This is a genomic window from Streptomyces sp. NPDC002784, from assembly GCF_053592135.1.
Window position 1 is genome coordinate 111,129 of record NZ_JBSFVD010000020.1, and the last position, 42,376, is coordinate 153,504.

The window sequence follows — 42,376 nt, forward strand, 5'->3', positions numbered from 1 at the left end:
GGTGGGGGCCGTTGACGTCGGTGTCCTTCTGTTCGAGGACGATCTTCTCCTCGTACGGGCCGAAGAAGCCGCGGGAGCGGAAGGCGCCCTGCCAGCCGGTCTCCACTCCCCCGGCGGGGGCGAGGATCCAGAACCAGCCGTCGTGCCGGTAGAGCTTGGGGCCCTCCAGGGTGAACCAGCCGGGGATGCGGTCGCCGTCGACGATCACCTTGCCCTCGTCGAGGAGTTCGGTGCCGTCGGGGTGCATCCGGTGGCCGGTGAGCCGGTTCTTGATGCCGGAGCGGGACTTGGCCCAGGCGTGCACCAGGTAGGCCTCGCCGGTCTCCTCGCCCCACAGCGGGCAGGGGTCGATCAGGCCCTTGCCGGCCTTGAGCAGGTGCGGCCGGCTCCACGGGCCGCGGATCGCGGGGGCGTTGATCTGGTAGATGCCCTGGTCGGGGTCGCCCCAGAAGATCCAGAAGCGGTCGGCGTGATGGCGCAGGGAGGGTGCCCAGACCCCGCAGTCGTGCCGTGGGGTGCGGAACTCGGCCGCCGGTTCCAGCCGGTCCAGGGCATGGCCGACCAGGGTCCAGCTGACCAGGTCGCGGGAGTGCAGCAGCGGCAGTCCGGGGACGCGGCCGAAGCTGGAGGCGGTCAGGTAGAAGTCGTCGCCGACGCGCAGCACGTCCGGGTCGGACCAGTCCGCGTCGAGGATCGGGTTCGTGTACGTCGTCACTGGCTCACCGCCTTCGTGACGAGGGCCGCCGCCGCTTCCCGGTCCAGGCGGCCGTCGGCGACCACGGTGACGATCCGGCGCACGACGGTGTCGCCGGGGGTGACGGGCAGCCGGTCCCGGTGGGCGAGCGAGGAACCGACCCCCGGGTACTCGGCGGTCCGTACGAACCACGGGTCCTGGCGGGTCCGTTCGGTGGCGCCCGCGAACACCAGCGTCCAGCAGGAGCCGACGAGGGCGACCCAGTCGGCGCGGCTGCCGTGCGCCCGCTCCTCGCCCTCGGCGTCGGGGGTGAGGACGTCCGGGGCGGAAGCCTCCTTGCGGGCCCGCCAGAAGAACCCGCCGTAGGCCGCGCCGGGGCGCCCGTTGGTGGCCGGGCTGCCGATGGTCAGGGTGGCCGGAGTGGCGTTGGTGAGGGAGAAGGTGAAGTCCAGCGCCCAGGCGGAGTCGGTGAGTCCGGTGGCCGCGACGGTACGGCGCTCGCGCAGCAGTTCGGTGCCGGCGGCCATCCAGCGCAGCTCCTCGACGAAGCCGTCGGGGTCGCGCAGCGGGAAGCCCACGTGACGCTGGGCGCCGTGGTTGTCCAGCTCGGTCGGCCCCTGGTCGCGGACGAAGGTGCGCCCGCCCCAGAAGTTGTGCCCCTCGACGTCGGGAACGGCGACACCGACGCCGAGGTGGTGGGTGTGGTCGGCGGGGCCCAGCTCGGTGACCGCGGTGCCGGCCAGGGTGGTGACCGGGTGCAGGTACGGGCGCGGGGAGAGCCGTTCCGGCAGTTCGGGCCGGGTGACGTACCGGCCGACCGGGCGGCCCGCGACCCGCAGGACGGGGGTGTCGTGGCTCGTCATCATGTGCTCACCTCTGTGCGGAGTCCGCGCGGCAGCGCCCAGGGGGCGCCCAGCTCGGAGTAGAGGGCGAGGGTGTCGGCGGCGGCCGTGATCAGGCCGTCGATGCCGGGGACGACCCGGCGCTGTTCGCCGGGCAGCAGATGCCAGGACCCGGCGGGCAGCGGAGCGGGGTCGGGGGCCCGCCGGACCGCCTCGACGACCTGCATGAAGGCGCCGGTCTCCGCCGGGGTGACCAGCAGGCCGTCGCCGTCGGTGAGATGCCGGACCAGGTTCTCCAGCAGGTCGGTGCGGCCGTACTCGGACTCCTCGGGGCCGTGGCCGGCGCGCTGCAGCAGTACCCGGTCCTGCTTGTACCAGAAGGTGATCCGGCCGCTGCTGCCGTGCACCACGACATACGGCTCGGCGGGGTGCTCGGCGCACAGGGTGGCGGCGACGGTGACCGGGTGGCCCTGGGCGGTGGCGACGCGGACGCAGGAGGTGTCGTCGGCCTCGATGTCGTTGGCGCGCAGCAGTTCGGTCTCGACGTCGGTGACGTGCTCGGCGCGGGTCGTGCCGCCGAGCGCGAGGGCGGTGGCGACGGCGTGCGCGAGCGGGTTGGTCAGCGCGCCGTCGATCACGTCGACGCCGTTCAGGCGGCGCTTGCCGGCCCAGGGCGCGCGCCGGTAGTAGGACTCGGCGCGGGCCCAGGCGCCGGCTCCGCCGATGCCGGCCACTTCCCCGATGGTGCCGTCGGCGATCATCCGCCGGATCGCGGGCACCGCCTGCGAACCGAGCGACTGGAACCCGACCTGGCAGGCGACCCCGGCCTCGGCGACCCCCTCGGCCATGCGCCGGAACTCGGCGAAGGACGGGGCGGGCGGCTTCTCCAGCAGGAGGTGCACGCCGCGCCGGGCGGCTTCCAGGGCGAGGTCCGTGTGGGTCGGGATCGGGGTGCAGATCACCGCGACGCGGGCGCCGGTGGAGTCCAGGAGGGCACCGAAGTCGGCGGACTGCTCGGGCGTGCCGAGTCCCTCGGGGAGTTCCTGGGCGGTCAGCGGGGTCAGCTCGCAGATGCCGGCCAGCCGGACGACGCCCTGGTCCTGGAGCCGGCGGATGTTCTCCAGATGCCAGCGGCCGTGGCCGCGCGCGCCCGCCAGGACGATGTCTACGGTGCTCATGGGATCCTCCCCGCGCCCGCGCCGCGTGCCACCGCTCGGTCGGCCGCCGCCGCGCTGTCGATCTTTGTGTGCAGGGCAGGTGTCCAGCCGACGTCGGCCGTGAGGTCGCGCTCGCTGCCGGAGTTGTAGGCGTTGTAGGTCGTGCGCAGGTCGACGGGGAAGCCGTTGAAGAGGGTGCCCTCGTCGTGCAGGGCGCTGCCGTTCCAGCTCTTGACCAGGTCGGCGACCTCGACATGGCCCGGGGTGGTGAAGGCGTTGTTCTGGACGTACAGGGCGGACTCGGTGCCGACGCCGATCGCGTACCGGTGGCCGTCCTCGACGACGTACCGGTTGTTGTAGAGGTGCACCTGCCCGAAGCGGACGCGCGGCGCCCGCTGGACGACGGACTCGAACGCGTTGTGGTGCAGGGTGACCCGGAGCTTGCCCCGGTCGCCGGTGGCGGTGTCGCCGTTGCCGATGAGCATCGCCTTGTCGTGGCCGGCGAACCGGCTCCAGGAGACGGTGACCAGGTCGGAGCCGTTTGTGATGTCGAGCAGGCCGTCGTGGCGCAGGTAGGTGCGGCCGAAGTGCGTCGGCTCGGCGGAGTCCGGGTGGCCCTTGTCGGTGAACGTCACATGGTCGACCCAGACGTGTGTGGCGCCGCGCAGCCAGAGGTTGTCGTAGGCCGCCTTCCAGTCGCCGAGGCCGCCGGAGTTGGGCTGCCAGACGGGGAAGCAGTCGTAGGCGTCGCGCAGTTCGAGGTTGCGGACGATGACGTCGGTGGCGTCCTTGATCTGGAGGCTGGCGCCCTTCAGGACCGCCTTGTCGCCGAGGCCGACGATCGTGGTGTGGGAGCCGACGGCCAGTTCGACGCGCTCGGCCTGCCGGGCGGCGGAGGCCTGGCGGGCCCGCTCCTGGGGGCCGCTGGGCTTGGCGGAGCCCCAGGTGCGGGGGTCGTAGGCGGCGAGGTACCGCTTCAGGTCGTAGCCGTCGGTGGCGTAGTCGGCGCAGTCCAGGTGGTCGCCGTCGTCGTCGGTGTTGGCGTCGATCGTCCCCGCGATTCTGATGATCTTCGGGGTGTCGCTGCCGCCGTCGAGGGCACGGACGAGGCCGGCGCGGTCGGTCACCGTGAACACCTGGGCGTCGTCGGCGGCGGCGCCTCCGGTGGTGCCGGTGCCGTAGGACGCCCAGCCGTCACCGGCGGGCAGGGTGTCGCGGCCGAGGTCGCGGCCCTCGGCGTGCGCGGGGAAGCCCAGCAGGCCCAGCAGGGCGAGCGGGACGATGAACCGGTGCCGTCTCATCCCTTGACCGCCCCCGCGCTGAAGCCGGTGATCAGCCACTTCTGGATGAAGGCGAACACCAGCACCACCGGTACGGCCGCGATGATGCCGCCCGCGGCGAGCGCGCCGAGGTCGACGCTGTCGGCGCTCATCAGGGTGTTGAGGCCGACCGGGATCGTCTGCTTGTCCTGGTTGTTGAGGAACATCAGGGCGAACAGGAAGTGGTTCCAGGAGTGCACGAAGGCGAAGGAGCCGACGGCGATCAGGCCGGGCCGCAGCAGCGGCAGCACGACGACCCGGAAGGCCCGCATCCGTCCGCAGCCGTCCACCCAGGCGGCCTCCTCCAGGGAGTACGGCACGTTCTTGATGAAGTTGCTGATCAGGATCATCGACAGCGGCAGCTGGAAGACGGTCTCCGCGAGGATGACGCTGATCAGCGAGTTGATCATCTGGAGTTCGGCGAAGATCTCGAACAGCGGCACCAGCAGCAGCGCGCCCGGCACGAACTGCGAGCACAGCAGGGCGAGCATGAAGGCCCGCTTGATCTTGAAGTCGAACCGGGCGAGGGCGTAACCGCCGGCCAGGGCGACGAGGGTCGTCATCACGAGGGTGGCGACGCCGACCAGGACGCTGTTCTGGAAGTAGGTGCCGAAGCTGCGCTCGTTCCAGACCTTCTCGAAGTGGTCGAAGGTGATCGGCCAGGGCACGAGCGAGGTGGATCCGGCCGGGCGGAGCGCGAAGAGCAGGATCCAGTAGAAGGGGATCAGGGTGAAGAGCAGATAGATGCCGAGCGGGAGATAGATCTGCCAGCGCGGGGCCTCGTCCCAGGCGCGGTGCTTGCCGGTGGGGCGGGGCGGCGGCGGGGTCCGGCGGGCGGCGGGCACGACCGGGACGGCTTCCTTGATGCTCACTTGCTGTCGCCTCCGAACTTGCTCAGCCGCAGATAGACCATCGAGCAGAAGAGCAGGATCACGAACGCCACCGTGGTCAGGGCCGACGCGTAGCCGAAGTTGTGGGCGTCGACGCTGGTGTTGGCGATGTAGAGCGGGAGTGTCGTGGTCTCGCCCGCGGGTCCGCCGCCGGTGAGGGTGTAGAGCAGGTCGACGTTGTTGAACTCCCACACCGCGCGCAGCAGCGTGGACAGGATGATGGCGTCCTTCAGATGGGGCAGCGTGATGTGCCAGAACTGCTTCAGCCGGCCGGCCCCGTCGACCTCGGCGGCCTCGTACAGGTCCTTCGAGACGGACTGCAGGTCGGCGAGGATGAGGATCGCGAAGAAGGGGACACCGCGCCACAGGTCGGCGATGATCGCCGCCGGGAAGACGGTGGAGGTGTCCGACAGCCAGCTGGTGCCGTAGGAGCCGATGCCCATGTCCGCGAGGTAACGGGTGATGCCCGTCTGGGAGTTGTAGAGCAGCACCCAGATCGCGGAGGTCAGCACTCCGGAGACGGCCCAGGGGGAGAAGACCATCGCGCGGCCCAGTCCCCGGCCGACGAAGGTCTGGTTGACGATCAGGGCGAGCGCGAGTCCGAACAGCAGCTGGAGTCCGACCTCGACGAAGACCCACTTGGCGCTGAAGACCAGCGTGTCCCAGAACAGCGGGTCGTCGGTGAAGGCGTGGACGAAATTGTCGAAGCCCGCGTAGCCGTTGCGCCACGGTTTGGTGGGGTTGTAGTGCTGCAGGCTGTAGTAGAAGACGCTGATCACCGGGTAGGCGATGAAGCCCAGCATGAGCAGGGCGGCCGGGGCGATCAGCAGATAGGGGAGCCTGCGCGGGGTGGCGGAGGCACGGCGCCGCCTCGGTGGCGCGGGCGGTTTCGCCACGGCTGCGGCTTGGGCCATGACTGTTCTCCGTTCTCGGTGAAGCGCTTTCCGATCACTGTTCGGTGTCTCGACCGAAGAGGGCGGTGGTCGAAGGGGTGGTTCAGCCGGCGTAGGGGTCGCGCACCGTGCCCGGACGGGCCAGGAACTCGAAGTCGCAGCCGGTGTCTGCCTGGGTGATCTGTTCGTTGTAGAGCGCGCCGTAGCCGCGCTCGTAGCGCGCGGGCGGCGCTGTCCACCGCTCCCGGCGGCGGGCCAGCTCCTCGTCGTCCACGTGGAGTTGCAGGGTGCGCGCCTCGACGTCCAGGGTGATGGAGTCCCCGGTGCGCACCAGGGCCAGCGGTCCGCCGACGTACGACTCGGGCGCCACGTGCAGGACGCAGGCGCCGTAACTGGTGCCGCTCATCCGGGCGTCGGAGATCCGCACCATGTCCCGGACGCCCTGCTTGAGCAGGTGGTCGGGGATGGGCAGCATGCCGTACTCGGGCATGCCGGGGCCGCCCTTGGGCCCGGCGTTGCGCAGCACCAGCACGCTGTCGGCGGTGATGTCCAGCGACGGGTCGTTGATGGTCCGCTGCATGGTCCGGTAGTCGTCGAAGACGACGGCGGGGCCGGTGTGCTTGAGCAGGTGCGGCTCGGCGGTGATGTGCTTGATGACGGCGCCGTCGGGGCAGAGGTTGCCGCGCAGCACAGCGACCCCGCCCTCGCCGGCGACCGGGTTGTCGCGGGTGCGGATGACGTCGTCGTCGTGGACGACGGCGCCCGCGATCTGCTCCCGGAGGGTGCCGTTGACGGTCGGCCGGTCCAGGTGCAGCAGATCGGTGATCCGCGACAGGAACCCGGGCAGGCCGCCGGCGAAGTAGAAGTCCTCCATGAGGTACGTCCGGCCGCCGGGACGGACGTTGGCGAGCACCGGCACGGTACGCGCGATGCGGTCGAAGTCGTCCAGGGTGAGCGGGACCTGGCAGCGGCCGGCCATCGCGATCAGATGGATGACCGCGTTGGTGGAGCCGCCCAGGCCGAGCACCGTGGTGACGGCGTCCTCGAAGGCCGCGCGGGTCAGGATCGCCGACGGAAGCAGCCCGTTCCAGGCGAGGTGCACGGCGCGGCGCCCGGAGGCGGCGGCCATCCGCTCGTGCCCGGAGTCGACCGCCGGGATCGAGGAGGCGCCCGGCAGCGTCATGCCGAGGGCTTCCGCCGCCGCGGTCATCGTGGACGCGGTCCCCATGGTCATGCAGTGACCCGGGGAGCGGGCCAGCCCGCCCTGCAGCTCGCGCAGTTCGCAGTCGGTCAGATTGCCGGCGCGGTGCTCGTCCCAGTACTTCCACATGTCGGTGCCGGAGCCGAGGGTCTCCCCCCGCCAGTGCCCCGGCAGCATCGGCCCCGCGGGCACGAAGAGCGAGGGGACGTCGGCCGAGGCCGCGCCCATGAGCAGCGCCGGCGTCGACTTGTCGCAGCCGCCGAGCAGCACCGCCGCGTCGATCGGATACGACCGCAGCAGCTCTTCCGTCTCCATGGCGAGGAGGTTGCGGTAGAGCATCGGGGTGGGCTTCTGGTAGGTCTCCGAGAGCGTGGCGACCGGGAACTCGAGCGGGAAGCCCCCGGCCTGCCACACGCCCCGCTTGACCGCCTCGGCGCGCTCGCGCAGATGGACGTGGCAGGGGTTGATGTCGGACCAGGTATTGAGCACGGCGATCACCGGGCGGCCCCGGTACTCCTCCGCCTCGTACCCCAGCTGGCGCATCCGGGCGTTGTGCGACCAGGTCCGCAACTGGCCCTCGGTGCCGTACCACTGGTGGCTTCTGAGCTCCTCCGGCGCCTTCATATGGACCATCCGGCGGCGATGGCGGCGACCTCGGCGCGCTCGCTCTCGGGCAGCTGCCTGCTCGGCGGGCGGACGTCCCGGCGGCACAGGCCGAGGGAGGCGAGGGCCTCCTTCACCACGGTGACGTTGTTGGCGGAGCCGCTGGCGGCCCGCAGTTCCTCGAAGCGGCGGATCTGCTCCCAGACCTTCATGGCGGCCGGGTAGTCACCGGACCGCAGCGCCTCGATCATGTTCAGCGACACGGCCGGGGCGACGTTCACCAGCCCGGAGGTGAAGCCGGTGGCGCCCGCGGAGAAGTAGGAGGGGGCGTACGGCTCGGCGAGCCCGGCGACCCAGACGAACCGGTCGAGTCCCGCGTCCCGGGCGAACGCCGCGAACCTGGCGGCGTCCGGGACGGCGTACTTGACGCCGATGACGTTCGGGCAGGAGTCGGCGAGTTCGGCGAGCCGGGCGCCGGTGAGCTGGGCGTTGCGGATGTACGGGACCACGCCCAGCTCGGGCACGGCCTCGGCGATGGCCCGGTGGTAGTCGACCCAGCCGTCCTGCGAGACGTACGGGTGGACGGGCTGGTGGACCATCACCATGGCGGCGCCCAGTTCCCGGGCGTGCCGGGCGGAGGTGATCGCGGTGGGCACGTCGTGGCCGACGCCGACGAGGATCACGGCGCGGTCGCCGGCCTCGTCGACGGTGAGCTCGGTGACGAGCCGGCGCTCCTGGGGGCTGAGGGCGTAGAACTCACCGGTGTTGCCGTTGGGGGTCAGGGTCCGGATCCCCCCGTCGAGCAGCCGACGCAGCAGGGCCCGGTGGACGTCCTGGTCGATGCTGCCGTCCTCGGCGAACGGGGTCACCGGGATCGACACCACGTCGGCCAGGGCCGCCCGCTGGGTCTCGAACGTCTCGCTGCTCATTCCTGACCTTCCTGGTTGGCGGCGCCGGGGAACGCCCGCTCGACGAAGGACGCGATGTGGGCGTGCAGGGCGCGCGCCGCGCCGTCCGCGTCGCCGCCGAGGGCGAGCCGCAGGATCTCCTCGTGCTCACCGGCCTCCCGCTCCCAGGAGGGCGAGGCGGCCCAGGCGACGGCGGAGACGAGGGCGGCCTGGTCCCGGACCTCGTCGAGCATCCGGCCGAGCAGCGGGTTGCCGCAGGGCAGGTACAGGGCGCGGTGGAACTCCCGGTTGGCCAGGGAGCGTTCGGCGGTGTCGGTGGCCTGGTCCGCCCGGGTCAGGGCGTCGCGGGCGGCATCGAGGGAGGCGCCCCGGCGGACGGCCCGCTTCAGCGCCTCGGGCTCCAGGAGCAGCCGCACGTCGTAGACCTCGCGCGCCATGTCCGCGTCCACCATGCGCACCGTGACGCCCTTGTACTGGTTCATCACGACGAGCCCGGTCCCGGCGAGCGTCTTGAGCGCTTCGCGCACCGGGGTCTTGGACACCCCGAACTGCGCGGCCAGCTCGGTCTCCACCAGGGCCTGGCCGGGGGTCAACTGGCCGGTGAGGATACGGCGTTTGATCTCCTCCAGCACGTACTGCGTGCGGGAGGGGATCGGCGTGGGCACAGAGGTCATGCGCGCCTCTCGGATCTCACATATCGCGTCTCATATATGACGTACGAAGTACGACGCGTTGAAGGTAGGAGCGCCCCTGTGTTTCGTCAATGCTTCTGACAAAGAAAAACGGGGCGGCTGGATCGCCGCCCCGCTCACCCCTCTCCGCTTACGGCCGTGTCCAGTGCGGATCCCGCCCGCTCAGGCCCATCGCCCGGTCGAGCAGCGGGGCGTCCTGCGGTACCGGCACGATCGGGCCGAAGATCTCGCCGCGACCGGGGTCGTCCTTCGAGGCGAGGAGGAAGTCGTGGGCGGCCTCCAGGGCGGCCGGGTCGGGGGTGTACGGCTGCCCCGTGGCCCGGGCCAGGTCCCAGCCGTGGACGACCAGTTCGTCGATGGCCACGGCACCGGCGACGGCGCCGGGCAGGTCGACGCCGCCCGCCCGGGTCATCCCGGTCCACGCGGCCGGGTCGCGCCAGGCGCCGGCGAGTTCGTCCAGGACCTTCGGGAGCTCCTCGCGCCAGCCGGGGCCGATGTCGGGGAGGGAGGCGGTGGGCGGGGTGTCGGTCGTGGCGCCGAGGGTCTTGCGGCCGGCGTCGCGGAAGGCGATGCTCAGGCCCAGCAGATGGCCCAGCAGGTTGCGGACCCTCAGGTCCGGGCACGGTGTCGGGTCCGTCAGCTGCTCGTCGGTCACGCCCTCGGCGAGGCGGGCGAGGATCTGGGTCTGGGGTCCCAGGTCGATGATCGAGTCCGTCATGGGGCTGCTCCTCGGGGTCTGCGCGGCGGTCCTGAAGGGTGGACCACCCTGACCCCGGAAACTCATCGCCCGTACCCGAGGAAACAACTCCCGCGGGACGACGGCGCCCACGAGCCCCCACCCCCCGGGACCGCCGCCACCCGGACACCCCACCCCGCCACGGACCGCCGCCGCCCGGACGCCCCACCCTGCCGCGGACCGCCCGTGATCGGCGCCTCGGGCGAGAACGGCGAGCGGCGCCACCCGGACGCCCCACCCCGCCACGGACCGCCGCCACCGGACACCCCCGCCGCCCCGGACGCTCCCTCGCCGGGATCACCGCCACCCGGACGCCCGTCAGCCCTAGGCGGGCGCCGTCCAGACGCCCGTCAGACCTCGGCGAGCGCCGCCCGGACGCCATTCAACCCTCGGCGGGCGCCGACCAGCCGCCCGTCAGACCTCGGCGAGAGCCGACCGCACCAGTTCCAGGTCCCCGTCTGACGCCAGACCCGCGTGGTACAGCCGCAGTTCCGTCGCCCCGAGCGCACGCGCGCGTGCCGCGTCCGCGGCGAGGGTGCGCGGGCTGCCGCCCATTCCGGAGACCACGGTGAAGTTGGCGGCCAGCACCCCGTGCCTCTGCTCGGCGAACGGCGTCAGCGAATCGGGGCCGCCGGTACAGGGCACGACCACACCGTCGGCGACGGACAGGATGTGCGCGGGATCCACACCGGCGTTCGCCCCGCAGTGGTAGGACACGGGGTCGGCGTGCAGCAGCACCTGGAACCCGGCCGGCGCCGCGGCACGGACCGCGGCGACGGCCGCCTCCTGGAGCGTGCGGGCCGTCTCGTCGCGCCACGCGCGCGTGGCGGCCGCCTGACCCTCCCCGAGCAGCTTCTCGACGCCCGCCCACCCCTCGTCGGCGGCCACGCCCCGCCACAGCGGCTCCAGCGCGGCCCGGACGGCCGCCGCCAGCTCGTCGGCGTCCAGGCCCCGGTCGCCGTAGCCCTGCCGGCAGGCCGGGCAGAAGCAGAGGGACATCAGGTACTGCCCGGCCTCCCCCAGGCCGACGCCGCCGGTCTTGTCGTGGGCGTGCAGATGGGCGAGGCCGTACCAGCCGAGGGACTCCAGTTCGGTGCCGCGCGCGCCGGGCCGTACCGCCGCCTCGGCGGCCAGGTCGGTCAGGTACGCGCGCGTGGCGGGCTGCGCGATGCACGGGGCCCACGGGTAGCGGTCACCGTAGGCGTTGACCACGGAGGTGTGCGGATGCTCGGCGCCGAGCCGGGAGTTGTGCGCGAGCACGACCCAGGTGTGCACCTCGAGGCCGGTGTCCGCGAGCGCGGCCGCCGCCTCGCCGTAGGCGTCCCCGGGCGCCCAGTCCCCGGCCGCGTAGGGGCGCAGTTCCCGGCCGTCCCAGCGCGCGTCCGCCGGGTAGAGCACGGCGGCGTGTTCGGCCGTGACGATGCGGTGGCGCGGGTGACGGGGGGTGAGCGCGCGCGTGGAGTGGTAGGCGGCGGCCAGCGTCACCTGCCCGACGCCGAGGGCGGCGATCCGCCCGGCCGCCTCCGGGTCCCCGTTGACGTCCCAGGGGTAGACGAACGCCGACGCCTTCACTTGCCGTCCTCCTCGTCGTCGAGCAGCGCGTACCCGCGTTCGATCAGCAGCGCGAGCTGCTTGACATGATCCTCGCCCGGCTCGTGCAGCGGCGGCCGGACCTCCCCCACGTCGAGGCCGCGCAGCCGGACCCCCGCCTTGACCAGCGCGACGGCGTACCCGCGGCCCTGGGCGCGCAGTTCGACGAACGGCCGGTAGAAGCCGTCCAGGAGGCGGCGGGCGGTGGCCTCGTCGCCGTGGTGCAGCGCCTGGTGGAAGGTGAGGGCGATCTCGGGGGCGAAGCAGAACACGGCCGACGAGTAGAGCGTGACGCCGAGGGAGCGGTACGCGAGCTGGGTCAGCTCGGCGGTGGGCAGTCCGTTGAAGCAGAGGAAGTCGCCGGGGACGTCGGTGCGCAGGGCACTGACGGTCCGCTGCATGAGGTCCAGGTCGCCGAGACCGTCCTTGAACCCGATGATCCCGTCCGTGCGGGCGAGTTCGACGACCGTCCGCGGGGTGAACACGGCGTTGTCGCGCTGGTAGACGATCACGGGCAGCGCGGTGGCCGCGGCGACCTCCCGGTAGTGCCGCAGCAGCCCCTCCTGCGCGGCGAGCACGAGATACGGCGGCATGGCGAGCAGCCCGTCGGCGCCGGCCGCCTCGGCGAGCCGCGCGTACCGCACAGCGAGCGCGGTGCCGTATCCGGTGCCCGCGACGACCGGAACCCGCCCCGCCGTCACCTCCACGGCCGCCCGTACGCATTCCTGGTACTCCTCGGGCGTCAGCGCGTGGAACTCCCCGGTCCCGCAGCAGGCGAAGACGGCGGCGGCCCCGGCCTCCACGCCCCGGCGCACATGCTCGCGGTAGACGTCGGGATCGACGGCGCCCTCGGGGCCGTAGGCGGTGACGGGGAAGAACAGCGGCCCGCTGGGGAGGCCGAGTCGAGCGGCGAGGTCGGCTGGCGTCACAGGCTCTCCCTAGAACGGGTCGGTCACGACGATGTGCAGGTTTCTGATCGGAGTTTATGTTTATGAACACCTGCTCCGCCACTCTTGACGAAGCGGGGTGATGATCCATAGCTTGTCCACGAATGTGAATACCGTGCACTCATGCGGCCGTTCCGCTCCGGCTGCCCACTCAAGGAGACCGAGGATGCCCGCGCCCCGCACCGTTCTGCTCACCGGCGCCGCCGGCGGCCTCGGCACCCTGATGCGGGACCTGCTGCCCGAGTACGGCTATGAGCTGCGCCTGCTCGACCTGCGCCCGATCGAGGGCGAGCCGGACGCCGTCGTCGCGGACCTCGCCGACCGGGAGGCGCTGCGCGAGGCCGTCCGGGGCGTCGACGCGATCATCCACCTGGCGGGCATCTCCCTGGAAGCCCCCTTCGAGAAGATCCTCCGGGCGAACATCGAGGGCACTTACCACCTCTACGAGGCCGCGCGCGAGGAGGGCGTCGGGCGCATCGTCTTCGCCTCCTCCAACCACGCGGTCGGCTTCACCCCCCGCCCCCAGGGCGACGACCCGCTGATCCCGATCGACACCCCGCGCCGCCCGGACACCTTCTACGGCCTGTCCAAGTCCTTCGGCGAGGACCTCGCCCAGTTCTACTGGGACAAGTACGGCCTGGAGACCGTCTCGGTGCGCATCGGCTCCTGCTTCCCCGAGCCCACCAGCGTCCGCATGCTGTCGGTCTGGATGAGCCCCGCCGACGGCGCCCGCCTCTTCCACGCGGCCCTGACCGCCGAGGAGGTCGGCCACACGGTCGTCTACGGCTCCTCCGCCAACACCCGCCTGTGGTGGGACCTCACCACGGCCCGCTCCCTCGGCTACACCCCCGAGGACGACTCCGAGCCCTACGCCGAGAAGCTGATCGCGGAACAGGGCGACCTGGACCCCGCCAACGAGGCCCACGCCCGCCTGGGCGGCCACTTCGTGAACGACCCGCCGATCTGGCCGTACTGACCGAGAACCATCGTGACTCCAGGCGGACGGGCGGAGAACGGGCCCGTCCGCCGCGTATTCGGGCACGGCCGGACGGCCTCCCGGGCCTCCACGGAGACGGGCCGAGAGCGCAGGCTGAGGGGCGCGGGGAACCGCGCGACCAGCCACGACCCACCCGCGGCCGCCATACGACCGACACCCCCGCCCCGTGCGCCCACCCCTCACCCCCACACGACCGAACGGGCAGACAACGGTCAGCATCACCCCCATAACAAACCTGGTCACCGCCCCGCACCCCCTGTAGAACTCTCCCCATGAGCCCGAACGGGCAGCACATGCGAGAAGGCGGGCGACGAAGATGACCAGAACCGCGGAAGAACGCCAGCGCGAGATCATCCGCGCCGCCCGCGCCAACGGCTCCGTCGACGTCAACGCCCTCGCCGCCGACCTGGGCGTGGCCAAGGAGACCGTACGCCGAGACCTCCGCGCCCTGGAGGACCACGGCCTGGTCCGCCGCACCCACGGCGGCGCCTACCCCGTGGAGAGCGCCGGCTTCGAGACGACGCTCGCCTTCCGCGCCACCAGCCACGTACCCGAGAAGCGCCGGATCGCGACCGCCGCGGCGGAGCTGCTCGGGGACGCCGAGACCGTCTTCGTCGACGAGGGCTTCACCCCCCAGCTCATCGCGAAGGCACTCCCCCGGGACCGGCCGCTGACCGTGGTCACCGCGTCCCTGCCGGTCGCGGGCGCGCTCGCGGAGGCCGAGAACGTCTCGGTGCTGCTGCTCGGCGGCCGGGTCCGGGCCGGCACGCTGGCCACCGTGGACCACTGGACGACGAAGATGCTGGCCGGCTTCGTCATCGACCTGGCGTTCATCGGCGCCAACGGCATCTCCCGGGAGCACGGTCTGACCACCCCCGACCCGGCGGTCAGCGAGGTCAAGGCCCAGGCCGTACGGGCCTCCCGGCGGACCGTGTTCGCCGGTGTGCACACCAAGTTCGGCGCGGTCAGCTTCTGCCGGTTCGCCGAGGTCGGCACCTTGGAGGCGATCGTGACGAGCACCCTGCTGCCCTCGGCGGAGGCGCACCGCTACTCCCTGCTGGGCCCGCAGGTCATCCGGGTCTGATTTTCGAACTGACGCCCTCAGAGGGGCCGTTGCCCCCACCGGCACACCGGCACCCCTTACGTCCCCCTATGTCATTTTTCAAGGTCCAGGAGCGATCCATGCGAACCCAGAGCCGACGGAGGCCGCGAGCCGCGCTCGCCACGGCCGCCGTAGGGACGCTGCTCGCCCCGCTGCTCTCCGGCTGCTGGGTCGGAGCGGGCGGGGCCGGATCGGGCGGCGACTCGATCAACGTCCTCATGGTCAACAACCCGCAGATGGTGGAGCTGCAGAAACTCGCCCCCCACTTCACCGAAGAGACCGGCATCAAGGTCAACTTCACCGTGCTGCCCGAGAACGACGTCCGCGACAAGATCAGCCAGGACTTCGCCAACCAGGCCGGCCAGTACGACGTCGCCACCCTCTCCAACTACGAGATACCGATCTACGCCCGCAACGACTGGCTGAAGGAGATGGACTCCTACGTCGCCGACGACCCGGACTACGACGAGCAGGACATCCTCAAGCCGATGCGCCAGTCGCTGACCGGCGACGACGGCAAGCTCTACGGCCAGCCCTTCTACGGCGAGTCGTCCTTCCTGATGTACCGCAAGGACGTCTTCGAGAAGGAGGGCCTGACGATGCCCGCCCGCCCCACCTGGCGGCAGGTGGCCGACCTCGCCGCCCGGCTGGACGGCGCCGAGCCGGGCATGAAGGGCATCTGCCTGCGCGGTCTGCCCGGCTGGGGCGAGGTCATGGCACCCCTCACCACGGTCGTGAACACCTTCGGCGGCACCTGGTTCGACCAGGACTGGAACGCCCGGCTCGACTCCCCGGAGTGGGCGAAGGCGACGAAGTTCTATGTCGGCCTCGTCCGGGAGCACGGCCAGTCCGGCGCCGCCCAGTCCGGCTTCGCCGAGTGCCTGAACAACATGACCCAGGGCAAGGTCGCCATGTGGTACGACGCCACCTCCGCGGCCGGTTCGCTGGAGTCCGCCGACTCCCCGGTCAAGGGCAAGGTCGGCTACGCGCCCGCGCCGGTCGAGCGGACCGGCTCCTCCGGCTGGCTCTACACCTGGGCCTGGGGCATCCAGGACGCCTCCCGCAACCCCGACAAGGCCTGGCAATTCGTCTCCTGGGCGTCGAGCAAGGAGTACGAGCAACTGGTCGGCGACGAGATCGGCTGGTCCAGCGTCCCGGCGGGCAAGCGCGCCTCCACGTACGAGAACCCGGCGTACCGCGAAGAGGCCGCCGCCTTCCAGGAGATGACGAAGGAGGCCATCGAGGGCGCCCGCCCGGACGACCCGGGGGTGCAGCCGCGCCCGGCGCCCGGCATCCAGTTCGTCGGCATCCCCGAGTTCACCGATCTCGGCACCAGGGTCTCCCAGGAGATCAGCGCGGCCATCGCCGGACGCCAGTCCGTCGAGTCGGCCCTGAAGAAGGCACAGGACCTCGCCGAGAAGATCTCCGAGGAGTACGAGGGACGATGACCGCCACCACCACAGCCCCGACAGCGACACCCGCCGTCCGCACCGGGAAACCCCCCTCGGACCGGCTGCGCGCGTGGGCGACCCGTGCCCCGCTCCTGCCCGCCCTGATCTTCTTGATCGCGGTGACCCAGCTGCCGTTCGTGGCCACGCTGGTGATCTCGTTCTTCGACTGGAACTCGCTGTACCCCGACGCCCGCAGCTTCACCGGCCTCGCGAACTACTCGGACGTCCTCACCGACGCCGACCTGCGCCGCTCGGTGTGGACGACGATCCTGCTCACGGTGGCGGTGGTGCTGGCGAGCCTGGTCCTGGGCCTGGCCCTCGCCCTGCTGCTGGACCGGAAGTTCAAGGGCCGGGCCGTGGTCCGCACCCTGCTGATCGCCCCGTTCCTGGTGGTCCCCGTGGCAGCGGCACTGCTGTGGAAGCACGTCCTCTACAACCCCGAATACGGCCTGTTCAACGGCCTGTTGCACTACGTGGGCGGGCCGCAGCCGGACTGGATCTCCAACACCCCGCTGCTCGCCGTGGAAGCCGCCCTGGTCTGGCAGTGGACGCCGTTCATGATGCTGATCCTGCTGGCGGGGCTGCAGAGCCGGGACCAGCAGCAGATCGAGGCGGCCCGGGTGGACGGCGCGAGCGACTGGCAGATCTTCCGCCATCTCACGCTCCCGCACCTGCGCCGCTACCTCGAACTCGGGGCCCTCCTGGGCTCGATCTACATCGTCCAGAACTTCGACGCGGTGTTCACGCTCACCTCGGGCGGCCTGGGCACGGCGAACCTCCCCTACACCGTCTACCAGAGCTTCTACCAGGCCCATGAGAACGGCCTCGCCTCGGCGGCCGGCGTCCTGGTCGTCATCGGCTCGATCATCATCGCGACCTTCGCGCTGCGGGTCGTCTCGTCCCTGTTCCGCGAGGAGGTGTCCCGCGCATGACCGCCGTACGCCGCAACGGCCTCGGCCTGCTGGCCTGGTTCCTCGGCATCCTGTTCTTCCTGCCCATCGCCTGGATGGCCCTGACGTCCTTCCACTCGGAGGAGGACGCGGCGACGAACCCGCCGTCGTTCGGGGCGGCGCTCACCCTGGACGGCTACCGGGAGTTCTTCGGCACGGACGGCGGGGCGAGCCCGTGGCCATCGCTGATCAACTCGACCGTGGCCTCGGTGGGTTCGACGCTGCTGGTGCTGCTGCTGGCGCTCCCGGCGGCCTACGCCCTGTCCATCCGCCCGGTGAGGAAGTGGACGGACGTCCTGTTCTTCTTCCTGTCCACGAAGATGCTGCCGGTGGTGGCGGGCCTGCTGCCCATCTACCTGTTCGCGAAGAACACCGGCCTGCTCGACAACATCTGGCTGCTGGTCATCCTCTACACCTCGATGAACCTGCCGATCGCGGTGTGGATGATGCAGTCGTTCCTGTCCGAGGTACCGGTGGCGATCATCGAGGCGGCCCGGGTGGACGGCGCGAAGCTGCCCACGATCCTGGCCCGCGTGGTCGCCCCGATCGCCCTCCCAGGCATCGCCGCGACCGCCCTGATCTGCTTCATCTTCAGCTGGAACGAACTGCTCTTCGCCCGGGTGCTGACCGGCGTGGTGGCCGAGACCGCCCCCGTCTTCCTGACCGGCTTCATCACCAGCCAGGGCCTGTTCCTGGCGAAGGTGTGCGCCGCGTCGCTCGTCATCTCCCTGCCGGTGCTCGCCGCGGGGTTCGCCGCCCAGGACAAACTGGTCCAGGGCCTGTCGTTGGGAGCCGTGAAATGAAGGCCGCCGTCATCGAGTCCAGGGGCCGGGCCGTGGTCGCCGAGGTCCCGGATCCGACGCCGGGCCCGCGCGACGTCGTCGTGGAGGTCGCCGCGTGCGGCCTGTGCGGAACGGACCTGCACATCCTCCAGGGCGAGTTCGCGCCGGAACTGCCGATCGTGCCCGGGCACGAGTTCGCGGGCACGGTGGTCGGGGTGGGCACCCAGGTCACCGAACTGTCGGAGGGCGACCGGGTGGCGGTGGACCCGTCCCTGTACTGCCACGAGTGCCGCTACTGCCGTACCGGCCACAACAACCTCTGCGCACGCTGGGCCGCGATCGGCGTCACGACGCCGGGAGGCGCCGCGCAGTACGCGGTGGCCCCGGTCGCGAACTGCGTACGGCTGCCCGACCACGTCCGCACCCAGGACGCGGCGCTGGTGGAGCCGCTGTCGTGCGCCGTCCGCGGCTACGACGTCCTGCAGTCCCGCCTCGGGGCGCACGTCCTGATCTACGGCTCGGGAACCATGGGCCTGATGATGCTGGAACTGGCGAAGCGGACGGGGGCGGCGAGCGTCGACGTGGTGGACGTGAACCCGGCACGCCTGGAGACGGCCCGGCGGCTCGGGGTGTCGGCGTCGGCGGGGAGCGCGGACGAGCTGGACCGGCCGCAGGGCTGGGACCTGGTGGTCGACGCCACGGGCAACGCGGCGGCGATCCAGGACGGTCTGGAGAGGGTGGCGAAGGCCGGCACGTTCCTGCAGTTCGGCGTGGCGGACTACGCCACGCGCGTGTCGATCGACCCGTACCGCATCTACAACCAGGAGATCACCATCACCGGCTCCATGGCCGTCCTGCACAGCTTCGAACGAGCGGCGGAGCTCTTCGCGGGCGGCGTCCTGGACCCCGACGTCTTCATCAGCGACCGCATCCCCCTGGCCCGGTACCCGCAGGCACTGGACCAGTTCGCGGCGGGGGTGGGCCGCAAGATCGTGGTGGTCCCCTAGCGGAACGCGGCGGGGGCGAACCGCCCGCGGCCACCCCCGCAACCGCCCGTGACCCGAACGGTCCCCCGGTAAGGGAACGGCAAAGAGACCTCGCTCGTTCACCGGGCATGACAGCTATGACCCCCGGCTCGAACATCCCACTCCCCGTCGCGCGTGTGACGGTGGACGTCGCCGCTCCGGTGCGGCTCGACGTATCGGGCCTGCTGCTCACCGCCGACGGCAAGGTGCGCTCCGACGACGACTTCATCTTCTACAACCAGCCCGCCGGCCCGGGCGTGACCTACCGCTCGGGCGGCGGCACGGCCCCCGACGCGATCACGGTCGACACCTCCGCCGTCCCCCCGGGGATCGAGAAGATCGTCGTCACCGCCAGCCCGGACGCCGCCGGCCAGACCTTCCAGGGCGTCGAACCGACGGCGACGATCCGCAACGCCGACGACAACAGCGTCCTGGCCTCCTTCACTCCCCCGCAGCTCGGCAACGAGACCGCGCTGGTCATCGTGGAGATCTACCTCCGCAACGGCGCCTGGAAGGCCCGAGCGGTCGGCCAGGGCTACTCCAACGGCCTCGCCGGCATCGCCACCGACTTCGGCGTCACCGTCGAGGAACCGGCACCGGCGCCGACCGCCGTGGCCCCGCCCCAGCCGGCCGTGCAGCCCCCGGCCGCCCCGCCCGCGGCACCGATGGCGACGCCCCCGGCCCCGCCCCAGGCGGCACCCCCCGCCCCGCCCGCGCCCCCCGCCCCCGGCGCCGGGAAGATCAACCTCGACAAGGGCCGCGTCAGCCTCCAGAAGAACCAGACCGTCTCCCTGGTCAAGGGCGGCCGCCCGCTGCTCTCGCAGGTCAAGATGGGCCTCGGCTGGGAGCCCGCGTACCGCGGCAAGGACATCGACCTGGACGCCTCGGTCATCGCCTACGGCCCGCAGCGCAACCACGTCGACAGCTGCTACTTCGGCAAGCTGCAGATCGTGGGCGGCGCGATCCGCCACTCCGGCGACAACCTCACCGGCGAGGGCGGGGGCGACGACGAGGTCATCAGCGTCGACCTCGGCCGGCTCCCCCAGGACGTCACCGGTCTGGTCTTCACCGTGAACTCCTTCTCCGGCCAGAAGTTCACCGAGGTCGCCAAGGCCTACTGCCGGCTCCTCGACGGCACCACCGGCGAGGAGCTCGTCCGCTTCGACCTGACCTCCGCCGAGCCGCAGACCGGCGTGATGATGGCCAAGCTCATCCGCCAGTTCTCCGGCGAGTGGGAGATGACGGCCCTGGGCGACTTCGTGAAGTCCCGCACGGTCCGCGGCATGGTCAAGCCCGCGGCCCAGGCACTGTAGGCACAAGCTCCGGGGCGCCCCCGCTCAGGGGGCGCCCGGTGCCGGGGACCCGGGCCCGGCCATGGACGCGGAGGGTCAGCGGCCCTGGCGCTTCCAGGGCCCGGTGATGGCGAGCAGGATGCCCGGGTCCTGGATGTTGGCGTACAGGGTGCGGCCGTCGGGGGAGAAGGTGACGCCGGCGAACTCGCTGTACTCCGGCTCCGCCTCGGTGCCGATGTTCAGGTCGTTGCGGGCGATGGGATAGGTGCGGCCGCGGTCCGTGGCGCCGAACAGATGCGAGACGCCTTCGCCGTCCTCGGCGAGGATGATGCCGCCGTAGGGAGAGACGGTGATGTTGTCCGGGCCGTCGAAGGCGCCGTCCTCGGAAGGGTCGGTGTTCACCCCGAGCAGGACCTTGAGGGTCAGGGTGCGGCGCTTGGGGTCGTAGAACCAGACCTGGCCGTCGTGCGGCCGGCCGGGGCTCTCGGCGCGGGCGTAGGAGGAGACGATGTACGCGCCGCCGTCACCCCACCACATGCCCTCCAGCTTGCGGCACCGGGTGATCCGGCCGGTGCCGAACTGCTTGCGCACCGACGTGGTCCGCGCGTCCCGGTCGGGGACGTCGATCCAGTCCACGCCGTACACCGTGCCGATCCTGGTGGCGCGGGAGAGGTCGTCGACGAACTGGCCGCCGGAGTCGAAGGACTTGAAGGCCTGGAGCCTGCCCGCGTCGTCGGCGAGGGTGCGGAACCTGCCGCGGCCGTGGCGGTAGCCCTCGGGCGGGGTCCAGCGGTACAGCAGGCCGTTGGGGTTGGAGGCGTCCTCGGTGAGATAGGCGTGGCCGCGCTTAGGGTCGATGACGACGGCCTCGTGGGCGTAGCGGCCGAGCGCCTTGATGGGCCTGGGATCCTGGTTGGCGCGCCGGTCGACGGGGTCGACCTCGAAGACGTAGCCGTGGTCCTTGGTCATGCCCCGGGTGCCGGCCTTGTCCTCGGTCTCCTCGCAGGTGAGCCAGGTGTCCCAGGGGGTGGTGCCGCCCGCGCAGTTGGTGGAGGTACCGGCGATGCCGACCCACTCGGCGACCCGGCCGCCCGGGCGGACCTCGACGACCGTGCAGCCACCGGCCGCGGCCGGGTCGTAGACGAGGCCCTCGGCGAGCGGTACGGGGTGGTCGGCGGCGGCGTAGGGGCCGCCGATCTCGTGGTTGTTGACCAGCAGGGTGGTGCCGCGCGGGCCGTCGAAGGCGGCGGTGCCGTCGTGGTTGGACGGGGTGGACTCGCCCGACTCCAGTGTCGTCCTGCCGGTGTGGGTGAGGACGCGGTAGGTGAACCCGGCGGGCAGCGCGAGGATGCCGTCGGGGTCGGGGAGCAGCGGCCCGTATCCGATGCCGATGGGCGCGCGCGCCAGGTCCGCCCCGTCGGTCACGGCCTCGGTGGAGGCGAGGGCGTGGGGCGCGGTGGCGAGGGCGCCGACGCTGCCCGCCAGCGCCACCCCGGCGCCGGTGATCGCGGATGTTCTGGCGAAGTCCCTGCGGGTGAGCGACATGCTGTCTCCTGTGCCGGTGGGTGCCGTGGAGGGTGGCGGACCGCGGTTCGGCGCCACCGTCCCGCCCGCGGCTGAACGGCGGTTGAACTCCGGGCGGCCGCGGGCCCAGTACTTACCCGCTCGACACCGCCACCGCCACTCCGCAGCACAGCATCAGGCCGGTCCACGGCATGGCCCGCAGCAGATGGCGGTTCTTGGCGTGCGCGATGACGCCCAGCAGGCGGGCCATGTCCCATAGCTGGGCGCACAGTTCGCCCGGCTCGGCGGCCGGCGCGATGTCGAGTCCCATGAAGCCGAACGGGCTGAGCGGCAGCGGCACCCGCAGCCGGGGCCGGATGGCCCGGGCCAGGTGGTAGCCGGAGACCAGGAAGGTGACGGCGAACAGGGCGAGGGCGACGTCGGTGACGGTTCCGTGCCGCTCCCGGCCGCCGTTGCCGAGCGTGGTCACCACGGCGACGACGGCCCCGGTGTGCACCACCAGCATGCTGTTGATCTTCGCGTCGGCTTCCTGGACGTATCCCTGGAAGGCCGACAGCGCCCCGAGCCCCGCGGCCACGGCGATCTCCATCGCCCGGCCGCCCCCGTACTCCGACATCGACGCCCCCTGCCCCGGCTCCCGTCCCACCAGGGTGCCGGGACCGGCCGCCGCGCCGGGCATCGCCCGTCAGGTGACGGGGTGGCGCCGGGGCGCGGGGGGTCATCCGGGCGCGCGTGCGGGGGCGGGTGTCAGCCGGCCGTCCACTCCTGTCTGCGGTCCCCCGGCCGGCAGGTCCGCATCGTGGGAGCGCCGCCCTCGCCGCCGGCGGTGAGGCAGTCGTCCGGGCGGGCCGCGTTGTGGAGCCGGAAGGAGCCCTTGCCGCCGGGCACGGGCACGGCCCACCACTCCTGGGCGGGGGTGCCGGCGTGGCCGGCGAGGAAGACCTCGCCGCTGCCCGGGGCGACGGTCAGCACCCGGTCCTGGCCGGTCGTCAGCCGCAGCCGTCCGCCGCCCGCCGGACTCCACCGCCAGGTCCGCCCGGCGCCGTCCGGGCCGGCCAGGACCCGGACGCCCTCCGGGCCGGCGGCGAGGAACCCGCCGTCGCCGACGTTGCCGACGGTGCCGCGCTCGTCCCCGGTGGTCGCCGAGGGGACGGACAGGGAGGGCCGCCCGGCCTCCGAACGCGAGGTCGAGGGTCCCGGCCGCTCGTCCGGCCAGGGGTAGGCCGTCTCCGCCGTCCACACCGAGGCGTCCACGGTCGAGGCCCCGCCGGAGGGCCAGCCGAACCGCGGCGTGCCGAGGAGCGCCGCCGTCAGGACGGCCACGGCCGATGCCGCCAGGGAGACCAGGACCAGCCGTGGCGTCCGGTTGACGGCCCGGGAGATCCGGCGGACCCGGGGTGCGACGGTGCTGCCGAAACGCCGCCGGAGCCAGGCGAACACCGAGGGGTGGACCGTCCTGCGCACCTCTTCCGCGGTGCGGCCGGGGGCGCTGAGATAGGCGCCGCGGCGCTTCTTGTGCTTGTCGAGCACCTGGACCGGCTGGAAGCTCTCCGGGGCGACGCCTGCGGCCCAGCCCCCGCGCACGGTCTGCTCGTACACGTACTGGCTGACGATCACCACGAGCTGCTGGTCGGCGAACTCCCGCTGGAGCCACTTGGCCTGCCGGCAGTCGACCAGCCGCTTGGCCTCGACGGCCCCCTCGCCCGCGGTGCCGAGCGCGCTGTCCGCGGCGAGGCCGGTGACGACCGAGAGGCGCACCCGCAGCAGCTTGGCGGGCTCCCGGCCGATGTTCTTCTTGGCGAGGGTGTCCTGGAAGGCCGTGACGAATCTGGCGACGACCAGGCTCATCCGCTTGCTGGGCCACAGGACCAGGAATCCGTCGCCGTCCTTCTGGAAGCCCCGCCACTCCCCGCGCAACGCCTCGGGCATCTGTCCGAGCGCCTCCTGGTACGCCCCGTACAGCGCCGCCTGCGCCTCGACCATCTCGGGGCCGAGAAAGCTGCTGTAGTCGCCCAGATCGGCTCGGACAAAAACCGCTTCGAAGAGATCCTCGACTGGATCTGATCCCGGTCCGTCAGCGGACTCGGAGTCGTAGCCGTGCAAATGCGTGCGACCTCTCCCGAGGAGGACGAAGTCCCTGACGTGGTGACAGCAGGTGAATATCACACCCGAACGAAGGGTCGCCACCTGTCCCGGCGCCCGCCGCCCGCCCCGGCGCTCGCTCCTGTTCGGCCACCGTCCGAAGCCCCGCCGGATCCGTGACGATGAGGCGCCGGTGATGGGCGTCCACGAGATCACGCAGGTCCCGCAGCGCGCGGTACGCGGTGCTCTCCGAGACCCCGATCAGCTCGCCCCACTCCATGTGCTTGAGGTCCATCGGAAGGATTACCTCGCGACCGCGCACCGACTGCCCGAAGTCATCGGCCATCTCCACCAGAACACGGGCAAGCCGGACAGTGGGGCTGCGCCGGTGGAAGTCGACGCGCCGTCGGGTGGCGGCCGCCAGCTTCCGGCTGACGGACTCCTGCAACCGCAGCAGCACCTCCGGGTGCTCGGACTTGACCCGCTCGAACTCCTGCCACCCCAGCCGGAGCGCGGTGACGGGCTCGCTCCCGCAGGCCCGCACCGAAGCGCTGCGCGGAGCCCCGCTCATCCCGGCGAGCTCCCCGACCAGGTCCCCGCCCATCCGCACGGCGACGAGGGTCCACCCGCCGTCGGCGAGGGAGGCGGTGACCTTGACGTAGGAGGAGAGCAGCACGAAGACGTCGGAGCCGATCTCACCTTCGGCCATCAGGAGGGCGCCGCGCCCGAAGGAGACGGGTTCCGCCCGGGCGGAGAGGGCGAGGCGAGCGGCGCCGCTCAGCCCGCCGAGGAAACTTCCGGGGCGCCACTGTTCGGGCACACCAACTCCCCCAGGTTCGCGGGGCGGTGGCGATGCGCGGCGCTGCCGCGGGGGCGCGACCGGCCGCCGGCGCGCCCCACACCCCGCCCCCTTGTCAGCCCTGTGACCGGGCCTTGAACGCGGCCTTGCGCGCTTCCTTGGCGATCCGCTTGTCCGGATGCAGCCGCCCCATCGCCTCCAGCACCTCCGCGGTAGCGGGATGGTCCACCCGCCACACCGCCGTGAAGAACCCACTGTGCTGCTCGGCGAGCCCGGACACCAGGGCCCGTAGCTCCTCGGAGTTCCCCTCGGCCGCGAGCTGCGCGGCGACGGTGTCGATGGTCAGCCAGAACACCATCGCCTCGGAGGGCGCCGGCACGTCCGGGGCGCCCCGCTCGGTCAGCCAGACCCGGGCGAGGCCGCCCAGTTCGGGGTCGTCCAGGACCTCCCGCAAGGCGGGCTCCGCCTCGGCGCCCACCAGCGACAGCGCCTGCTGACACCGCAGCCGGCGCAGCGGCGCCCCGGAGTCCGACCCACGGGCCGCCGCCAGCAACTCCCGTGCGGCGGGCAGCGCCTGACGTCGGCTCAGCCACTGCTCGGTCTCCGCCTGCGCGGCACCCGGCGGGAAGTCGGCCGTGCCGTCGAGCAGCGCATCGGCCCCCTTGTCCACCAGGTCGCCGACGGCCGGCGCCGTGAAGCCGGCCTCCAGCAGCCGGGCGCGCAGGCCGTACAGTCCGAGCGGGGTCAGCCGCACCAGGCCGTAGCGCGAGACGTCCGTCTCGTCGACGGGCGCGGACGGCTCCTCGTCGGCGTCGGCCATCAGCGCCTCGTCGACCGGCTGGTACTCCACGAGCCCGACCGGCTCCAGCAGCCGGAACTGGTCGTCGAGGCGCATCATCGCGTCGGAGACCTGTTCCAGGACGTCGTTGGTCGGCTCCCCCATGTCGTTGGGCACGATCATCGACGCGGCGAGGGCCGGCAGCGGCACCGGGGAGTCGCCGGGCCCGTCCTCGCTGGCCGTCAGCAGGTAGAGGTTCCCGAGCACCCCGTCGAGGAACTCCGCCTCGGCGTCGGGGTCCCAGTCCAGCTGGGAGAGGTCCAGCTCGCCGCCCTCGCCCATGGCGTCGACCAGGTCGTCGAGGTCCGGCACCCCGGCGTCCGCGAGCACCGTCTCCAGCGCCGCCTGCCACACCGCGAGCACATCGCGCGGGGAGCCGCCGGTGAGCAGCGCCAGGTCCTCGCCCGCCGTGACGGTGCCCTCCTGCTCGTCGGCGATCTCGACGAGCCCGGTGTCGACGGCGACGCGCCAGGCCTCACTGGCGTAGGCGGCGGCGTCGTCCCCGGTGAGGCCGAGGACCTCGGCGGCGGCGGGGAGCTGTTCCTCGGCGAGCCCGCCGCCGGCGTCGACGCGGGTGTCGGGGCCGGCCCAGCGGGCGAGCCGGGCGGCCCGGGAGAGCAGGGGCGTGGACAGCGCGTCCCGCGCCAGCTCCGTTTCGGGATGCAGCCGCACCGGCGGCAGGGGGGAGCTGTCTGACATCGGCTGATTCTCCTAGGACGCGTCGTACTACTCAGCCGCTCAGCCTAGACGGATTTGGCCCCATGCCGCCCGGTTCATCTGCCCGTTGGCCCGTGTACATGGCCGAAACCTTGACAAGTGGCCTGACCACGCAGGAGATTACGCGCGTAGACATTCAAAGGACACGTGTTCACCGAGTCTCTACGCGCGTCGCACCGGCCTCGCCGGTCGCGGCTCCCGCCGTCCCCGCTCCACCCTCGTCCCGGCGCCCACGCACGTCCCCGGAGGGATCCCGTTGCCGAGCAAGTCGTCCGCGCGCCTCGCCGCGCTCACCGTCGCCGCTGCCTGTTCCGCGGCGTCCACCGTCGTCCTCACCTCGCCCGCGCACGCCGACTCGGTGCGCATCCATGACATCCAGGGCAACACCCGCATATCCCCGTACGCCGGACAGCAGGTCACGGACGTGACCGGCATCGTCACCGGGGTGCGCACCTACGGCTCGTCCCGCGGCTTCTGGATCCAGGACCCGGACGCGGACGCCGATCCGGCCACCAGTGAGGGCGTCTTCGTCTTCACCAGCTCCACGCCCAGGGGCGTGGCCGTCGGCGACCTGGTGAAGGTCTCCGGCACGGTCACGGAGTACGTGCCCGGCGGCACCTCCTCCGGCAACCAGGCGCTGACCGAGATCACCCGCCCGACCACCACCGTGGTCTCCAGCGGCAACGCCGTCCCGGCGGCCACGGTCATCGACGCGGACTCGGTGCCGAACGCCTATGTCCCGGCGGGCGACAGCGCCGCCGGCGACTCGGTCAACGGCCTGCCGCTGAAGCCGTCGGCGTACGCCCTGGACCTGTACGAGTCGCTGGAGGGCATGAACGTCCAGGTCTCCGACACCCGGGTGGTCGGCGCCACCGACCCGTACACCGAGCTGTGGGTCACGGTGAAGCCGTGGGAGAACCGCAACCGCCGCGGCGGCACGGTGTACGGCTCCTACGCGTCGCAGAACACCGGCCGCATCCAGATCCAGTCGCTCGGCGCGGTCGCCGACTTCCCGAAGGCGAACGTCGGCGACACCCTCACCGGTACCACGGCGGGCCCGCTGGACTACAACCAGTTCGGCGGCTACACGCTGATCGCGAACCGGCTCGGCACCCTCGAGAGCGGCGGCCTGGAGCGGGAGACCACCGAGAAGCAGAAGAACGGCGAGCTGGCGGTCGCGACGTACAACGTCGAGAACCTCGACCCGTCCGACGCCACCTTCGAGGAGCACGCCTCCGCGATCGTGCATCACCTCCAGTCGCCCGACATCGTGTCCCTGGAGGAGATCCAGGACAACACGGGCGCGAAGAACGACGGTACGGTCGCCGCCGACCAGACGATGCAGAAGCTGATCGACGCGATCGTCGCCGCCGGCGGCCCGCGCTACGACTGGCGCTCCATCGACCCGGTGAACAACACCGACGGCGGCCAGCCGGGCGGCAACATCCGTCAGGCGTTCCTGTTCAACCCGGAGCGGGTCTCGTTCACGGACCGCGCGGGCGGCGACGCCACGACGGCCGCCGGGGTCACCGAGGAGCGGGGCAAGGCCGCGCTGACGGTCTCCCCGGGCCGTATCGACCCGGCGAACGCGGCCTGGGACTCCAGCCGCAAGCCGCTGGTCGGCGAGTTCGCCTTCCGGGGCCGTACGGTCTTCGTGATCGCCAACCACTTCAACTCCAAGGGCGGCGACCACGGTCTGACCTCGCAGTACCAGCCGGTCCGGCGCAGCTCGGAGACGCAGCGGCACCAGCAGGCGACCCTGGTGAACTCCTTCGTCAAGGACATCCTCGCCACCCAGAAGAACGCGGACGTCGTCACGCTCGGCGACATCAACGACTTCGAGTTCTCCGAGACCACCAAGATCCTGGAGAGCGACGGCGCCCTGTGGTCGGCGGTCAAGTCGCTGCCGCGGAGCGAGCGTTACTCGTACGTCTACCAGGGCAACAGCCAGGTCCTGGACCAGATCCTGGTCAGCCCGTCGATCCGGCGCGGCTGTGACGTCGAGTACGACAGCGTGCACATCAACGCGGAGTTCCACGACCAGATCAGCGACCACGACCCGCAGGTCCTGCGCTTCAAGCCGTAACTCCCGCCGGCTCAGGGCCGGCTGGACACCTTGTTCAGCCGGCCCCGCCAGGCAGGAGGGCGGCTCAGGGCACAAGTCCGAGGGCGTGCCGGTACCGGCTGCCGGTGGACCCCCGCATGCCCGGGTACGTCCGCACCCGCTCCCACTGGGGCGAGCCGGGCCCCGCGACGGCCTCGTCGTAGGCCGCGTCGCTCTCCCACTCGGCGTAGTTGAGGACATGGGTGCCGTCGGTGCTGAGGTGGAAGTGCGCGGAGATCAGACCGCGGTCGGCGTCCGGTCCGGCGAGCGCGGACAGGACCAGGTCCACCCAGTCGGCCCGCTTGCCTTCCGCGTCCGGCTCGAAGTCGACGCGGACCGTCACGATCAGCCCCGGCACCCGGGTGTCCCCGGCGGCGCGGGCGTGGCTGCGGTAGAGGCGGTAGCGGTCCAGGCGCACCCGCTCGATGCCGGGCACGGCGGTGTCGATCTCGTCGTTGCGTTCCTGGCGGAGGGTCTTGACGTAGGCCTCGTAGCCCTGTTCGTCGCGCCACTGCGAGTAGTGCAGCAGGGTGGTGCCGTCGTGGCCCGCGTAGATGTGGTAGCCGAGGAGCCGGTCGCTGCCCCAGGGGCGGCCGTCCCAGGTGCGGGCGATGGCCTCGACGGTCTCCGCCTGGCGCTCGGGGGTGCCCACCCGCCACGTGCTGAAGAAGGGCGCCCCGATCCCGGGGCGGGTCGGGTCGGGGTGGGCGTCGGTACGGCGGGTCATGGCGGGCCTCCGGTACGTCGGTGATCGGTACGGGGACCAGCCTCCGACCTCAACCTTGGTTGAGGTCAAGTGCGGGTTGCGGGACGGTTGTTGGGCCGGGCACGGCGAAGGGCGGCGCGGGTCCGGTCGCCCGGTCCCGCGCCGCCCTCATCCGGCTCAGCGGCGGCCGCCGCGCCGCCGCACCGCCTGGACGGCGAGCATCGCGCCCACGGCGGCCGCGCCCGCCAGCAGCACCGGTCGCGGATTCCGCAGTCCGGCCCGTACGGCGGTGCGGACAGGACCCGGCGCCTGGTACTCCACGGCGCGGCCCGCCCGGGTGGCCCGTTCCTGAACCGTGTGACCGGCCCAGTCGGCCCGGCCCTGGACGGAGTACCCCGCACGGGAGGCCCGGTCCTGGACGGTGTGACCGGCGCGGGAGGCCCGGTCCTGGACGGAGTGACCCGCACGGGAGGCCCGGTCCTGGACGGTGTGACCGGCGCGGGAGGCCCGGTCCTGGACCAGGTGACGGGCCCGGGCCGCCTTGTCCTGCGCGGTGTGACCGGCCTGGGCCGCGCTGCTGCGCAGCTGCACGGTCATCGCGCCCGCCCGGTCCCTGAGGTCGGCGGCGCGCGCCCTGGCCCGCCCCTTCACATCGACCTTGCCCGCCAACTCCTCGACGGTGATGCCGAGTTGCGTCCTCGTGCGCTGTATCTGCCGACGCAGTTCGTCGGGGCCCCTGGCCCCTGTGCCCGCGTCCCCTGCCATGTCCGTCATCGGTGCGCCCTTTCCCTGATCTCCTCGACGTCCGCCCTGACGCTGCCGAGGGCCTCCTCGGGTGTGGCGGGCGCGGCACGCCCCGGCTGGGCACGACCGGCCGCGCCGAGCACGCCCGCGACGACGAACAGCACCGCCGTCACGATCAGTGCCGCCGTCCAGGCCGACAGCGCCAACGAGAGGCCGGCCACCGCGGTGCCCGCCAGGACCAGCAGCCCGGCACAGGCGACGGCACCCGCCGCGCCGAGCAGCCCGCCGCCCCGGCCGGCGCGTCGGCCCTTCTCCGCCGGCTCCTCCTTGGCGAGGGCCATCTCCTGCCGTACGAGCCGGGAGAGCTGTTCCGTCGCTCGTCCGACGAGTGCGCCGACCGAAGGACGCGCGTCGCGCTCCGGCCCGGTGGCCGTGGTCCCGGTCACGGTGTCCGCCTCCTGTCGGTTCGGAACACTCCGGGTACCCGCACCGGCCCCCGCTACCCTTGGCGTCCGCCGCCCGGCCCGCGCTGCCCGAGCCGCGCCAGCTGACTCTGGAACCAGTCCAGGCGCGCCTGCAACAGGGCTGCCTCGGCGGCGAGTTCGGGCACCCCGAGCCCTTCGGCGCCGGCTTCGGCGCCGGCGCCGCCCTCCCCCGCCACCACCCGCAGCCCTTCCCCGGCCAGCCGCGCGAACCCCGCGAGCGAGACGGACGTACGGTCCCGCAGACAGCCCGCGCAGGAGGGGGCCAGGCCCAGCCAGCCGGGCCGGCCCCAGCCCGCGTCGGCCAGCGCGACGGCGACCGCGCCGCACCGGCAGGGGCCGACGGTGGCGGTGCGCACCCGCTGCCGGGCGTAGCGGAAGCCCAGCTCGAAGCGGAGGTAGCGGCCCAGTACCGTGACCTCCAGCAGCACGGCGGCCCGGTGCTCGGCCGTGCACAGCAGCGCCTCGGCGGCCGTACGGTCGTGCACGCAGTGGAAGCCGCAGTCGCAGCGCCGGTGCGGTGCCCGGTGCCGGAGACCGTAGACGCAGGACGCGTCGGCGAGGACCCCGTACGGCAGCGCGCCGCCGAGCGACACGCCGGTGAAGCCCGCCCGGGTGCGGTCGTGGGACAGCATCGGGTGGGCGATCTTGTAGCCGGTCGGCGGCTCCGTCGGGCGTTCCTCCGGAAGCCAGGGCCTCATCGGGCCGCCGGTACCTCTTCGGCGGCCTGCGCTTCCACCATCTCCTCGGTGATCTCGGGGAGTTCGGGCTCTTCGTCGTGGATCAGCGGCCGCTCTTCAGCGACTCCGGTGGCGAGTGCCTTGCCCAGCTTCATGACGCCTCCAGGACCAGGGGTCGTTGACCGTCCCGGCCATGGTGACCCATGGCGCCCCGGTCGGAACAGAGGGCCTCGACTCCCCGCCCGACAGGGATGCTTAGCGATACCTCGTAGGAAATTTAAGTGGAGCTTCACTGTCGTGCTGCCGACACTACTTCCATGACGACCACGAACTCCCCCTTCGGCCGCGCCCTCTGCGCCATGATCACGCCCTTCACCGAGGAGGGTGCGCTCGATCTCCCCGGGGCGCAGCGGCTCGCCGACCGGCTGGTGTCCGGGGGCTGCGACGGTCTGGTGCTGTCGGGCACCACGGGCGAGTCGCCGACCACGACGGACGAGGAGAAGACCCTGCTCGTCCGCGCGGTGCGGGAGGCGGTGGGCGAGCGGGCCTCGGTGCTGGCCGGGGTCGGCACCTTCGACACCCGGCACACCGTCGAGCTGGCCCTGGCCGCCGAAAAGGCGGGCGCGGACGGGCTGTTGGTGGTGGCGCCGTACTACAGCAAGCCCCCGCAGGACGCGCTGGAGGCGCACTTCCGTGCGGTCGCCGACGCCTCGGGACTGCCGCTCGCGGTCTACGACATCCCCGGCCGCACCGGCGTCCGCGTCGAGCCGGAGACCCTGCTCCGGCTCGCCGGGCACCCGAGGATCGTCGCGGTGAAGGACTGCTCCTACGACTTCCTCGCCGCCCAGAAGGTCATGTCCCGCACGGAGCTGGCGTACTACGCGGGCTGCGACGAGCACAACCTCGCGCTGTACGCGGTGGGTGGCGCGGGGTACATCAGTACGGTGTCCAACGCGGCACCGGCCCGACTCCGGTCTGTGCTGGACGCGTTCGACGCGGGCGAGACGGCGGAAGCCGCCCGGCTCCAGCAGCGGGCCACCCCGCTGGTGGAGGCGATGATGGCGGCGGGCCTGCCCGGCTCGGTCACCGCCAAGGCGCTGCTGACCGAACTGGGCCTGCCCGCGGGCCCGGTCCGCGCCCCCTTGCGTCCCGCCGGCCGCGAGGCGACCGACGGGCTGCTGAGGGCGTACCGGAGCCTGGTGGACGCCTGATCAGCGCCGGGCGAAGACCGGCTCCCACCGTCACTCCCCCGGCCGGGCCCGCTGCCCGCCCCTCCACCGGGAATGACGCGCACGGCGGCGCCCCGCCATGCCGGCTCCCCCGAGGAAATTCCCCGCCGCCCCCCACCACGGCTCCCGTACGGTGACGAGGTGAGCCGCCCCCTGCTGTTCCTGGACGTCGACGGCCCCCTCAACCCCTGGGCCGCCAAGCCCCAGCGCCGCCCCGAGGGTTACACCACGATCCGTGCGACCGTCCGCCCCGGCCGCCCGCTCCGCGTCTGGCTCAACCCCTCCCACGGGCCGTCCCTGCTGACCCTCGCCTACGACCTGTGCTGGGCCACGACCTGGATGGACGCCGCCAACCGCGGGATCGCCCCGGTGATCGGCCTCCCCGAACTGCCGTACGTCGACTTCGGCGAGGGCCTGTTCGCGGAACGCCCGGACGGGGTGCACTGGAAGACGGCGGCGATCGTGGAGTACGCGGCGGGCCGCCCGTTCGCGTGGGTGGACGACGAACAGAGCGGGGCGGACGAGACGTACGTGGCGGAACATCACGCCGGTCCGGCGCTGCTGCATCACGTGGACCCGAGGCTCGGCCTGCGGGAGGGAGACTTCACGGCTCTGCGGGACTTCGCGGCCACGCTTCCCGGCTAGGGGCGCGGGGAACTGCGCGACCGGCCCCCACCGGCCCGCAGCTTCACCACGCCCCCCGGCACACGCTAGTTGTGGCTGTGCAGGATCTCGTTCAGGCCGCCCCAGACCGCGTTGTTCGGACGGGCCTCGACGGTTCCCGTGACCGAGTTGCGGCGGAACAGGATGTTCGACGCCCCGGACAGCTCGCGAGCCTTCACGATCTGGCCGTCGGGCATGGTGACGCGGGTGCCGGCGGTGACGTACAGCCCCGCCTCCACCACGCACTCGTCGCCCAGCGCGATGCCGACACCCGCCTCGGCGCCGACCAGGCACCGCTCGCCGATGGAGATGATCACGTTGCCGCCACCCGACAGCGTGCCCATCGTGGAGGCGCCGCCGCCGATGTCCGAGCCGTCCCCGACGACGACGCCCGCGGAGATGCGGCCCTCGACCATCGAGGTGCCGAGCGTGCCCGCGTTGAAGTTCACGAAGCCCTCGTGCATGACCGTCGTGCCCTCGGCGAGGTGCGCGCCCAGGCGGACCCGGTCGGCGTCGGCGATCCGCACGCCCTTCGGCGCGACGTAGTCCGTCATGCGCGGGAACTTGTCGACGGACGTCACCTGAAGGTGCAGCCCCTCCGCGCGGGCGTTCAGCCGGACCTTCTCGATGTCGTCTACGGCGACCGGCCCGAGCGAGGTCCAGGCGACGTTCGCGAGGAAGCCGAACATGCCGTCCAGGCTCTGACCGTGCGGCTTGACCAGGCGGTGCGAGAGCAGGTGCAGCCGCAGGTACACGTCGTGCGCGTCGATCGGCTTCGCGTCGAGCGAGGAGATGACCGTACGGACCGCGACGACCTCGACACCCCGGCGGGCGTCCGGGCCGATCGCCTTGGCGGCGCCCTCGCCGAGCAGTTCCACGGCCGTCTCGGCGGACAGCCGCTCCGTACCGGACGGGCCGGGCTCGGCGGCGAGTCCGGGCGCGGGGAACCAGGTGTCGAGGACGGTGCCGTCGGCGGCGATCGTGGCGAGGCCGGCGGCAACGGCGCCGGTGGTGCGAGGTGCAGTCGTGTCGGTCATGAGGGCAACCTAACTTGGCAGGCCCCACCAGGGCGAACCGATGCCCCCGCCATCTCACGTGCCGGGCGCGCGCCGGTGGAGGGTTCACGTCCGCGGCGGACGGCTCAGGTGCCGATGACCCGGCCCAGCATCTCCCGTGCGTACTCCTCGTCGTACGGCGCCCCGGTGAGCAGGACCTGGAGGCAGATCCCGTCCATCAGTGCGACCAGGGCCCGTGCCGTGACCGGGTCCGTGTGCCGGGCGAGCCGGGCGACGAGGTCGGCCGCCCATTCGGCGGCGACGGGCCGCAGGGCGGGGCGGCGCAGGGCGGCCAGGTACAGCTCGTACTCCAGCTCGACACCGGTGCGGTCGCCCGCCAGCCATTCGCCCATCCAACCGGCGAGTTCGCGGGCGAGGTCGGCGCCCGGTTCCTGGAGGCCGCCGCGGGAGGCGATGACCTTGGCGAAGCCCTCGTTCGCCTGGCGCAGGGCCGCGACCATCAGCTCGTCGAGGGTCGCGAAGTGGTACGTCGTCGAGCCGAGCGGGACATCGGCCCGCGCCGCGACCGAGCGATGGGTGAGCCCCGCGAGGCCCTTCTCGCCGACGACCCGGATCGCGGCGTCGATGATCCGCTGCCGCCGCTCGGGGTCGTAGCGCCGGGCCATCAGTGCGCGCCGCCCAGGTTCAGCACCACGACCCCCGCCACGATCAGCAGGATCCCGGCGACCTTGGTGACGGTCAGCGCCTCCCCGAACGCCACGAGCCCGATGACGGCGATGCTCGCGGTGCCGACCCCGGCCCAGATCGCGTACGCGGCGCCGATCCCCACGGTCTTCAGGGTCTGGGCGAGCAGCGCGAAGGAGACGACGTAGCCGAGCGCCGTCAGCAGCGAGGGCCAGAGCCTGCTGAAACCGGCGCTGTACTTCATGGCGGTGGTCGCGGCCACCTCGGCGGCGATGGCGCCGGCGAGCGTGAGGTATCCCATGCGTACGAGCGTACACATCATGCGTACACCTGTACACATGGAGCCCGTACGAGCCGTCACAACACGGAAGCGGCGACGCCCCCGAGGGGCATCGCCGCTTCCGCGCTTGCCGTCTCAGACGTTGAACCCGAGCGCCCGAAGCTGCTCGCGGCCGTCGTCCGTGATCTTGTCCGGGCCCCACGGCGGCATCCAGACCCAGTTGATGCGCAGCTCGTTGACGAGGCCGTCCGTGGCGGACTTGGCCTGGTCCTCGATGACATCCGTCAGCGGGCAGGCCGCCGAGGTCAGGGTCATGTCGATCGTCGCGATGTTCGCGTCGTCGATGTGGATGCCGTAGATCAGGCCGAGGTTGACCACGTCGATCCCCAGTTCGGGGTCGACGACGTCGTACAGCGCCTCGCGGACTTCTTCCTCCGAGGCCGGCTTCATCTCAACGGTCTCGCTCATGCCGTCTTCCTTTCCGCGTCGGCTCCGCCCAGGGCTTGGGCCGTTGCGTCCTTCCACGCCATCCAGCTCAGGAGAGCGCACTTGACCCGCGCCGGGTACTTGGAGACTCCCGCGAACGCGACCGCGTCCTCCAGGACCTCCTCCATCGCGTCATCGGGCTCGATCTTCCCCTTGGACTGCATCAGCTCCAGGAAGGTCTCCTGGATCCTCTGCGCGTCGGAGAGGTCCTTGCCGACCAGCAGGTCGTTCAGCACGGAGGCCGAGGCCTGGCTGATCGAGCAGCCCTGACCCTCGTAGGAGACGTCCTTGATCGTCGTGCCGTCGTACTTCACGCGGAGTGTGATCTCGTCGCCGCACGTCGGGTTGACGTGGTGCACCTCGGCATCGCCATCCCTCAGACCACGCCCGTGCGGGTGCTTGTAGTGGTCCAGGATGACTTCCTGGTACATCGAGTCCAGCTTCATGCGATCGCTCGTCCCGTCCCTCAGCCGAAGAAGTTCCGCACGTGCTCCAGGCCGTCCACCAGAGCGTCGATCTCGGCCGGCGAGGAGTACAGATAGAACGACGCTCGCGTGGTCGCAGGAATTCCGTACCGCAGGCAGACCGGACGGGCGCAGTGGTGGCCCACCCGGACCGCGATGCCCTGCTCGTCCAGTACCTGGCCGACGTCGTGCGGGTGGATGTCCCCGAGCGTGAAGGAGATCGCCGCGCCCCGGTCCTCGGCCGTGGTGGGGCCGATGATCCGGAGGTCGGGGACCTCCTGCAGGCGCCGCACCGCGTACTCGGTGAGCGCGTGCTCGTGGGCGAGGATCCTGTCCATGCCGATCGAGTTCAGGTAGTCGATCGCCGCGCCCAGACCGACCGCCTGCGCGATCGGCGGGGTGCCCGCCTCGAACTTGTGCGGGGCGGGAGCGTACGTCGACGAGTGCATCGACACCGTCTCGATCATCTCGCCGCCGCCGAGGAACGGAGGCAGGTCCTCCAGCAGCTCCTGACGGCCCCACAGGACGCCGATGCCGGTCGGGCCGCACATCTTGTGGCCGGTGAAGGCGACGAAGTCGGCCTGGAGGGCCTGTACGTCCATCGGCATGTGCGGGGCGGCCTGGGAGGCGTCGATGCAGACGAGCGCACCGACCTCCTGGGCGCGCCGGATGATCGTCTCGACCGGGTTGACCGTGCCCAGGATGTTGGAGACCAGCACGAAGGAGACGATCTTCGTCTTCTCGGTGATGATCTCGTCGATATTGGACAGGTCGAGCCGGCCGTCGTCGGTCAGGCCGAACCACTTCAGCTTCGCGCCCGTGCGCTGCGCGAGCAGCTGCCACGGCACGATGTTGGAGTGGTGCTCCATCTCGGTGATGACGATCTCGGTCTCGGCGTCCACGCGGTAGGGCTCGTCGGCCCAGCCCAGCATGTTCGCCACGAGGTTCAGCGACTCCGAGGCGTTCTTGGTGAAGATCACCTCGTCGCGGCTGGGCGCGTTGATGAACTCGGCGACCTTGTCGCGCGCGCCCTCGTACAGCGCCGTGGCCTCCTCGGCGAGCACATGCACACCGCGGTGGACGTTGGCGTTGTAGCGCTCGTAGTACTCGCTCAGGGCGTCCAGCACCTGGCGCGGCTTCTGCGAGGTCGCCGCGTTGTCCAGGTACACGAGCTTCCGGTCGTCGTGGACCATGCGGTCCAGGATGGGGAAGTCCTTGCGGATCGCCTCGGTGTCGAGGAGGCCCGGCAGCTGCGTCACGCTGATGCCCCGCCCTTCGTGTATACCTCGTAGCCCTCGTTCTCCAGCTTGTCGGCGAGCTCGGCGCCGCCGGACTCGACGATGCGGCCGCCGGAGAAGACGTGGACGTGGTCGGGCTTGATGTAGCGCAGGATCCGCGTGTAGTGCGTGATCAGCAGGGTGCCGACCTCGCCGCTCTCACGGATCCGGTTGACGCCCTCGGAGACGATGCGCAGGGCGTCGACGTCGAGGCCGGAGTCGGTCTCGTCGAGGATGGCGACCTTCGGCTTGAGCAGCTCCAGCTGGAGGATCTCGTGGCGCTTCTTCTCACCGCCGGAGAAGCCCTCGTTGACGTTGCGCTCGGCGAAGGAGGGGTCCATGTTGAGGCGCTCCATGGCCTCCCGGACCTCCTTCACCCAGGTGCGCAGCTTGGGGGCCTCGCCGCGGATGGCGGTGGCGGAGGTGCGCAGGAAGTTCGACACGGACACGCCGGGAACCTCGACCGGGTACTGCATCGCGAGGAACAGGCCGGCGCGGGCGCGCTCGTCGACGGACATCTCCAGGACGTCCTCGCCGTCGAGGGTGACGGTGCCGCCGGTGATCGTGTACTTCGGGTGACCGGCCAGCGAGTAGGCGAGAGTCGACTTGCCGGAGCCGTTGGGGCCCATGATGGCGTGCGTCTCGCCCTGCTTCACGGTGAGGTCGACACCCTTGAGGATTTCCTTCGTGCCGTTCTCGACCTCGACGGTGACGTGCAGGTCTCGGATTTCAAGCGTAGCCATGGGTGCCTCAGGACTCCTGGGTGAGGGAGACGAGCACGTCGTCCCCTTCGATCTTTACGGGGTATACGGGGACGGGGCGCGTCGCGGGAAGGCCGGACGGCTTGCCGGTGCGGAGGTCGAACGCGGAGCCGTGCAGCCAGCACTCGATCTGGCAGTCCTCCACCTCGCCCTCGGAGAGCGAGACGTTCGCGTGGGAGCAGATGTCGTGGATGGCGAACACCTCCCCCTCGGTACGGACGACCGAGACCGGCGTGCCGTCGAGTTCCACCCGCTTGGGGGTGTCCTCCTCCAGCTCGCTCAGCCCACAGGCGCGTACGAAAGCCATCAGACCGTGGCCTCCAGCTCCTCGTCGATCTTCACCAGGAGCCGCTCCTCGATGTCGTCGACACCGATCTGCTGGACCAGCTCGGCGAAGAAGCCGCGGACCACGAGGCGGCGGGCGTCGTGCTCCGGGATGCCGCGGGCCATCAGGTAGAAGAGCTGCTCGTCGTCGAAGCGGCCGGTGGCCGAGGCGTGGCCGGCGCCGACGATCTCGCCGGTCTCGATCTCCAGGTTCGGCACCGAGTCGACGCGGGCGCCGTCGGTGAGGACCAGGTTGCGGTTCATCTCGTAGGTGTCGGTGCCCTCGGCCTTGGCCTCGATGAGCACGTCGCCGATCCAGACCGCGTGCGCCGCGTCGCCCTGGAGCGCGCCCTTGTAGACGACGTTCGACTTGCAGTGCGGGGTGTTGTGGTCGACCAGGAGGCGGTGCTCCTGGTGCTGACCGGCGTCGGTGAAGTACAGCCCGAACAGCTCGGCCTCGCCGCCGGGGCCCGCGTAGGTGACGCGCGGGTGCAGCCGTACGAGGTCGCCGCCGAAGGTCACCACGACCGACTTGAAGCTCGCGTCCCGCCCGATCAGGGTGTTGTGCTGAGCGACGTGCACGGCCTTGTCGTCCCAGTCCTGGACGCAGACGACGGTGAGCTTGGCGCCGTCGCCCAGGAGGTAGTCGACGTTGGCGGCGAGCACCGCGTCACCGGTGTGGTCGATGACCACGACGGCCTCGGCGAAGGCGCCCAGCTCGATGACCTGGTGGCCGAAGGCGGTGCCGCCCTCGCCGTGCACCGCGATGCGGATCGGCTCGGTGAGCACGGTCTCCTTCGGCACGGTCACCACCGAGGCCTTCTCGAAGGCGGAGTACGCCTGGGCCGCGATGCGGTCCACGGGCGTGCCCGCCCGGCCGAGCCGCGCGTCGTCGCGGCCGACGGTCTCCACGACGACGCCCTCGGGCGCCTCGACGGTGACCTTCACGCCGTCGCCGGTGGCGGTGGCGGTGCCGTCGTGCAGGCCGCGCAGGCGCTCCAGCGGGGTGAACCGCCACTCCTCCTCACGGCCGTGCGGGACCGGGAAGTCCGCGACGTCGAAGGACGGGGGCGCGCTCATGCGCGTGGCGACGGTCGACTCTGCGGCCACCGCGATCTGGCCGGCGGTGGTCGAGCCCACCGGGATGTTCTGAGCCTCAGCCATGGCTGTCGGTCTGCTCTCTTCCTACGTCAGAAATTCGCTGGCTGTTCCGGAGGGCGGGCGTCAGCCGACCGCGCCTTCCATCTGCAGCTCGATCAGCCGGTTGAGCTCGAGGGCGTACTCCATGGGCAGCTCCTTGGCGATCGGCTCGACGAAGCCGCGCACGATCATTGCCATCGCCTCGAACTCGCTCAGACCGCGGCTCATCAGGTAGAAGAGCTGGTCCTCGGAGACCTTGGAGACGGTCGCCTCGTGGCCCATGGACACGTCGTCCTCGCGGACGTCCACGTAGGGGTACGTGTCGGAGCGGGAGATGGTGTCGACGAGCAGCGCGTCGCACAGCACGTTCGACTTGGAGCCGTGGGCGCCCTCGCCGATCTCCACCAGACCGCGGTAGGAGGTGCGGCCGCCGCCGCGCGCCACCGACTTGGAGACGATGTTGGAGGAGGTGTTCGGCGCCATGTGGACCATCTTGGAACCGGCGTCCTGGTGCTGGCCCTCGCCGGCGAAGGCGATGGACAGGGTCTCGCCCTTGGCGTGCTCGCCCATCAGGTAGACGGCCGGGTACTTCATCGTCACCTTGGAGCCGATGTTGCCGTCGATCCACTCCATGGTCGCGCCCTCGTACGCCACGGCGCGCTTGGTGACCAGGTTGTAGACGTTGTTCGACCAGTTCTGGATGGTCGTGTAGCGGCAGCGGGCGTTCTTCTTGACGATGATCTCGACGACCGCGGAGTGCAGCGAGTCCGACTTGTAGATCGGGGCGGTGCAGCCCTCGACGTAGTGCACGTAGGCACCCTCGTCGACGATGATCAGGGTCCGCTCGAACTGGCCCATGTTCTCCGTGTTGATCCGGAAGTAGGCCTGGAGCGGGATCTCGACGTGGACGCCCGGCGGCACGTAGATGAAGGAGCCGCCCGACCACACGGCGGTGTTCAGGGAGGCGAACTTGTTGTCGCCGACCGGGATGACGGTGCCGAAGTACTCCTTGAAGAGCTCCGGGTGCTCCTTCAGCGCGGTGTCGGTGTCGAGGAAGATGACGCCCTGCTCCTCCAGGTCCTCGCGGATCTGGTGGTAGACGACCTCCGACTCGTACTGGGCGGCGACACCGGCGACGAGGCGCTGCTTCTCCGCCTCGGGGATGCCCAGCTTGTCGTAGGTGTTCTTGATGTCCTCGGGCAGGTCCTCCCAGGACTCCGCCTGCTTCTCCGTCGAGCGCACGAAGTACTTGATGTTGTCGAAGTCGATGCCCGACAGGTCCGAGCCCCAGTTCGGCATGGGCTTCTTCGCGAAGAGCTTCAGGCCCTTGAGGCGGAGCTTGGTCATCCACTCCGGCTCGGACTTCTTCGAGGAGATGTCCAGGACGACGTCCTCGTTGAGACCGCGCTTGGCCGCAGCACCGGCTACGTCGGAGTCGGCCCAGCCGTACTCGTACTTGCCCAGGCCCTCGAGCTCAGGGTGGGCAGTCTCCGTGGGGAGAGTCATGCGGGGTTCCTCCCGGCCGTGCTTGCAGATGCGTTGTGGGAAATCTTGGGGATGAACGTCGTGCAGACGCCGTCGCCGTGCGCGATGGTCGCCAGTCGCTGGACGTGGGTTCCGAGCAGCTGGGAGAAGATCTCGGTCTCCGCCTCGCAGAGCTGCGGGAACTTCTCCGCGACGTGGGCGACGGGGCAGTGGTGCTGGCACAGCTGTTCGCCGACCGGGGCGCTACGCGCGGTAGCAGCGTACCCGTCCGCGCTCAAGGCCCTGGCCAGGGCTTCGGTCCGCTCCTCGGGGGCGGCGGCGTCGATGGCCTCGCGGTACGCGGTCGCCTGCTCGGCGATCCGCGCGCGGGCGAACGCGACGACGGCCTCGTCCCCGCCGAACCGCTCCTGGATGAAGCGCAGGGCGTCGGTGGCGAGCTTGTCGTAGGACTGGTCGAAGGCGTCCCGGCCGCAGTCGGTGAGCGCGAAGACCTTGGCGGGGCGGCCCCGGGTCCGGGCGCCGTACACCCGCTGCTCGCGCGCTTCCACGACGTCGTCGACGACGAGGGCGTCCAGATGCCGTCGTACGGCGGCCTGGGTGAGCCCCAGCCGGACGGCCAGCTCGGCGACGGTCGACGGGCCGTGGTCCAGGATGGACCGCGCGACCCGGTTGCGGGTGGACCGCTCACCGGTCGCGAGCTCCTCATGGGCCTCGCCGACGTTTTTCACAACGCCATTGTTGCGTAATTCCTCAGACTCCGGCAAGCGGCACTCGAACCCGTGGACGGTGCCCTACGTCACTTAGGCATACCTAACGTGACCTGCGCAAACGATCTTTGATCGATCAAACCCGCCGGAATTCGATAACGCCGCGCACCCCCTTGCAGGACACTCCCGAAACATGCCCACACCCCCTCCGACCGGCCCACTTGTCACTCGGACGACCGTCGCCGACGGCCTTCGCGACCTGGGCGTCAAACCCGGTGAAATCCTCCTCGTGCACTCTTCGCTCAGCTCGCTAGGCTGGGTCTGCGGCGGCGCCGTCGCGGTCGTCCGGGGACTGCTCGACGCGCTCGGCCCCGAGGGCACGCTGGTCGTCCCCGCCCAGTCCGGCGACCTGTCCGACCCGGCCGTCTGGGGAAATCCCCCGGTCCCCGAGGAGTGGTGGGAGACGATCCGGGCCACCATGCCCGCGTACGACCCGCTGGTCACGCCCACCCGCGGGGTCGGCGTGATCCCGGAGACCGTACGGACCTGGCCCGGCGCCCTGCGCAGCGCGCACCCGCAGACCTACTTCGCCGCCCTCGGGCCGCGCGCGGCCGAGATCCTGGACGGACACGCCCCGGACTGCCGGCTCGGCGAGCGGAGCCCGCTGGCGCGGCTGGAGGCGCTGCACGCGCGCGTGCTGCTGCTCGGCGCCGGCTACGACGCCTGTACCGGCTTCCACCTCGCCGAGTACCGCATCCCCGCTCCCCGCGTGAAGGTGGGCCGCCCCGGCCTGCGCGGCTGGGAGACCGTCACCGAGGTGGCGATCAGCTCGGACCGCTTCGACGAGCTGGGGCACGACTTCGAGCGGGACCGTCCGGTCGTCCGGGGCCGGGTGGGCGCGGCCGGGGTGCGGGTGTTCCCCGTGGCGGACGCGGTGGGCTACGCGCGGCGGTGGCTGGAGACGCACCGTCCCTGGGAGGAGACCTGAACCCGGCGCTCCCGGCGGGCGGGCGGCTACCTAGTAGGGCTTGGTCAGGTCCGTAGTGGGGTGGGTATGTCGCGGTGGCAGGTGGGGCAGGCGCCGGTCCAGAGGGCGAGGAGTGTCTGCAGCTC

General features: G+C 71.6%; 44 protein-coding genes (1 of these 44 running past the window's edge). 11 read left to right on the forward strand and 33 right to left on the reverse strand.

Features of this window, described 5'->3' with window-relative positions; genetic code table 11:
- From ACWD1Z_RS28550 to ACWD1Z_RS28605, 12 genes are all read right to left on the reverse strand, one after another.
- Positions 1 to 715 carry the start of a family 43 glycosylhydrolase gene (locus tag ACWD1Z_RS28550; RefSeq protein WP_451122458.1) on the reverse strand. 788 nt of this gene lie to the left of the window's left edge, so only the first 715 of its 1,503 coding nucleotides appear in the window; it begins with the start codon at positions 713 to 715; its stop codon lies beyond the left edge, outside the window.
- Positions 712 to 1,557 (reverse strand): DUF6807 domain-containing protein, encoded by an 846-nt coding sequence (locus tag ACWD1Z_RS28555; protein WP_451122496.1) that lies wholly within the window; start codon positions 1,555 to 1,557, stop codon positions 712 to 714. The genes ACWD1Z_RS28550 and ACWD1Z_RS28555 overlap by 4 nt, the downstream gene beginning before the upstream one ends.
- On the reverse strand, positions 1,557 to 2,714 hold the full coding sequence (locus ACWD1Z_RS28560) for a Gfo/Idh/MocA family protein (RefSeq protein ID WP_451122459.1): 1,158 nt from the start codon (positions 2,712 to 2,714) through the stop codon (positions 1,557 to 1,559). The genes ACWD1Z_RS28555 and ACWD1Z_RS28560 overlap by 1 nt, the downstream gene beginning before the upstream one ends.
- Positions 2,711 to 3,994 carry a pectate lyase family protein gene (locus ACWD1Z_RS28565; protein WP_451122460.1) on the reverse strand — a complete coding sequence of 428 codons (1,284 nt, stop codon included), beginning with the start codon at positions 3,992 to 3,994 and terminating at the stop codon, positions 2,711 to 2,713. Before ACWD1Z_RS28565 ends, ACWD1Z_RS28560 begins: the two co-directional genes overlap by 4 nt.
- The gene (locus ACWD1Z_RS28570) at positions 3,991 to 4,884 is read right to left on the reverse strand and encodes a carbohydrate ABC transporter permease (protein ID WP_451122461.1); all 894 of its coding nucleotides are present in this window, start codon (positions 4,882 to 4,884) and stop codon (positions 3,991 to 3,993) included. The genes ACWD1Z_RS28565 and ACWD1Z_RS28570 overlap by 4 nt, the downstream gene beginning before the upstream one ends.
- Positions 4,881 to 5,816, reverse strand: a complete 936-nt coding sequence (locus ACWD1Z_RS28575; RefSeq protein ID WP_451122462.1) for a carbohydrate ABC transporter permease — start codon at positions 5,814 to 5,816, stop codon at positions 4,881 to 4,883. The genes ACWD1Z_RS28570 and ACWD1Z_RS28575 overlap by 4 nt, the downstream gene beginning before the upstream one ends.
- Before the next feature lie 82 nt (positions 5,817 to 5,898).
- Positions 5,899 to 7,620 carry an L-arabinonate dehydratase gene (gene araD, locus ACWD1Z_RS28580; RefSeq protein WP_451122497.1) on the reverse strand — a complete coding sequence of 574 codons (1,722 nt, stop codon included), beginning with the start codon at positions 7,618 to 7,620 and terminating at the stop codon, positions 5,899 to 5,901.
- Positions 7,617 to 8,528 (reverse strand): dihydrodipicolinate synthase family protein, encoded by a 912-nt coding sequence (locus tag ACWD1Z_RS28585; protein WP_451122463.1) that lies wholly within the window; start codon positions 8,526 to 8,528, stop codon positions 7,617 to 7,619. Before ACWD1Z_RS28585 ends, araD begins: the two co-directional genes overlap by 4 nt.
- Complete coding sequence (locus tag ACWD1Z_RS28590; RefSeq protein WP_389418753.1) at positions 8,525 to 9,181, reverse strand: GntR family transcriptional regulator; 657 nt, start codon at positions 9,179 to 9,181, stop codon at positions 8,525 to 8,527. Before ACWD1Z_RS28590 ends, ACWD1Z_RS28585 begins: the two co-directional genes overlap by 4 nt.
- Positions 9,182 to 9,329: 148 nt before the next feature.
- Positions 9,330 to 9,917, reverse strand: a complete 588-nt coding sequence (locus ACWD1Z_RS28595; RefSeq protein WP_451122464.1) for a TIGR03086 family metal-binding protein — start codon at positions 9,915 to 9,917, stop codon at positions 9,330 to 9,332.
- 432 nt (positions 9,918 to 10,349) lie between these two features.
- A complete protein-coding gene (locus ACWD1Z_RS28600; protein ID WP_451122465.1) occupies positions 10,350 to 11,507 on the reverse strand; it encodes a hypothetical protein in 1,158 nt (385 codons plus the stop codon).
- Positions 11,504 to 12,454, reverse strand: coding sequence for a 5-dehydro-4-deoxyglucarate dehydratase (locus ACWD1Z_RS28605; protein WP_451122466.1), 951 nt, complete (start codon positions 12,452 to 12,454; stop codon positions 11,504 to 11,506). Before ACWD1Z_RS28605 ends, ACWD1Z_RS28600 begins: the two co-directional genes overlap by 4 nt.
- A gap of 184 nt (positions 12,455 to 12,638) precedes the next feature.
- Here ACWD1Z_RS28605 and ACWD1Z_RS28610 point away from each other — a divergent pair, with 184 nt between their 5' ends.
- The 7 genes from ACWD1Z_RS28610 (at position 12,639) to ACWD1Z_RS28640 (ending at position 20,092) form a co-directional block, all read left to right on the forward strand.
- On the forward strand, positions 12,639 to 13,448 hold the full coding sequence (locus tag ACWD1Z_RS28610; protein WP_451122467.1) for an NAD-dependent epimerase/dehydratase family protein: 810 nt from the start codon (positions 12,639 to 12,641) through the stop codon (positions 13,446 to 13,448).
- A 337-nt stretch (positions 13,449 to 13,785) separates the two neighbouring features.
- Positions 13,786 to 14,553: a DeoR/GlpR family DNA-binding transcription regulator gene (locus ACWD1Z_RS28615; protein ID WP_451122468.1), complete on the forward strand. Its 768-nt coding sequence runs from the start codon at positions 13,786 to 13,788 to the stop codon at positions 14,551 to 14,553.
- A 98-nt stretch (positions 14,554 to 14,651) separates the two neighbouring features.
- Entirely contained in the window at positions 14,652 to 16,019 is a 1,368-nt protein-coding gene (locus tag ACWD1Z_RS28620; protein ID WP_451122469.1) for an ABC transporter substrate-binding protein, read from the forward strand.
- On the forward strand, positions 16,016 to 16,954 hold the full coding sequence (locus ACWD1Z_RS28625) for a carbohydrate ABC transporter permease (protein WP_451122470.1): 939 nt from the start codon (positions 16,016 to 16,018) through the stop codon (positions 16,952 to 16,954). The genes ACWD1Z_RS28620 and ACWD1Z_RS28625 overlap by 4 nt, the downstream gene beginning before the upstream one ends.
- Positions 16,951 to 17,775, forward strand: a complete 825-nt coding sequence (locus ACWD1Z_RS28630; protein WP_451122471.1) for a carbohydrate ABC transporter permease — start codon at positions 16,951 to 16,953, stop codon at positions 17,773 to 17,775. The genes ACWD1Z_RS28625 and ACWD1Z_RS28630 overlap by 4 nt, the downstream gene beginning before the upstream one ends.
- Entirely contained in the window at positions 17,772 to 18,761 is a 990-nt protein-coding gene (locus tag ACWD1Z_RS28635) for a zinc-dependent alcohol dehydrogenase family protein (RefSeq protein WP_451122472.1), read from the forward strand. Before ACWD1Z_RS28630 ends, ACWD1Z_RS28635 begins: the two co-directional genes overlap by 4 nt.
- Before the next feature lie 116 nt (positions 18,762 to 18,877).
- Complete coding sequence (locus ACWD1Z_RS28640; RefSeq protein WP_451122498.1) at positions 18,878 to 20,092, forward strand: TerD family protein; 1,215 nt, start codon at positions 18,878 to 18,880, stop codon at positions 20,090 to 20,092.
- Between the two features lie 75 nt (positions 20,093 to 20,167).
- Here the strand turns inward: ACWD1Z_RS28640 and ACWD1Z_RS28645 are convergent, their stop codons facing one another.
- The 5 genes from ACWD1Z_RS28645 to ACWD1Z_RS28665 all read right to left on the reverse strand — a co-directional run bounded on the left by ACWD1Z_RS28645 (position 20,168) and on the right by ACWD1Z_RS28665 (position 26,013).
- Complete coding sequence (locus tag ACWD1Z_RS28645; RefSeq protein WP_451122473.1) at positions 20,168 to 21,616, reverse strand: alkaline phosphatase PhoX; 1,449 nt, start codon at positions 21,614 to 21,616, stop codon at positions 20,168 to 20,170.
- A 112-nt stretch (positions 21,617 to 21,728) separates the two neighbouring features.
- On the reverse strand, positions 21,729 to 22,211 hold the full coding sequence (locus ACWD1Z_RS28650; protein ID WP_451122474.1) for a hypothetical protein: 483 nt from the start codon (positions 22,209 to 22,211) through the stop codon (positions 21,729 to 21,731).
- Between the two features lie 131 nt (positions 22,212 to 22,342).
- Positions 22,343 to 23,578, reverse strand: coding sequence for a hypothetical protein (locus tag ACWD1Z_RS28655; RefSeq protein WP_451122475.1), 1,236 nt, complete (start codon positions 23,576 to 23,578; stop codon positions 22,343 to 22,345).
- 91 nt (positions 23,579 to 23,669) lie between these two features.
- Entirely contained in the window at positions 23,670 to 24,497 is an 828-nt protein-coding gene (locus tag ACWD1Z_RS28660; RefSeq protein WP_451122476.1) for a Crp/Fnr family transcriptional regulator, read from the reverse strand.
- 94 nt (positions 24,498 to 24,591) lie between these two features.
- Complete coding sequence (locus tag ACWD1Z_RS28665) at positions 24,592 to 26,013, reverse strand: hypothetical protein (RefSeq protein ID WP_451122477.1); 1,422 nt, start codon at positions 26,011 to 26,013, stop codon at positions 24,592 to 24,594.
- 274 nt (positions 26,014 to 26,287) lie between these two features.
- On the opposite strand from ACWD1Z_RS28665, the gene ACWD1Z_RS28670 reads away from it, so the two are divergent.
- Positions 26,288 to 28,117 (forward strand): endonuclease/exonuclease/phosphatase family protein, encoded by a 1,830-nt coding sequence (locus ACWD1Z_RS28670; RefSeq protein ID WP_451122478.1) that lies wholly within the window; start codon positions 26,288 to 26,290, stop codon positions 28,115 to 28,117.
- A gap of 64 nt (positions 28,118 to 28,181) precedes the next feature.
- Here ACWD1Z_RS28670 and ACWD1Z_RS28675 read toward each other — a convergent pair whose 3' ends face one another.
- From ACWD1Z_RS28675 to ACWD1Z_RS28695, 5 genes are all read right to left on the reverse strand, one after another.
- The gene (locus ACWD1Z_RS28675; protein ID WP_451122479.1) at positions 28,182 to 28,862 is read right to left on the reverse strand and encodes an antibiotic biosynthesis monooxygenase; all 681 of its coding nucleotides are present in this window, start codon (positions 28,860 to 28,862) and stop codon (positions 28,182 to 28,184) included.
- 156 nt (positions 28,863 to 29,018) lie between these two features.
- Positions 29,019 to 29,615, reverse strand: coding sequence for a DUF3618 domain-containing protein (locus ACWD1Z_RS28680; RefSeq protein ID WP_451122480.1), 597 nt, complete (start codon positions 29,613 to 29,615; stop codon positions 29,019 to 29,021).
- Positions 29,612 to 30,031, reverse strand: coding sequence for a phage holin family protein (locus ACWD1Z_RS28685; RefSeq protein ID WP_451122481.1), 420 nt, complete (start codon positions 30,029 to 30,031; stop codon positions 29,612 to 29,614). The genes ACWD1Z_RS28680 and ACWD1Z_RS28685 overlap by 4 nt, the downstream gene beginning before the upstream one ends.
- 53 nt (positions 30,032 to 30,084) lie before the next feature.
- A complete protein-coding gene (locus ACWD1Z_RS28690; RefSeq protein WP_451122482.1) occupies positions 30,085 to 30,768 on the reverse strand; it encodes a hypothetical protein in 684 nt (227 codons plus the stop codon).
- A complete protein-coding gene (locus tag ACWD1Z_RS28695; RefSeq protein WP_451122483.1) occupies positions 30,765 to 30,902 on the reverse strand; it encodes a hypothetical protein in 138 nt (45 codons plus the stop codon). Before ACWD1Z_RS28695 ends, ACWD1Z_RS28690 begins: the two co-directional genes overlap by 4 nt.
- A 162-nt stretch (positions 30,903 to 31,064) precedes the next feature.
- Between ACWD1Z_RS28695 and dapA the strand changes: the two genes are divergently transcribed.
- Together dapA and ACWD1Z_RS28705 are read left to right on the forward strand one after the other, a co-directional pair.
- Complete coding sequence (gene dapA, locus ACWD1Z_RS28700; RefSeq protein ID WP_451122484.1) at positions 31,065 to 31,958, forward strand: 4-hydroxy-tetrahydrodipicolinate synthase; 894 nt, start codon at positions 31,065 to 31,067, stop codon at positions 31,956 to 31,958.
- 159 nt (positions 31,959 to 32,117) lie between these two features.
- Complete coding sequence (locus ACWD1Z_RS28705) at positions 32,118 to 32,621, forward strand: hypothetical protein (protein WP_451122485.1); 504 nt, start codon at positions 32,118 to 32,120, stop codon at positions 32,619 to 32,621.
- Between the two features lie 65 nt (positions 32,622 to 32,686).
- Here ACWD1Z_RS28705 and dapD read toward each other — a convergent pair whose 3' ends face one another.
- The 11 genes from dapD to ACWD1Z_RS28760 form a co-directional block, all read right to left on the reverse strand.
- Positions 32,687 to 33,676, reverse strand: coding sequence for a 2,3,4,5-tetrahydropyridine-2,6-dicarboxylate N-succinyltransferase (gene dapD, locus ACWD1Z_RS28710; protein ID WP_451122486.1), 990 nt, complete (start codon positions 33,674 to 33,676; stop codon positions 32,687 to 32,689).
- A 104-nt stretch (positions 33,677 to 33,780) separates the two neighbouring features.
- On the reverse strand, positions 33,781 to 34,320 hold the full coding sequence (locus ACWD1Z_RS28715; RefSeq protein ID WP_451122487.1) for a TetR/AcrR family transcriptional regulator: 540 nt from the start codon (positions 34,318 to 34,320) through the stop codon (positions 33,781 to 33,783).
- Positions 34,320 to 34,640, reverse strand: coding sequence for a DMT family transporter (locus tag ACWD1Z_RS28720; RefSeq protein ID WP_451122488.1), 321 nt, complete (start codon positions 34,638 to 34,640; stop codon positions 34,320 to 34,322). Before ACWD1Z_RS28720 ends, ACWD1Z_RS28715 begins: the two co-directional genes overlap by 1 nt.
- 114 nt (positions 34,641 to 34,754) lie before the next feature.
- Positions 34,755 to 35,087, reverse strand: coding sequence for a metal-sulfur cluster assembly factor (locus tag ACWD1Z_RS28725; protein ID WP_073494514.1), 333 nt, complete (start codon positions 35,085 to 35,087; stop codon positions 34,755 to 34,757).
- Positions 35,084 to 35,551, reverse strand: coding sequence for a Fe-S cluster assembly sulfur transfer protein SufU (sufU, locus tag ACWD1Z_RS28730; protein WP_451122489.1), 468 nt, complete (start codon positions 35,549 to 35,551; stop codon positions 35,084 to 35,086). Before sufU ends, ACWD1Z_RS28725 begins: the two co-directional genes overlap by 4 nt.
- Before the next feature lie 20 nt (positions 35,552 to 35,571).
- Entirely contained in the window at positions 35,572 to 36,828 is a 1,257-nt protein-coding gene (locus tag ACWD1Z_RS28735) for a cysteine desulfurase (protein WP_451122490.1), read from the reverse strand.
- The gene (gene sufC, locus ACWD1Z_RS28740; protein WP_389418727.1) at positions 36,825 to 37,589 is read right to left on the reverse strand and encodes a Fe-S cluster assembly ATPase SufC; all 765 of its coding nucleotides are present in this window, start codon (positions 37,587 to 37,589) and stop codon (positions 36,825 to 36,827) included. Before sufC ends, ACWD1Z_RS28735 begins: the two co-directional genes overlap by 4 nt.
- A gap of 7 nt (positions 37,590 to 37,596) precedes the next feature.
- Entirely contained in the window at positions 37,597 to 37,914 is a 318-nt protein-coding gene (locus tag ACWD1Z_RS28745; protein WP_067258562.1) for a non-heme iron oxygenase ferredoxin subunit, read from the reverse strand.
- A complete protein-coding gene (gene sufD / locus ACWD1Z_RS28750; protein WP_451122491.1) occupies positions 37,914 to 39,095 on the reverse strand; it encodes a Fe-S cluster assembly protein SufD in 1,182 nt (393 codons plus the stop codon). Before sufD ends, ACWD1Z_RS28745 begins: the two co-directional genes overlap by 1 nt.
- Positions 39,096 to 39,155: 60 nt before the next feature.
- The gene (gene sufB, locus ACWD1Z_RS28755; protein WP_389418724.1) at positions 39,156 to 40,577 is read right to left on the reverse strand and encodes a Fe-S cluster assembly protein SufB; all 1,422 of its coding nucleotides are present in this window, start codon (positions 40,575 to 40,577) and stop codon (positions 39,156 to 39,158) included.
- Complete coding sequence (locus ACWD1Z_RS28760) at positions 40,574 to 41,284, reverse strand: helix-turn-helix transcriptional regulator (protein WP_451122492.1); 711 nt, start codon at positions 41,282 to 41,284, stop codon at positions 40,574 to 40,576. The genes sufB and ACWD1Z_RS28760 overlap by 4 nt, the downstream gene beginning before the upstream one ends.
- Before the next feature lie 172 nt (positions 41,285 to 41,456).
- Between ACWD1Z_RS28760 and ACWD1Z_RS28765 the strand changes: the two genes are divergently transcribed.
- Positions 41,457 to 42,251, forward strand: a complete 795-nt coding sequence (locus ACWD1Z_RS28765; RefSeq protein ID WP_451122493.1) for an aminoglycoside N(3)-acetyltransferase — start codon at positions 41,457 to 41,459, stop codon at positions 42,249 to 42,251.
- Positions 42,252 to 42,376 lie beyond the last annotated feature (125 nt).

Excerpts from the sequence above, each read along its gene's own strand:
- ACWD1Z_RS28555 (WP_451122496.1), bottom strand. The coding sequence starts at position 1,557 with ATGACGAGCCACGACACCCCCGTCCTGCGGGTCGCGGGCCGCCCGGTC.
- ACWD1Z_RS28560 (WP_451122459.1), bottom strand. The coding sequence starts at position 2,714 with ATGAGCACCGTAGACATCGTCCTGGCGGGCGCGCGCGGCCACGGCCGC.
- ACWD1Z_RS28565 (WP_451122460.1), bottom strand. The coding sequence starts at position 3,994 with ATGAGACGGCACCGGTTCATCGTCCCGCTCGCCCTGCTGGGCCTGCTG.
- ACWD1Z_RS28575 (WP_451122462.1), bottom strand. The coding sequence starts at position 5,816 with ATGGCCCAAGCCGCAGCCGTGGCGAAACCGCCCGCGCCACCGAGGCGG.
- araD (WP_451122497.1), bottom strand. The coding sequence starts at position 7,620 with ATGAAGGCGCCGGAGGAGCTCAGAAGCCACCAGTGGTACGGCACCGAG.
- ACWD1Z_RS28585 (WP_451122463.1), bottom strand. The coding sequence starts at position 8,528 with ATGAGCAGCGAGACGTTCGAGACCCAGCGGGCGGCCCTGGCCGACGTG.
- ACWD1Z_RS28590 (WP_389418753.1), bottom strand. The coding sequence starts at position 9,181 with ATGACCTCTGTGCCCACGCCGATCCCCTCCCGCACGCAGTACGTGCTG.
- ACWD1Z_RS28595 (WP_451122464.1), bottom strand. The coding sequence starts at position 9,917 with ATGACGGACTCGATCATCGACCTGGGACCCCAGACCCAGATCCTCGCC.
- ACWD1Z_RS28610 (WP_451122467.1), top strand. The coding sequence starts at position 12,639 with ATGCCCGCGCCCCGCACCGTTCTGCTCACCGGCGCCGCCGGCGGCCTC.
- ACWD1Z_RS28615 (WP_451122468.1), top strand. The coding sequence starts at position 13,786 with ATGACCAGAACCGCGGAAGAACGCCAGCGCGAGATCATCCGCGCCGCC.
- ACWD1Z_RS28620 (WP_451122469.1), top strand. The coding sequence starts at position 14,652 with ATGCGAACCCAGAGCCGACGGAGGCCGCGAGCCGCGCTCGCCACGGCC.
- ACWD1Z_RS28625 (WP_451122470.1), top strand. The coding sequence starts at position 16,016 with ATGACCGCCACCACCACAGCCCCGACAGCGACACCCGCCGTCCGCACC.
- ACWD1Z_RS28630 (WP_451122471.1), top strand. The coding sequence starts at position 16,951 with ATGACCGCCGTACGCCGCAACGGCCTCGGCCTGCTGGCCTGGTTCCTC.
- ACWD1Z_RS28635 (WP_451122472.1), top strand. The coding sequence starts at position 17,772 with ATGAAGGCCGCCGTCATCGAGTCCAGGGGCCGGGCCGTGGTCGCCGAG.
- ACWD1Z_RS28640 (WP_451122498.1), top strand. The coding sequence starts at position 18,878 with ATGACCCCCGGCTCGAACATCCCACTCCCCGTCGCGCGTGTGACGGTG.
- ACWD1Z_RS28645 (WP_451122473.1), bottom strand. The coding sequence starts at position 21,616 with ATGTCGCTCACCCGCAGGGACTTCGCCAGAACATCCGCGATCACCGGC.
- ACWD1Z_RS28650 (WP_451122474.1), bottom strand. The coding sequence starts at position 22,211 with ATGTCGGAGTACGGGGGCGGCCGGGCGATGGAGATCGCCGTGGCCGCG.
- ACWD1Z_RS28655 (WP_451122475.1), bottom strand. The coding sequence starts at position 23,578 with ATGGTCGAGGCGCAGGCGGCGCTGTACGGGGCGTACCAGGAGGCGCTC.
- ACWD1Z_RS28665 (WP_451122477.1), bottom strand. The coding sequence starts at position 26,013 with ATGTCAGACAGCTCCCCCCTGCCGCCGGTGCGGCTGCATCCCGAAACG.
- ACWD1Z_RS28675 (WP_451122479.1), bottom strand. The coding sequence starts at position 28,862 with ATGACCCGCCGTACCGACGCCCACCCCGACCCGACCCGCCCCGGGATC.
- ACWD1Z_RS28680 (WP_451122480.1), bottom strand. The coding sequence starts at position 29,615 with ATGACGGACATGGCAGGGGACGCGGGCACAGGGGCCAGGGGCCCCGAC.
- ACWD1Z_RS28690 (WP_451122482.1), bottom strand. The coding sequence starts at position 30,768 with ATGAGGCCCTGGCTTCCGGAGGAACGCCCGACGGAGCCGCCGACCGGC.
- ACWD1Z_RS28695 (WP_451122483.1), bottom strand. The coding sequence starts at position 30,902 with ATGAAGCTGGGCAAGGCACTCGCCACCGGAGTCGCTGAAGAGCGGCCG.
- dapA (WP_451122484.1), top strand. The coding sequence starts at position 31,065 with ATGACGACCACGAACTCCCCCTTCGGCCGCGCCCTCTGCGCCATGATC.
- dapD (WP_451122486.1), bottom strand. The coding sequence starts at position 33,676 with ATGACCGACACGACTGCACCTCGCACCACCGGCGCCGTTGCCGCCGGC.
- ACWD1Z_RS28715 (WP_451122487.1), bottom strand. The coding sequence starts at position 34,320 with ATGGCCCGGCGCTACGACCCCGAGCGGCGGCAGCGGATCATCGACGCC.
- ACWD1Z_RS28720 (WP_451122488.1), bottom strand. The coding sequence starts at position 34,640 with ATGGGATACCTCACGCTCGCCGGCGCCATCGCCGCCGAGGTGGCCGCG.
- ACWD1Z_RS28725 (WP_073494514.1), bottom strand. The coding sequence starts at position 35,087 with ATGAGCGAGACCGTTGAGATGAAGCCGGCCTCGGAGGAAGAAGTCCGC.
- sufU (WP_451122489.1), bottom strand. The coding sequence starts at position 35,551 with ATGAAGCTGGACTCGATGTACCAGGAAGTCATCCTGGACCACTACAAG.
- sufC (WP_389418727.1), bottom strand. The coding sequence starts at position 37,589 with ATGGCTACGCTTGAAATCCGAGACCTGCACGTCACCGTCGAGGTCGAG.
- ACWD1Z_RS28745 (WP_067258562.1), bottom strand. The coding sequence starts at position 37,914 with ATGGCTTTCGTACGCGCCTGTGGGCTGAGCGAGCTGGAGGAGGACACC.
- sufD (WP_451122491.1), bottom strand. The coding sequence starts at position 39,095 with ATGGCTGAGGCTCAGAACATCCCGGTGGGCTCGACCACCGCCGGCCAG.
- sufB (WP_389418724.1), bottom strand. The coding sequence starts at position 40,577 with ATGACTCTCCCCACGGAGACTGCCCACCCTGAGCTCGAGGGCCTGGGC.
- ACWD1Z_RS28765 (WP_451122493.1), top strand. The coding sequence starts at position 41,457 with ATGCCCACACCCCCTCCGACCGGCCCACTTGTCACTCGGACGACCGTC.